Raw genomic sequence first — 43060 nt, forward strand, 5'->3', positions numbered from 1 at the left:
ATGGAATCGTGCCCGCCATCAGCATGGAACGCTGCCCGCGATCGCATGGAACGCCGCCCGCCATCGGCTGGAACAGCGCCCGCCATCAGCGTGGAATCGTGCCCGTCATCGGGTGGAATACGCAGTCGGCGCTGGAGAAGCACCCATGTACCAGCCGCCGCAGTTCAAGTCCACCGATGCCGCGGCCGCCGCCGAATTGATGCGGAGGCATCCGTTCGCCAACCTGATTTCGACCGACGACACGGGATTCCCGTACGTGACGCACCTGCCGCTGCACCTCGAAGAGCGCGACGGCAAGTACATCCTCCTAGGCCACGTTGCCAAGCCGAATCCGCATTGGCGTTACCTGCAGGCGCGACCCGAGGCGCTCGTGGTCTTCAACGGCCCCCACGCCTACCAATCGCCCGCGATCTACGAGGACCGCCAGCGCGTCCCGAGCTGGAACTATGTCGTCGTGCACTGCAAGGTCCGCGCGGCGCTGATCGAAGACCCGCAAGCCAAGGACGCGCTGCTGAAAAAGCTGATCGGCGACCACGAGCCCGCTTACGCCGAGCAATGGCGCAGCCTCGGCGAGGACTTCGCGCTGAAGATGCTCGCGGGCATCGTGGGGTTTGAGCTCGAAGTGACCGAGTGGGCGTGCAAGATCAAGCTGAACCAGCATCGCCCCGAATCGCACGCGAAGCTGCAGGCGGGCTATGCTGCCGGTAACGCCGACGAGCGCGAACTCGCGGCGTGGATGGAACGGCTTGGCCTGAAAGGAAAATGAACGATGCGCGCGATGGTGGGTGTGCTGGCGCTGCTGGTGGTCGTCGCGATCGTCGGCGTGCTCGCGAAGAAGAACCTCAGCTCGGTCTCGGTGCCCGCGAGCTCGCAAGCGGTGCCGGCCGCGCCCGGGCAGCCGGCCGTCGCGGCGCCGACGGGCAGCCCGAAGCAGCAGCTCGACCAGGTCAAGCAATCCGTCGAAGGGGCGATGCAGCAGGCGCGGCCCGTCGACGATTCAAAATAACCGCGCCTCGACTCAGCGCCCGAACGTCCCCGCCGCCACCTCCGTGAGCCGGCTCACGTCCAGGTACTTCGCCAGCGCGGCATTCACGGCCTGCGCATCCAGCTTCTCGAATTCTTCGCTTCGCTTCGCGTACCAGTTCATGTCGCGTCCATAACGCAGGTTGTTCGCGAGCAGCGACACGAGGTTCACCGGCTGCGCGAGCGAGTCGCGGCGGGCGCTGGCGATGGCGCGGCGCGCGAAGCCGACCTCGATGCCGCTGAAGCCGCTCTTCACCCGCGTCTCGATCTCGTCGCGGATGACCGCGCGCAGGCGGTCGCGATTCTGCGGCGCGAAGCTCGCGTTGATGTTGATCGCGCCGGCATTGCCGTCCTCGCGTCCGACGGAGGGCACGGACAGCGACGAGTTCACGCCGTAGCTCAGGCCCTCCTTCTCGCGAACGCGCTGCCACAAGGCCGTGCCCGCGCGGCCGCCCAGCAACTGCACGGCGGTGAAGAGCGGGGCGAAGTCGGGCGACTCCTCGTTCAACGTCAAGGGCACGCGCGCCGTGTAGCTGGCGTTGGCTTTTTCCGGGACTTCGACGGTGACCGACACGGGTTTCAAGTCGTCGGCGTACGAGAAAGTCCACGGCCGATGCGGTTCGGCGGACTTCCACGCGCCGAAGAGCTGCTGCGCCCAGGATTGCACCTGCGCCGCGTCCACCGGACCGGCCACGGACAACTCGCCGACGCCCGCGCCCGCGAAGCGCCGCCAGAACTCGCGGAGCTGCGCCGGCGTCGCCTGCTGCAGCAGCCTGCCGCTTTCTTCGAGCGTGCGCGGCTCGCGCGGGTCGCCAGGCGGGTACTTGAAAAACGCCCGCTGCAGAGAGTTCGCGGCGAGAGCCGCAGTGTCGGATTGCGCCGCGCGGTTCGCGGCGATGGCGGCTCCGCGCACGCGCTCGAACGCATCGTCGGCAAAGGCCGGTCGCTGCAGCATCTCGGCCACGAGTTCCATCACTTCGCGCGTGTTGCGCGCGGGCGCCTCGAACGTGGCCGTCGCGCCGCCGACGCCCGCGGTGAATCGCACGTTGGCGTCGAGCGCGAGCAGCTTCTCGCGCACCTTTTCGGCCGAGGGCAGGGTGGCCGTGCCCTGGCTGAGCAGGCCGCCGATCAGCGAGGCCATCACGGCCTGGCCGTTCACGGCTTCCACTGTTCCCCATCGCAGGCGCAACAACCCCTGCACGCGCGATTCCTTCGTGACGCGCGGCAGGACGGCGACGCGAAGACCCGGCGCGCCGCCGACGGTGAGGCGGCTCGTGACGACGCGCTTCTGGATCTCGTCGGGCGTCAGCGGGAAATCCGCCACGGCGACATCGACAGCGCGGCCCGAATAGTCCTTGAGCAGTTGCGCAACGTTGACGTTCGCAGGCGCCGGCGCGCGCACCGGCGCGGTCTTCTCCGGGACGTAGATGCCGGTCGTGCGGTTCGATCGCACGAGCCAGGTTCGGGCAATGCGCTTGAAGTCGTCGAAGACCAGAGCATCGACCCAGTCGCGCTGCGCGAACATCAGGCGCCAGTCGCCCAAGGCGACGGACCCCGTGAGGCCGAGGCTCAGGCTTTCGGGGTCGCGGATCTGCGTGCGATCGTGCTGGAGCACCTCGGCGCGCGCGCGGTTGAACTGCTCCTGCGTGGGCTCCAGCGTCTCGACGATCCGAACCAGCTCCGCGACGGCGCGCTGGGCCGCCGCCTCGCCGTCGGCGACGTCGCCGATCGACGCGCCCATGCTGATGTAGCCCGGCTCCTGCGCGGGCATGGCCCATGCCCAGCGGCTGGCGGCAAGGCGCTTGTCCACGAGGCCGGTCTCCAGCGGCCCGCGATCCTGCGCCAGCAACTGCGCAAGCACGCGAATGGCCGCGAACTCCGGGTTGTTGGCCGGCATCACGTGATACATCGCCGAGACCTCGGGCGCGCCGCCCGCGCGCCGCAGCACGACGTGACGCTCGCCGTCCTGCGAAGGCTCGAGCGTGTACGTGGCGGGGCGCGGCGTGGCCGGGCGCGCGATCGCGCCGAAGGTCTGCTCCACCTTGCGCAACGCGGCGGTCACGTCGAATCGCCCGCCCAGCACTAGCACCGCGTTGTCCGGTCGGTAGTGCTTCACGTAGAACTCGCGCAGGCGCTCGATGGGGATGTTCTCGATGTCGCTGCGCGCGCCGAGCCCGTCGCGCGCATAGCCGTGCCATTGATAGGCCGCCGACCGCATGCGGCCGCCCAGGATGCGCGACGCGTTGTTCTCCGCGCGCTCGAGCTCGTTGCGCACGACGGTCATCTCGGTGTCGAGCTCGCTTTTGAGCAGCTTCGCGCGCGTCATCGACTCGGCCAGCCAGCCGAGCATCCACTCCAGCGTCTCCTGATCGCTCGCGAACTGCGCGAAGTAATTGGTGCGGTCGACCCAGGTGGTGCCGTTCCAGCGCGCGCCGCGCCGCGTCATCTCCTGCTTGGGGTCGCCCACGGTTTCGCTCGCCTTGAACAGCATGTGTTCGAGCAGGTGCGCGGCGCCCGTTTCGCCGTTGCCCTCGTGCCGGCTGCCCACCATGTAGGTGATGTTGACCGTGGCGGTCGGTTTGGAATCGTCGTGGTGCACGAGCACCGTGAGGCCATTGGGCAGCGCGTACTCGACCACGCCCTCCACCTGCCGCACCTGCTTCAGCTGGGCCTGAGCCGCACCCACCGCGAAGCACAGGCACAGCGCGAAAAGAATTCGTCTCATGGGTCCTCGTTTCCTCCGTCAGCTGCTTTGTACACTCGATGCGATGGACGACCGCGACTTCATGGCTCGCGCGCTGGACGAAGCGCGGCGCTCGCTCGCCGCGGGCGAGGTGCCCGTCGGCGCGGTCGTCGTGCGCGACGGCGAGATCGTCGCCACCGGCCACAACCAGCCGATCGCCCGCAACGACCCCACCGCGCACGCCGAAATCGTCGCACTGCGCGCGGCGGCTGCCAAGCTCGGAAACTACCGGCTCGACGGCTGCGAGCTTTATGTCACGCTGGAGCCGTGTGCGATGTGCGCCGGGGCGATGCTGCACTCGCGGCTGAAGCGCGTGGTGTTCGGAGCGCGCGATGCGAAGACGGGCGCGGCCGGGTCGGTGGTCGATCTGTTCGCGCAGGCACTTCTCAATCACCGCACCGCGGTCGCGGCTGGCGTGCTGGAAGGCGATTGCGCCGCACTGTTGACCGATTTCTTTCGCGAGCGCCGACAGGCCGCCCGCGAAAACGGTTGGGTGCTCCGGGACGACGCGCTGCGCACGCCGGACGCGCGTTTCGATGCGCTGGACGATTGGCCCTTCGCGCCCCGGTACGTGGCCGACCTGCCGACGCTGAATGGCCTTCGTCTGCACTACATCGACGAGGGCGCGCCGGATGCCCCGCTCACCTGGCTGTGCCTGCATGACGGCGAGTCCTGGAGCTACGCATTCCGCCGGATGGTCCCGATCTTCGTCGCCGCGGGCCACCGCGTGGTTGCGCCCGACCTGCCCGGCTTCGGCCGCAGCGACAAGCCGAAGAAGGAATCGGCCCACGACGTGCTCTGGCATGGCCGAATCGCGAGCGAACTGGTCGAGCGGCTCGGCCTGCGACGCGTCGTTGTCGTGGCCCAGGGGCTGGGCTTGCACGTCGCGAGTGTGCTCGTCGGGGAGGGCGAGGGCGTGCGAACTGCGCCGGTCACGCCCGTCTCGAATGCCGACGCGAGCTCGAACCCGAACTCGAACACGCACTTGGACGGGGACACTCGCGCGTCCGCGCCGCCAGGCCGCTATCGAGGCCTGCTCGTCATCGACACCGAAACCAAGCCTTCGCGCGATGCCATGGGCGCGCATGAGGCACCGTACCCGGATCGCGGCCACCGCGCGGGGCCGCGCGCCTTGCGGGCGCTGGACGTTTTCGACCCGGCACTCGTCGAACGGATTCGGCAGCGCATGCCAGATACTCCGCCGCCGCGCATCGAGCATGGGGAACCCGGCCGCGACGAAGCCATCGCCCGCGCAGCAGTGGGATACTTCGCCGCGTGAAGAAAAGCATCTACGTCTACTCCCCCTCGAGCGCCGTGCGCGACAAGGCAGCCGTGCGCCGCGGCATCGCGCGGCTGAAGGCCATGGGCCATGAGGTCGTCGTCGACGAGGCGGCCTTCGCCACCCACATGCGGTTCGCCGGCGACGACGACACGCGCCTCGCCGCGATCCGCCGCGCCGCCGAAAGCGGCGCCGACGTCGCCATCATCACGCGCGGCGGCTACGGACTCACGCGCCTGCTGCCCCACCTGCCGTACAAGGCCATCGCGAAGGCCGTGCAGCGGGGCACGCGCTTCGTCGGCCTGAGCGACTTCACCGCTTTCCAGAACGCGGTGCTGGCGGAAACGGGCGAAGTCACATGGTCCGGCCCGGCGGTGGGAGAGGATTTCGGCACCGAGGGCGAGCCCGACGACATCATGGCGGCCTGCTTCGACGATCTCATCACCGGCCAGGGCGAAGGCACGGGCTGGCAATTGCCGCGGACGGAAGCGCAGGCGAAAGCCTGGGACGCGAAGGGCGTTTTGTGGGGCGGCAATCTCGCGATCGTCGCTTCGCTGGCCGGCACGCCGTGGCTGCCCAAGGTCAAGGGTGGCATCCTGTTCCTGGAGGACGTCCACGAGCATCCCTATCGCATCGAGCGCATGCTCACGCAGTTGCTCTACGCAGGGGTGCTCGCGAAGCAGAAGGCGGTGCTGCTCGGCCACTTCACCAATTACAAGCCGTATCCGCACGACCGCGGCTTCAAGCTGCAAACGGTGGTGGAATGGTTGCGCCAGCGAATCGATGCGCCGGTGTTCACCGGACTGCCATTCGGGCACGTGCAGACGAAGGTGGCGCTGCCCGTGGGCGCCAAGGTGCAAATTGCGGTGGAAGGGCGCGACGCGCTGATCTTCTGGGGGCACCGCGACTGATGCCGGGTCATGAAGGCGCCGAAGCCGGCGCCGGGCTCACATGAGCGGGCTGGGGCGCGAGGTCATGCCGCCGGGCAGCAGGCCCTGGAACATGTGCGTGACCGACTGCATTTTTTCGCGCGCCTTCGATTCGCCGTGCAGCGATGCAAGCACGCCCATGAGGTCGCCGCGCAGGTACCAGAGCGCCTGGATGTCCGCGGCATAACGCACGCGACGCATGATCTGCGGATACTGCGAGCCGTGATTGCCGAGCAGACGGAGCATGGCTTCGCGAATGTCCTCGGTGCTGTCTTCCAGCACGGAATCGGTGGGCGTCTGGGCGCCCGCGCCCAGCAGGCCGTACACGCTGCTCTTCAGTGCTGCTTTGAACCAACTCATGATGTTCGTATTGCCGGATACTGCTTGAAGAACGAGTCTTTCTACGGTATTCGAATGATGCCGAATCAACAATATGGCGGTGTGACGGAGTTAACGTTCAGCTGCGTCGAAAGCCGTGAGTTGGTAACGAAACATGAGACTGTTGCAAGTTGTCTTCGGGAGTTGGTACGAAGGTATGCGCGGACATTCGGCAACTCCGAGCGGCGACCTCAGGTCACGGCGGCTTCATCGGTGCGCGTGTTGCCGCGGTTGTCTTTCCAGGCCACGGAGATGCGGTCGCCAGTCTTGGCGGACTTCAGGTTGAACTGCAGGAAGGGATTCTTCGCGACCGACGGACCCCATTCGGCCGTGAGCACGGCGCGGCCGTTGTGCGACACGGTCACTTCGGCGATGTGCCAGGCCGGCACGAGGCGGCCGCCCGCGTCCTTGCGCTGGCCGGACTCCATCTCGTGGTTCATGAGGATGCGCACGACGGCGCCCGCGCCTTGCGCCTGGGCGCGAATGCGTGAGGGTTCGGTCATGCCGCGCATCCCCCCAGCGTGACCTTGATCTCGCGCCGCGCGAAGTACGCCTTGCCGTCGCGGCCGATGGCCACCGCGTAGACGTTCGACGACTCCGCCATCTTCACGCGCAGCGAGAAGCTGGCGTCGATGGCGTCGTTCAGGTTGAACACGGCCGAGAGCAGGCTCGGATTCTTCTCGACCAGCACGGCGAGCTGGCGCAGGCCGGGCAGGGTGCTCGCGGCGGAGACCGGAACGGTCGCGCCGTTCTCGGAGATCTCGGGGCCGGAAATCGAGACGTCCTTGCTCTCGGTGAAGGACGTCGCGCCGAGGGCTCGCATGGCGTCCTGCAGCGTCTTCGCATCGAAGGCGGGCTTGTTGAAGGCGCGCGCATCGGTCGCGCCGAAGGAGGCGAGGCCGATCGCGCCACCGGCGGCGAGGCCGTGGCGCAAGGTCTGGCGGCGGGTGGGCATGGGTGAATTCCGTGGGACGACTGACGCATCGTACCCGGGGCGCCTCAGCTCCCCGGCTTCATCACTCCCTTGCGCACCAGATCCTCTACCGTCGCAACGTCCTTGATCATCTGCGCGCGCAGATCCTCGGCCGTGCCGAACTGCGCCGACACGCCGACCTTTTCCAGGCCGGCGCGCACGTCGGGCTGGTCCACGGCCCAGCGCAGGTCGGCAGCGACCTTCGCGATCATCTCGGGCGGCGTCTTCAGGGGCGCGAAGAGGCCGTACCACGTCGCCACCTTGAGGTTCGGCAGCGCCGAGCCGATCGGCTTCACGTCGGGCAGGCCGGGCAGGGGTTTGTCCGCGGTGACCCCGAGCGCGCGCAGCTTGCCGGTGTTGATGTACTGCGCCACCGACGCCGGCGTGGTGAGGAACACCTCGATGCGTCCGGCCAGCAGGTCGACCTGCACGTTCGACATCGCGCGATACGGCACGCGCTCGATGCGCGTCCCTGCCAGGGCATTGAACTGTTCCGTGGCGAACACGCCCTGGAACGACGTCGCGCCGTAGCGCAGCTTGCCGGGGTTGGCCTTCGCGTAGGCGATCAATTCGGCCACGGTGTGCGCCGGAACGTCCGGATGCACGCCCAGCACGAACTCGGTCGCGCCGATCAACGCGATCGGCAGCAGGTCCTTCATGGGGTCGAAGGCCGCGCTGGGCGCCATCAGTTTGTTGATGGTAAGCGTGTTGGTGCCGAAGTAGAGCGTGTAGCCGTCCGGCGGGGACTTCACCGCGGCTTCGGTGCCCAGGTTGCCCTCGGCGCCCGTGCGGTTTTCTACGAGCACCTGGTGGCCCCAGCGTTCGGCGAGCTTCGCGCCCAGCAGGCGCGCGGCCGCATCGGTGTTGCCGCCCACGCCGAACGGGACGATGAATTTCACCGGCTTCGAGGGGTACGCCTGCGCGTGCGCAAACGGATGCGCAAGCGGCAACGCGGCCGCGAAGCCGGCGGCGAGGAGGGTACGGCGATTCACGGATTTGGGCGTCATCACGAGTGTTCCTCTCAGGTGGCTTGAAAGTAGCGTTCGGCGTTGCGGTGCATCACTTTTTCGAGCACCTCGGGCTCGAGGCCGAGCGATGCCCAGTCGCGCTTCACCTTCTCGTATTCGAGTACGGGGAAGTCGCAGCCGATCATGACGCGATCCTGCAGCCGCGTGGCGATTTCCTTGCGCAGTGTCTCGGGCAGCCGCTTCGGCCCCCAGCCATGCAGCTCGTAGCTCACGTTCGCCTTGTGCAGCAGCACCGCGATCATCTCGTCCTGCCACGGATACGCCGGGCGCGCGGCGAGGATGTCGAGCTCGGGGTAGCGCGCGGCCACGAAGTCGACGTGGCGCGGATGGTTGTGGTCCAGGATCATCCCGTAGCCGCCGCGCGTGCCCTGGCCGATGCCGGTGAGGCCGACCATCATGATCACGGGCGTCTTGGTCTCGATGGCGAGCTCGTAGAACGGAAACCACAGCGGATCGCTCGGCGGCACGCCGGTGCTGCTGCCCGAGATCGAGAATCCGATGAAGCCGCCATCGGCCTGCTTCGCACGTTTGTACTCGTTCAAGGATTCGTCGCGCCGGCGCGGATCGAACAGCAGCCAGTGGCCGAAGATCACGTCGCGGTTGCGCCGCGTGACGTCGAAGGCGTAGTCGTGATATTCCCGGATCTGCTCGATGGGCAGGTCGCGCGTCCACGCGAGGTCGAGGATCACGCGCGCGTCGTTGTCGCGCATGGTCTGGATCATCTCTTCCTCGGGCCAGTAGCGGCCCTTCGTGTGCCAGATCTTTTCCTGGCGCGCGAGCTCTTCCGGCTTGCGGAAGAGGTGGCCCTTCTCGGTGGCCCAATGGGAGTGGCAGTCGAAGAATTTCATGTCGTCGTATTCCCTTGATAGGCGGGTCGGCGGTCGACGAGACGGCGCGGCTTGCCCTCGCGGCCCTGCGTGTTGGCCAGTTCGGCGAGATCGCCTTCCTCCACGAGCGCGACGCGAACGGCGACGCCGAGCTCGTCCTTCAGCCTTTTTTCCAGCGCGTCCTGCAGGCCCTGGCGAGAGCCCGCGTCGCGGCGCACTTCCACGCGCACTTCCATTTCGTCTCTCGGGGCGCCCTTGTCGCCCTCGACGCGCTCGACGATGCAGAACCATTCGCCGGTGGTGCGGGGGTCGCTGCGCACGGCCGGAAGGCACGCCATCGGATAGACGTTGACCCCGCGCAGCTTGACCATGGCGTCGCTGCGGCCGAGGAAGTGATCCATGCGCCGGAAGTGGCTGCCGCAGCCGCACTTCTCGTGGCTCAGGATGCGGCCGAGGTCGCGCAGGTTGTAGCGGATGATGGGGGGCAGGGTACGGAAGAACACCGTGGCAACGAGGTTGCCGCGCTCGCCGGGGGCGACGGGCTGTCCCGTCTCGACATCCAGCACTTCGATGTACACGGCGTCTTCCATCAGGTGCAGGCCATTCTGTTCCCGGCACTCGAACGCCGCCGCGGAAATCTCGTTCGCGCCATAAGCGTCGTAGGCGACGCAGCCCCAGCGGTCTTCGAGATCGCGGCGCAGCGTGCCTTCGGTGTCCGGCCCGAAATAGGTCCGCAGGAACTTCGTCTTGAGATCGCGCACGTCCAGGCCGAGCTCCTCCTGCGCAACCTGCGCGAGCCTCAGCAGGTATTCCGGGAAACAGTGCCACATCGTCGTGCCGAAACGGCGGCCGATCTCCAGTTGCTGCCGCGAGGAGGTGACGACGCCGCTGCCCGTGGTGAGCGGCAGGACGCCGAGGAAGTCGTGGCAGGCCTTGTACGACAGCCACCCGGCGTTGGCGAGCGAGCAGGTCATGGGGATCTGCATCACGTCGCCGGGGCGCGCCCCCTGGATGTAGAGCGCGCGGGCGGCGAGGATCGCCTGCGCTTCCCAGGCCCAGGCGTCGAAGAGCGTGGGGCGGGGAATTCCGGTGGTGCCGCCGCTCGTCTGCATCTTGAGCGGGCCGGCCTGCGGCAATGCATCGAGGTCGAAACCGTGGAAGTCCCCGAACGGCGGCCGCGCCTCGAGGCTGTCCTTCACGTCATCGGACGTGTAGGTGGGCAACTTGACGATGTCGTCGAGGCTTCGGATGTCGCCGGGCTGGAGACCGGCGGCGGTCCAGCGTTTTCGGTAGAACGGGTTGTTCCAGCCGACTTCGACGATGCGCAGGAAACGTTCTTCCTGGATGGCGCGGATGCGCTCCGGGGGGGCGCGCCAGGTCGTCTCCTCGAAGACATCCGGCAGCGGGAATTCACGAATCAACGCATCGAAGTCGAACGCGTTGCGGTAGAGAGGCAGCCGGCTGGCCGTGGCTGCGTTGCTGTCCGGCGTGGTGGAGCGGGTCATGCGGGGGTGATGATAACGACAGTGCAGCCGTTCATGCACCCCCGTGGTGACTTACTTCTTGGCGGCCTTCTCTTCGGCCTTGGCCTTGTCCTTGGCGACTTCGGCCGTGACCTTGGCGCGTTCCTTGTCGGTCTTGGCTTCGGCCATCTCGTGCATGCCGTGGGCATCGGCCTTGGCTTTTTCGTAGGCCAGCTTGGCGTCCTTCTTGCAGGTCTTCTCGGCGTCGCCCTTCATCGGCTTGCACGCCTTCTTCGCCGCCGCGTAGTCGGCGTCGGCCTTCTTCTTCAGTGCCTTGGCGTCGGCCTTCGTGCCCACGGGCGGCGACGCGCTCGACACGCTCGGAGCGGTGGTCTGCGCCGAAGCGAGGGTCGAAAGGGTCAGCAGCACGGCGGCGGCGCCGGCGATCAGGGTCTTGGTCATCTCGATCTTTCTCCAATGCCGAACATCCGGCACTTCCTAGAACGCGGCGCCGGGGCGGGCGGGTTGTAGGACGAATACCCAAGATGCCGGAGAGAGGCAGGGACCAGACCCGACCCTACATTTGACATAATACGCATCGTATTCTAGAAGTGACTTGTTACGCAGATCCCACGCGGCCGCGCTTGCGCAGTACAAACGTGGTCGTTTTCAGGGAAAGCTTCACATGATCCGAACCAGCCTCTTCGTCCTCGCCACCGCGGCTGCACTCGCGGGCTGCGCGACCCAGCCCGAGGGACCCGGCGGCAAGCATCTCGTCTATCGCGACGCCGGCGGCGCGATCGTGCGTCAGTTCGACTATCCGTCCGATGATTTCTGCCGGCGTGTCGAGCGGATGGCCGGACGCACCGCGCGGTGCCAGGGCGACTCGGTGAGCGCGCAGATGGGAGCCACCGCTACGCTGCGGTACAACCCGCCCGGCGTCCTGGTCAACGCGCACTACCAGAACATGGCGCGCTGCCAGACCGAGACCCACCAGCTCGGCGCCGGTGTTCAGCTCGTCAATGCCTGCACGACCCGGTAAGGTCGAAAGCTCGCGCTACCAGCGGCCCGTCGGCTGCGGCTGAGCCGGCACTGGAGGCTTGACGGACCCGGGCGTCGTGGCCGTGGGCGGCTGCACGGTGGACGGCGACGACGCGGAGCGCCGCATCGCGGCATTGACCAGTTCCACCACATCCCGGCGCTGCGTGCGATTGGCGAAGTCGATGGCGGTCAGGCCCAGCTCGTTCTTCAGCGTCGGGTCCGCGCCTTCGTCCAGCAACAGTTTCACGGCTTCGATCGAGCCGTAATGCGCCGCCATCATGAGCGGCGTCGTCTTGTTGGGCGACTCGGAATCGACGAACGCATGGTGCTCCAGCAGAAACGCCATGACATCCAGGTGGCCGTTGGTCGCGGCGTAATGCAGCGGCGTCCAGCCCGTCTTGTTGACGTCGGCGTCGCGTGCGACCAGCTTGCGCACCATGTCCATGCGGCCATGGAGGGACGCCATCATCAACGGACTTTCGTCGACGCCGTTTCGCCACTCCACGTTCGTCTTCGGCCACTTCACCAGCACGTCCGCCACCTTCAGGGAGCCTTCGCGCAAGGCAATGAACAGGCCGTGCTCGCCTTTTTCGTTGAGCGTGTTCGCATCGAATCCACGCTGCAGCAGGGTCGCGACCACCGGGGCCCGGTCACGCATGATCGCCTGGAAGAAGTCCTCGTAGGATCCTGCGCGGGCGGAGGAAAATGCAATGACGACAAGCCCGTAGGCGATGAACTTCAAGAAAAGTCTCATGATTTCACCCCGGCGAAGAGGCGCTCGAAATTGGCGCTGGTGACCGCCGCCACGTCTTCCACGGCCATGTTGCGCAGTTGCGCGATCTGCCGGGCGACATAGGGGACGTACGAAGGATTGTTGGTCTTGCCTCGATACGGCACGGGCGCGAGGTAGGGGCTGTCGGTCTCGATGAGCATGCGATCGGGCGGCACGAAGGCGGCCACTTCGCGCAGCTCGGCCGCGCTCTTGAAGGTCAGGATGCCGGAAAAAGAGATGTAGAAACCGAGGTCGAGCGCCGCCCGCGCCACCGCCGCCGTTTCCGTGAAGCAATGAAAGACGCCGCCCGCCGACCCGGCGCCGCCGTCCTCGCCCTCTTCCCTCAGGATCGCCAGGGTATCCGCCGACGAGGCGCGCGTATGGATCACGAGCGGCATGCGCACGTGCCGCGCGGCACGGATGTGCGTGCGGAAACGGTCGCGCTGCCATTGCAGGTCGGCAACGCTGCGGCCGCCCTTGCGCTCGTCCATCTGGTAGTAGTCGAGCCCGGTCTCGCCGATGGCCACGATGCGCGGGAGCGCGGAGCGCCGCACGAGATCGTCGAACGTGGGTTCGGCGACGCCTTCGTTGTCCGGGTGGACGCCCACGGTCGCCCAGAAGTTGTCGTATCGCATCGCGAGCGCATGCACGTCCTCGAACTCCTCGAGGGTGGTGCAGATGCACAGGGCGCGGTCGACCCGTGCCTCGGCCATGGCGGCGCGGATTTGCGGAAGCTGCCCGGCAAGATCGGGATAGCTGAGGTGGCAGTGGGAGTCGACGAACATCGGGTAGGAGGAAACGGGGAACGGCGCGCGCCCCTGCACTGTCATCCGCGCGAAGGCGGGAATGACGCTTCGAGGATTCTAAGAGCCTAGATCGTCTGCGTGGGCCGCTCGGAGCCCAGGTGCGCGCCCAGGATTTCCTCGATCTTCAGCTTGAGCATGCGCGACTTCTCGTCGGCCGGGAAACGGATGCCCACGCCCTGCGTGCGATTGGCTGCGGCGCGCGGCGGCGTGACCCATGCCACCTTGCCGGCGACCGGATAGCGCTGCGGATCGTCCGGGAGGGAGAGCAGCACGTAAACGTCGTCGCCCAGGCGGTAATCGCGCGTGGTGGGGATGAATACCCCGCCGTCCGAAAACAGCGGAATGTAGGCGGCGTAGAGCGCGGCCTTTTCCTTGATCGCAAGCTGGATGACGCTCGGGCGTGGCGTGTTCGGTGCGGGGGCGGTCGTGCTCATGCGTGGGCGGTCGTCAGGCTCGGGAGTTTAGGGCCTGGCGGGCGCGGCTCACAAGGGATTCCATCATCAGCCCCGGCTGGAAGGGATGCTCGACGGTACGCGCGGTCCGTGCGAGTTCGCGCGACCAGGCGGTGAGCGATGCGACGGTGCCCGCCGAGGGCAGATCGGCGGGGTCGAAGAATCGCGGCGCCGCGCCGCATCGAATGGCCAGCAGGTCGTGGCACAGCTTCTGCAAAGCGCCGACGGCTTCGGGCGGCGACCAGTCCGTGAAGGCACCCACGTCGCCGCGAACCATCGCCCGGGGCAGGAGACCCCACGCCTTCGGGTTGCGCCCGGCCGCATGCAGGCGCAGCGCATCGGCGGGCCGGCCCCCGGCGGCGCGGAGCAGCTCGGGCGCCGCAGTCGCATCGACGCCCTGGGACTTCAGCCATTCGATCGCCTCGCGCTGCGACGGCCAGACCATCGAATGCGTCAGGCAGCGGCTGCGGATCGTCGGCAGCAACTGGTGCGCCGCCTCGCTGGCCAGGACGAACTTCACGTCGCCGGGCGGCTCCTCCAGCGTCTTGAGCAGTGCGGTGGCGGTCACCACGTTCATGCGCTCCGCCGGGTACACGAGCACCGCCTTGCCCTGCCCGCGCGCGCTCGTGCGCTGGGAGAACACGACCGCCTCGCGCATGTCCTCGATGACGATCTGCTTGCTCGCCTTGCGCTTCTTGTCGTCGATGTCTTTCTGCGCCTTCTCCGACAGGGGCCAGCCGAGTTCGTCCATCACCGTCTCCGGCATGAGCACGAACAGATCGGCGTGCGTGCGCACCGCAACGGCGTGGCAGCTCGCGCATTCGCCGCACGCGCCGGCCGCCGACGGCCGCTCGCACAGCCAGGCCTGCGCCATGCCGAGGCCGAGCTCGTACTGGCCGAGGCCCGACGCGCCCTGGAGCAACCAGGCATGACCGCGCTGGGCCAGCAGCGCCTGCAACTGCGCGGCAATCCAGGGGGCGGCGCTTTCGCTCACAGCCACCCCTTCGCCCGCACCGCCGCGAGGACATCGGTCCACACTAGCTCGCGCGGCCGATCGGCATCGATGCGGGCGAATCGCTTCGGGTCGGCCTGGAGGCGCTGCGCATAAGCAGCCGCGACGCGGGCGAAGAATTCGACCGGCTGCGATTCGAATTTGTCCGGGACGCGGGCGCCCGCGAGCCGCTGCGCGGCCACGGCCGGCGAGAGATCGAACCAGATGGTGAGTTCGGGCTGCCGCAGGCCTTCGACGCCCGGCACGCCCTGCACCCACGACTCGAGCACCGCGAGCACCTTCGCATCGAAGCCGCGCCCGCCTCCCTGGTAGGCGAAGGTCGCATCGGTGAAGCGGTCGCACAGGACCGCGTCCCCGCGGGCGAGCGCCGGCTCGATCACCTGCATCAGGTGGTCGCGGCGCGCCGCGAACATCACGAGCGCCTCGGTCAGCGCATCCATCGGCTCGTTGAGCGCCAGCGTGCGCAGCTTCTCGGCCAGCGACGTGCCGCCGGGCTCGCGCGTGAGCACGACGGCGCGCCCGCTCGCACGAAAGGCCGCCGCGAGCGATTCGATGTGCGTCGACTTGCCGGCGCCGTCGATGCCTTCGAAGCTGATGAAGACGCCCCGGCCCCTGCTCACCGCTGCCCCCGCTGGTATTTGTTCACCGCGCGGTTGTGCTCGTCGAGGTTCTCGCTGAACTGGCTCGCGCCATCGCCCTTGGCGACGAAGTACAGGTTCTTGCCGGCCGCCGGCTGCACGGCCGCGAGCAGCGATGCCTTGCCCGGCATCGAGATCGGCGTGGGCGGCAGGCCGGGGCGGGTGTAGGTGTTCCAGGGCGTGTCGGTCTGAAGGTCGATCTTGCGCAGGTTGCCGTTGAAGCTCGCGCCGAGTCCGTAGATCACCGTCGGGTCCGTCTGCAGCGGCATGCCGATCTTCAGCCGGTTGTTGAACACCGAGGAAATCAGCGTGCGGTCGGCCGCCCTGCCGGTCTCCTTCTCGACGATGCTCGCGAGGATCAGCGCCTCGTCCGCCGACTTCGCCACCGAGTCGGGCCTGCGCTGCGCCCACGCCTCGGCCAGGCGATTGTCCATCGCACGCATCGCGCGCTGCAGCACCTTGACGTCGCTCGAGCCCTTGGAGTACGTGTACGTGTCGGGAAAAAAGCGGCCCTCGGGATGGACACCCGGCCGGCCCAGCAGCTTCATCACGTCCTCGTCGGCGAGGTTCGCCGTGTCGTGCTTGAGCATCTCCTCGCGGTTGAGCGCGGCGCGCACCTGCCGCCAGTTCCAGCCCTCGACGAGCGTCAACGCGCGCAGGCTTTCCTCGCCGCGGGCGAGTTTCGACAGCAGCCGGCGCGGCGTCACGCCGGTCTCGAGCTCGTAGCTGCCGGCCTTGATGAGCCGCGCCTGCTGCGAAAGCCGGAACCAGAGGAAGAGCAAGTCCGGATTCACGTCCACGCCCGCGTCCTTCACGGCCTGCGCCACGCCGCGCGGCAGCGTGCCGGGCTCGATGGACAGGTCGAGCGGCGAAGCGCGCAGCGGCAGCGGACGGTCGAGCCACCACCAGCCGGCGGCGACGAGCGCGGCCAGCGCAAGCAGCGCCGTCATGAAGAAGCGGAACAGAAAACGGCGCACCCTGTCGAGCCTGTGGAATAGCGAAGGGCCATGATAATTCAGCCATGACCGCTCTTCTGAATGGCGTAGCCGCCCTCACCCATCTGGGCGTGATCCGCGCGCGCGGGGACGAAGCCGCCAAATTCCTCCACGGCCAGCTCACGCACGACTTCGCGCTCATGGGCGACGCGGACGCGCGGCTGGCTGCCTTCTGCAGCGCCAAGGGCCGGATGCAGGCGAGCTTCATCGGCTTCAGGCGCAGCGCCGACGAGATCCTGCTCGTCTGCAGCCGCGACCTGCTCGCCCCCACGCTCAAGCGCCTGTCGATGTTCGTTCTGCGCAGCAAGGCGAAGCTGACCGACGCCACCGAAGAGTTCGCACTTCACGGCATCGCCGGTGAGGCGCTGCAGGCGCTCGACCCCGAGGCGCGCGCGCCGTGGACGAAGACCGATCGCGGACAAGCCAGCCTCGTCGAGCTTTATCCGGCGGACAAGGTGCGGCGTGCCTTGTGGCTGGCGCCAGCCGGCGAGGCGCCGCCGCCCGGTCCCCTGCTCCCGCACGAGGCCTGGCTGCGCGGCGAGGTTCGCAGCGGCGTCGCCACGCTCACCGCGCCGATCGTCGAGGCTTTCGTGCCGCAGATGCTCAACTACGAATCCGTCGGCGGCGTGAACTTCAAGAAGGGCTGCTACCCCGGCCAGGAGGTCGTGGCGCGCAGCCAGTTCCGCGGCACGCTCAAGCGGCGCGCGTACCTCGCGCATTCCGAGGCCCCCTTGCACGTGGGGCAGGAAGTCTTCCACGAAAGCGATGCCGCGCAGCCGGCGGGCATCGTGGCGCAGGCCGCCGCCTCGGAGGACGGCGGCTTCGATGCCATCGTGTCGCTGCAGGTCGCGGCGGCGCAGGGCGGCGCGCTCGCGGCGGGCGCGGCCGATGGTGGACGCATCGAGCTGCTGCCCCTTCCCTACCTGCTGCTGGCCGACGTCTGAGGACGCCCGTCAAGGCGCGGCCGGCGCCTCCACGCGAGCGCGCAACGGCGCCGGCACCTCCGCCAGCACGGCGGCCTTTTCCGTGTCGCTCGCGAATTTCATCGCCATGCGGAATGCGTCCACCGCCTTCGCCGGATCGTTCGCCGCGCCTGCGTACATCGAACCGAGCAGGGTGTAGCCGGCCACGCGCGTCTGCGGAAAGGCTCGCCCCCGCAGCTCGACCGACTGCCGCACGAGTTCGAAGTCGCCGCTGCGCGCGCCGAGCGTGATGCCCGCGTTGAGCATGTCGAAGTCGACGATGCCCGCCGCGATCGACGCTTTGGCGAGCCGCACCGCCGCCGGCTCGTCGCCACTGCGGGCGAGCACGATCACCTCGAGCGAGCGCGTGGCCGCCGCATCGGGCTGCAGCTTCTTCGCGCGATCGAGGTAGGCGCGCGCCTTCTCCATGTCGCCGATCGTCGAGTAGCCTCGCGCCACGTTGCTGATGATCGCGACGACGTAGGGCCGCGAGCCCAGCACGCTGTCCCAGATCCAGATGGCATTGGTCCAGTCGCCCCAGCGCGCAAGTTCGTCCGCCACCATCGGCGTGATCTTGCGGTAGTGCGGATTGATCGCGACGCCCTCGCGCACGAGCTGCAGGAGCTCGCGCTTGGTCGCCGCCCACTGGGGATGCTGCGGATTGCCCGACCGGTTGATGGTCAGCGCGAGCCGCGCGGCATGAACGAGCTTGCGCTCGGCCTTCGCCGCCTGGGCCGAGACGTACAGCCCGAGTCCGAAACATGCGATGCCGGCCAGCGCCGCGACCTGCGCATGGCGCGTGCTCCACGGCAGGGGCCACGCGGCCCGGCGCGAACGCAACCCCATCCGCGCGTCCGAGGCAGCGAGGACGCCGAGCGCGAGCGCGAACAGCGCGCCGGTCGCCGCGAGCCGCCACGGGAATCCGATGTTGCTGACAACCATCAGCGCGAAAAGGCTGCACAGCGCCACCGCGCGCAACGGGACCTCGGCCTCATGCGCCGTGCCATCCGCCTTCCACGTGCGCCACGCGGCCGACAGCAGATAGGCCGCCAGCCCCAGCAGGAAAAGCCAGCCCGCGACGCCGTACTCGGCCAGCAGTTGCAGCGCCTCGTTGTGGACGTAATAGTCGGTCTCGATCTGCGAGCCACGGTCCTGGTAAAGCGGAATCTCGCTTTCCCACGCCCCCGCGCCGACGCCGGTCAGCGGACGCGCCGCGATCGCGCGCAGTGCCGCGCGCCACATCACCTGGCGCACGCCGAGCGAGGGGTCGTTCGGGCCGATGGACTGCGTCCGGCGCAGCCCCCGCTCGAGCGCGGTGGCGCCACGCTCCTCTTCGAGAATGCGCGGATTGGCGCTGGGAATGACGCCCAGCCCGGCCACGGTGGCGAGCAGCGCGGCAGCGGCGACGAGCCGCGTCGACGCCGGCCACTGCGCGAATGCGAGCTGCCGGCGGCACCGCCATGCGATGAAGGGCAGCACGACCAGGAGTTGCAGCCACATCGCGAGCAGCGCGGCACGGGTTCCGGTCATCAACAGCGCCACGACGACCAGTCCGGCGCTGGCGGACAGCAGCGCCACGACCGCGCTCTGCCGCGCCCGCGCGATCAGCAGCGCGGAAAACGGCAGCGTGCAGACCGCGAACTCGGCGAAGAAATTGCGGTTGACGAAGGTCGAGCCGGGGTTGGGCCCCTGCGGGAACAGGCTGAACCCGAACCAGAACTGCAGCGCGGCCCACAGCGATGCCACGACCGCGCCGGCATGGATGCCCCAGGCGAGCACCTCGACGCGCTCGCGAGCCATCGTGTTGAGCGTGAGCCACAGGATCACCGCGAACACGAACCAGCGGATCGCCTCCACGCCGCCCAGGTACGCATGCGACCACGCCATGCTGCCGAGCGCGTAGGATATCAGCAGCAGCGGCAGCCAGACGACCGCATGCCAGCGCAGGCCGCCCCTGCGCGCCCGGTGCGTGACGAAGAACAGCACCGCCGCGCCGATCGCCGTCAGCGACACGATCATCGACTTCAGCGTGTCCTGAAGCAGTTCCTCGCTCGGCGAGCCCAGCGCAGGCGCGATGAACATCATCGCCGCGAGGATCGCGACGGTCCAGTCGCCCTCCACGGGCTCGCTCGGCAGGGTCGGCGCCGCAGGCGTGGCAGCAGGGGCCGCGGGCTTTCGAGCCACCTCAGTTCGCCAGCGGCAAGGCGCGCTTCATCTCGATGTGAGGGATGCCGGCCTCGTCGAACGGATCGCCGCTCACGCCGAACCCCAGCCCGGCATAGAACGCCTGCGCCGTGCGCTGGGCGTGGAGCGACACCTCACGCGAGCCGCGTTCGTGTGCGGCGCCGGCCAGCGCACGCAGCACGGCCTCGCCGATGCCCGAGCCGCGCAGCACCTTGTGGACGGCCATGCGGCCGATCTTCGCCGTGCCCTGCCCCGCATCGAGGAGGCGCCCGGTGGCCACCGCGTTGCCGAAGCGGTTGAAGGCCACGGCATGCACCGCGCCCGCATCGGCCTCGTCCCATTCGAGCTCCTTGGGAATGCGCTGCTCCTCCACGAACACGTCCGTGCGGATCCGCCGCGCATCGTGCCCGAGTTCGGCCCAGGTCCCGGTCTTCACGTTCACCATCGGCTCGCCGGCTTCGTAGGCCATGAGCACCTCGCGCAGCGCCGCGGGCACCGGCCGCGACGTCTGCGTGGCCGGATCGGCGAAGACGTAGATGAGCTCGGAGCCGATCAGGTGCTCCTCGCCCCGGAAGATCGCTCCGGTGAAGGTCATCGACGAGGTGCCGATGCGGCTGCATTTGAGGCACACGTCGATCTGGTCGTCCATGCGCGCGGAGGCATCGAATTCGATCGACGCTTTCTTTACGTACAGGTCGCCGCCCAGCTGATGCAAGCTCTCCTCGTACGGCATCGCGAGCGCGCGCCAGTAATCGGTGATCGCCGTGTCGAAGTACATCAGGTAGTGCGCGTTGAAGACGATCTTCTGCATGTCGACTTCGGCCCAGCGGACGCGCAGGCGGTGGGAGTGGCGGAAGTCGGTTCGGTTCATGGCGCGTGAGAGTTTATCCGGGCGGCGTCCGCGGCTTGCGCGGCGTACAGTGGCGGGCATGGCATTCATCAACTACGTCACCCAGGTCCAGTTCGATTTCGGCGCCGTCGGCCTGCTGCGGCAGGAATGCGAGCGCGTGGGCATCGCGAAGCCGCTGATCGTCACCGATGCGGGCGTCAAGGCCGCGGGCGTGCTGCAGAAGGCGCTCGACGCCATCGCGGGCTTGCCGCACGCGGTGTTCGACCAGACGCCGTCCAACCCGACCGAGGCGGCCGTCCTCGCTGCGGCGGCCCTCTACAAGGCGCAGGGCTGCGACGGCCTCATCGCGGTCGGCGGCGGCTCCGCCATCGATTGCGCGAAAGGTGTTGCCATCGCGGCGACGCACGAAGGACCGCTGACCGGCTACGCAACGATCGAGGGCGGGTCGCCGCGCATCACCGGCCGCGCCGCGCCGCTGATCGCGGTGCCCACCACCAGCGGCACCGGCAGCGAGGTCGCGCGCGGCGCGATCATCATCGTGAAGGATGGCCGCAAGCTCGGCTTCCACTCGCCGCACCTCATTCCGCGCACCGCGATCTGTGACCCCGAACTGACCCTCGGCCTGCCGCCGAAGCTCACCGCCGCGACGGGCATGGACGCCATCGCGCACTGCATGGAAACCTTCATGTCGGCGGCCTTCAATCCGCCCGCGGACGGCATCGCGCTCGACGGACTGCAACGCGGCTGGTCGCACATCGAGCGCGCCACGCGCGACGGCGGCGACCGAGAGGCGCGGTTCAACCTCATGAGCGCGTCGATGCAGGGGGCCATGGCGTTCCAGAAAGGCCTGGGCTGCGTGCATTCGCTCAGCCACAGCCTGGGCGGCGTCGATCCGCGCCTGCACCACGGGACGCTCAACGCGATGTTCCTGCCGGCGGTGGTGGCGTTCAATGCCGAGGCCGAGTCCGTGCAGAAGGCACAGCGGCTGGAGCGCATGGCGCATGCGATGGGACTGGCGTCCGGCACGGACATTCCCGAGGCGATCCGCGACATGAACGCCCGCCTCGGCCTGCCCGCGGGGCTGGCCGCGATGGGCGTGCAGCACGAGTGGTTCGAGCGCATCGTGAAGGGCGCGCTGGCCGACCACTGCCATGGCACGAACCCGCGCAAGGCGAGCGCGGAGGATTACGTGGAGATCCTCGCGGCGTCGCTCTGAGGGGAGTTTCTCCCTCTCACCTCGGAAGAGGGAGTGCGAACCGTCGCCGGATCGGCTTTTCGAAGTACCGCTCGCTCAGCGTCGCGGCCGTCGAGGACACCGCAACGATCGCCGCCAGCAGCGCCCACCGCAGCGAAAGAGGCATCTGCGGCGCCTGCGGCAGCACGAACCACAGGATCGAGAACAGCAGGATCGGGTGCAGCAGGTACAGGCCGTAGGTCATGTCGCCGAACCATTGCGCGAACTTGACGAGGCGGCCCTTCACCGCCACCCGCCCGCTCGCATAGACCACCGCGAAGCACGCCACGAACAAGGTCGCGCCACGCGCGCCGAGCAACTCGTCGCCCGGCTTCTCGGGCATCAGCGCGAGGAGCAAAAACGCCATGCCGCACCACGCGAGCACGCCCCTGGGCAGCGTCCATTCGCGCGTCTGCGTGCGGCGCAACCAGCCGATCAGGCAGCCGCCGAAGAAGTACGCGCCGAACGCCGGCAACTGGTGATACGCGGTCACGGCCGGAAGCCAGCCGTGCGTGCCGATGGTCCGCTCGATCCACCACCACTGCACGCCGACGACCACGGCGAACAAGGCGAGCGCCAGCGTGCGGTACGGCAGCACGGAGGCGATCAGCGGATACAGCAGGTAGAACACGAACTCGATGCCCAGGGACCAGCCGCCGATGAGCAGCGCGGTCTGCGACGGGTTGTAGAAGCCGAAGGCGAAGCTGGCGTTCAGCAGCAGCGGACCCGCGAGATGCGCGAAACCCGTGCGGCCCTGCATGACGGCCATGACGAGCGAATACGCAAGGCACAGCGCGATGTAGAGCGGCGCGAGCCGCAGCCAGCGGACGGCGAGAAACCGCCCCATGTCGCCCAGCGTCGCCACGCGCTCCTGGCCGTAGTTGTACGCGAGGCTCGCGCCCGACAGCACGAAGAACAAATAGACACCATAGGTGCCCAGCGCCGGCAGTTCGGCGATCTGGAGCCAGTACATCAGGTGGTAGAGCGCCACCGTCAGCGCGCACAGCCCGCGCAGCAGGTCCCAGCCGAGGACGCGCGCGGGCGAGGCGTTCACATCGGACCGCGCAGTTTGGCGAACGCGCCCGCCATCGCCGTGCCCAGCTGTTCCTGCCGCGGCGCGCGCTGACCGCGCGCCGCGCCTTCGAATCGGTTGTCGCGCTGGCCGCCGCCGCCGCGCGGCGCATCGCCGAGCTTCATGGTCAGGCTGATGCGCTTGCGCGCGGCATCCACCTCGAGCACCCGCACCTTCACGATGTCGCCGGTCTTCACGACCTCGCGCGCATCCTTCACGAAGCGGTGCGACAGCTGGCTCACGTGGACGAGTCCGTCCTGATGCACGCCGAGGTCGACGAACGCACCGAAAGCCGCCACGTTGCTCACGGTGCCTTCCAGCTCCATGTCCGGCCGCAGGTCGGCGATGTCTTCCACCCCGTCGTTGAAGCGCGCGACCTTGAAGTCGGGCCGCGGATCGCGCCCGGGCTTCTCGAGCTCGCCCAGGATGTCCTTGACGGTGATGACGCCGAATTTCTCGTTGGCGAACAGCTCGGGCCGCAGCGCCTTGAGCACATCGGGGCGGCCCATCACCTCGCTCACGGGCTTCTTCGCATGCGCGAGGATCTTCTCGACCACGGGGTAGGTTTCCGGGTGGACGCCCGTCATGTCGAGCGGGTTCGCGCCGCCGCGAATGCGCAGGAAGCCCGCGCTCTGCTCGAAGGTCTTCGGGCCGAGGCCGCTCACCTCGAGCAACTGCTTGCGGTCGCTGAACGCGCCGTGCGATTCGCGCCAGCGCACGACCGACTTCGCGACCGTGCCCGACAGGCCGGACACGCGCGACAGCAGCGGCGCACTCGCGGTGTTGAGGTCCACGCCGACCGAGTTCACGCAGTCTTCCACCACCGCGTCGAGCGCCCGGTTGAGTTCGCTCTGGTTCACGTCGTGCTGGTACTGGCCGACGCCGATCGACTTGGGCTCGATCTTCACGAGCTCCGCCAGCGGGTCCTGCAGTCGCCGCGCGATGCTGGCCGCGCCGCGCAGGCTCACGTCCACGTCGGGCATCTCCTGCGATGCGTACTCGCTCGCGGAATACACCGACGCGCCCGCCTCGCTCACCACCACGCGCTGCATGCCGTCGACGCGCTTCATCAGGTCGGCCGCGAGCTTGTCCGTCTCGCGGCTCGCGGTGCCGTTGCCGATGGCGATGAGGTTCACGCCGTGCTTGCGGCACAGCAGCGCGAGCGTGTGCAGCGAGCCTTCCCAGTCGCGGCGCGGCTCGTGCGGATACACGGTCGACGTCTCGACCAGCTTGCCGGTCGCATCGACCACGGCGACCTTCACGCCCGTGCGGATGCCGGGGTCCAGGCCCATGACGACGCGCGGCCCGGCGGGCGCGGCCAGCAGCAGGTCGCGCAGGTTGTCGGCGAAGACCTTGATCGCGACCTTCTCGGCATCCTCGCGCAGGCGGGCGAAGAGATCGCGCTCGGTGGACAGCGACAGCTTCACGCGCCACGTCCACGCCACGCACTTGCGGATGAGGTCGTCGGCAGCGCGCTTTGCGTGGCTCCAGCCGAGATGCAGGGCGATGCGCCCCTCGGCCACCGAGGGCTGGCCCGGCTCGGGCTCCACCGGCAGCGCGAGCCGGACGTCGAGGATTTCGAGCGAGCGTCCGCGAAACACCGCCAGCGCGCGATGCGAGGGCGCGCGGCCGATGGGCTCGTCGTAGTCGAAGTAGTCGCGGAATTTGGCGACGTCGGGATGGTTCTCGTCCTTGCCGCTCGCCAGCTTGGAACGCAGCAGCCCCTCGGTCCACAGCCACTCGCGCAGCGCCTGCACGAGGGCCGGGTCTTCGGCCCAGCGTTCGGAGAGTATGTCGCGCACGCCGTCGAGCACGGCAGGCACGGTCGTGAAGTCTTCGCCGCCCTCGCCCTTTTCCTTCTTCACGAAGGCCAGGGCTTCGGTCGCGGGGTCGAGCGTCGGGTCGGCGTACAGCCGGTCGGCCAGGGGCTCGATGCCGGCCTCGCGCGCGATCAGGCCCTTGGTGCGCCGCTTCTGCTTGAACGGCAGGTACAGGTCTTCCAGCTCCTGCTTGGTCGGCGCGCCCTCGATGGCGGCGCGCAGCTCAGGCGTGAGCTTGCCCTGCTCGTCGATGCTCTTCAATACGGTCTCGCGCCGCTCCTCGAGCTCGCGCAGGTAGGCGAGGCGGGCGTCGAGTTCGCGCAGCTGGATGTCGTCGAGGCCGCCCGTGGCCTCCTTGCGGTAGCGGGCGATGAACGGGACGGTGGCGCCACCGTCGAGCAGCTCGACCGCGGTGCGGACCTGCTCTTCGCGGACGCGGAGTTCGGAGGCGATCTGCCCCAGGATTTTCTGCATTTGTAAAGCGGCTGTAACGGCGGCCGTGCGTTGCGCACAGAGAGAAGCGCGCGAGTTTGCCACACGCGGACGGGATGCCTTCCGACACGCCGGACGCGCCGGCAAGCCCAACAATCGGGGGAACAACCCGTCAGGAGCTTCCCATGCGCGCCCGCACCGTTTTCCTCCTCGTCGTCATCGTGCTCGTTGCCGGCTTCGCCGCGCTGAACTGGCCCGAGTTCCAGCGCGTGTCGCAGCTCAGCTTCGGCCTCGCGATCATCGAAGCGCCGCTCGGCCTGATTCTTTTGAGCCTGCTCGGCCTCACGCTCGTCGTTTCCATGCTCGCCGGCGGCGCGATGCACACGCGCCACCTGCTCGATTCGCGCAACCACTTCAAGGAGCTGGAGCGCCAGCGCGACCTGGCCGACCGCGCCGAGGCCTCGCGCTTCACCGAGCTGCGCACCCACATCGACACGCAGCTGAAGGACATGCGCCAGCGCGACTCGATCGCCGTCACCGAGTTCGAGAAGGCGCGCCTGGAGACGCAGCGCGAGATCCGCACGCAGCTCGATGCGATGAACCGCGCGCTGAACACGCGGCTGGCCGAGCTCGAAGCGCGCTTCGATGGCCGCCCGGCCCCGTTTCGCGGCGAGCCCCCGATCCTCGGGGACCGGGTGACGCGCGAGCGGGTTTGAATCTCAATCGAACAGCCCGGGCGACTCCCCGAACCGCGCGCGTTCGATTTCCAGCATCCTCAACTTCGTCGACGCACCGCCCTCGGCACTGAAGCCGCCCGAGCGTCCCCCGGCGGCGAGGATCCGATGGCAGGGCACGACCGGCGCGAACGGATTCGCGCCGAGCGCCTGCCCGACGGCGCGCGATGCGCCCGGCTCGCCCATCTCTTTTGCAATGTCGCCGTAGGTTCGCACGCGTCCGGGCGGTATCGCGCGTGCGATTTCGTACACGCGCCGGTGAAACGGCGGCACGTCCCTCATGTCGAGCGGCAGGTCGGCGAGGTCATCGTGTTCGCCTTCGAGCAGCCGTTGAACCCGGTGCATGGCGACCACGACGAATGCGGGCGGCGCGGTCTCTTGCAACTCGGGACATGCGCGACGCATCCGTGCGCGCGTCGCTTCCGTCGAGGACTCCGGCAGCTGCACGGCCACGAGCGACGCGCCGCTCCACGCCATCGCGCACTCGCCGATGGCGGTGGGAAACACGCACCAGCCCGATGCCTGGGTCATGCCGCTCGATTCGCTCCCATCCGTACGGCCCTCGCCGCCGCGCGACTCAGCCCGCCTCGACTTTACGTAACGTGTAGCCGAGCCGCGGAAAGTGGACGTGAACCGCGCCCGTGCGATCGTCCTCGCGAAGCAGCGTGTAGTGCGTGCGCGTGGCCGCGATGAGCGTCCCCTCGGTCGGCTCCGGGCCGAAACTCTCGCCGCCTACCGCGACGCGCGCGCCGAGCGGGATGCCGTGGTCGTCCTGGAAGGCGCTGTCGACGAGGTAGTTCGCGCCGGGCGGCTGCGGCTCGGCGGCCTTCGCGGCCGCGATGGCACCCGCGGAATCGAACTGCGCCATCGTGCCGTGGCCCAGCGACATCATGCGCTGCAGCCATTCGCCCACCGACGGCGTGGCATTGAGGATGTCCGCCATCACGGGCACCTGCGTCTGCGTGAACCAGATGCTGTGGCAGGCCGCGAAGTCCGCGACGCAGGGTTGCGCGCCGAACAGGTAGTCGTGCTCGTCCACCATGTTCGCGATGCGCCGCAGGTAGGAGCGGTAGGCCGAGGTCGCGTCGCCCGGGCGCAGCCGCACGAGCTGCGCCATCATGGACTTCCGGTCCTCGGCGAAGAGCTTCGCCGCGTCCGGCGGCGCATGCGCGAACACCTGCGCCGCGCCCTTGGGCTGGAAGTTGTAGCCCATCGCCGCCCAGAACAGGGTGTTGTCGGCCCACTGCGCGAAGATGCGGCAGACGCCCTTGAGGTGCGGCGGATACAGCGTGGGCTCGGGCCGCAGGTGTTCCAGCACGTCGCAGATGAGCGCCGTGTCGCAGTACACGTCCGCGCCGATCTGCAGCACCGGCGTCTTGCGGTAGCCGCCGGTGAGGGCGAGGACGTCGGGCTTGGGCAGGATGTTGGGCACGATCACCGACTTCCACGCCAGCTGCTTGTATCCGAAGATGAGGCGGATCTTTTCGGAGAACGGCGAATTGGCGTAGTGGTGGAAGATGAGATCGGCGGGCATGGAACTCCTTGGTGTCTCAGGCGGACTTTACAGGCTGTCCTCCCCGCGGAGGCGGGTATGAACAGGGCATTGCGCGTTCGATGATCGTGTCCAGCCCGGCGCTCGAACCGAGTGTGCCGAAGGCGTGGCCCCAGTCACCACCGAGGCGCGAATCGCAGAAGGCAGAGAACACGTCGGACGGCGCCGTCTGCGCGAGCAGCGCGGCCTGCACCGCGAGCGCGACATCCTGCGCGAGCCGGCGTGCCTCGCCTTCGCCCGCCAGCGCTTCGATGCGCGCCGGCAGCGTGGCGACGAACCGGTCGAGCGCCGCATGCATGCCGCGCGCCGGCGCAAGCTCGTGCTCCAGCGCCGCCGCCGCATCCGCCTTGCGGATCGCGCGCAGCACGTCGAGCGCCATGATGTTGCCCGCGCCCTCCCAGATCGAGTTGAGCGGCATCTCGCGGTAGATGCGCGCCATGACGCCTTCGCCGCCCTCCTCCACGTAGCCGTTGCCGCCCAGGCATTCCATCGCTTCCTGCGCGAAGTGGCTGCCTCGCTTGCAGATCCAGAACTTGGCGATGGGCGTGAGCAGCCGCGCCATGGCGGCCTCGTGCGCGTCGTCGGCGCGCCGGTCGAACGCGCGAGCCAGCCGCAGGGACACGGCCGTCGCCGCCTCGGACTCCAGTGCAAGATCGGCCAGCACGTTGCGCATCAACGGCTGGTCGATGAGGTATTTGCCGAACGCCTTGCGCTGCCGCGTGTGATGCAGCGCGAGCGAGAGCGCCTGCCGCATGAGCCCACTCGTGCCCAGCGCGCAGTCGAGCCGCGTCATCGTGCCCATCTCGAGAATCTGCGGAATGCCGCGGCCTTCGTCGCCCACGAGCCAGGCGGTGGCATTGTCGAACTCGACTTCGGAACTCGCATTGGCCTTGTTGCCCAGCTTGTCCTTCAGCCGCTGGATGCGGATGGCGTTGCGCGTGCCATCGCTCAGCAGGCGCGGCAGGAAGAAGCAGCTCAGCCCCGAAGCGGACTGCGCGAGCACCAGGAAAGCGTCGCACATCGGCGCGGAGAAAAACCACTTGTGGCCGGTGAGGCGGTAGCGCTCGCCCCAGGCGTCGGCGCCGTCGCGTTCGGCGCGCGTCGTGTTCGCGCGGACGTCGGAGCCGCCCTGCTTTTCGGTCATGCCCATGCCCATGGTGAGGCCGGCCTTCTCGTGCCACGGCTTCGGGGCCGGGTCGTACTCGCGGCTCGCGAGCTTCGGTGCCCAGTCGTTGAAGATCTCCGCGTTGCCGCGCAGCGCGGGCGTGACCGCGTAAGTCATCGAGATCGGGCAGAGGATCGAAGGCTCGAGCTCGGTGAAGAGCATGAAGCCGGCGGCGCGAAGAACGTGCGGGTGGGCGCTCTCGCCCATCCATGCAGTCCCGTGCAGACCCGAGCCGACCGCTGCCCCCATCAGCGCGTGGTAGCTCGGATGAAACTCGACCTCGTCGATGCGGCGCCCGACGCGGTCATGCGTCCGAAGTGCGGGCAGGTGGATGTTGGCCAGGCGCGCATGCGCCTGCATCTCGTCACTTCCAAGCCGCGTCCCGAGGTTCGCGAGCGGCGCGACGTCGAGCCCCGGCGCGTTGAAGGCGAGAGCGGCGCGCAAGGCCGCGTTCGAGGCGAACAGATCGTAGTCCGCCAGAGCCCCGGCCTGGTTCAGCACTTCATGGGTTTCGCGCATCGGCTTGCTCCTGCCCATGCACTGTACCGGCTCGGATGCGCGCCCGCAGGCAACCCTCGCGGCCTCAGGCCAGCTTGACCAGCTGCTTGCCGAAGTTGCGTCCCTTGAGCATGCCGAGGAAGGCTTCCGGCGCGGCGTCCAGCCCCTGCGCCACCGATTCGCGCGGCCGGAGCCTGCCGCTGCCGACCAGTTGGCCCAGCTCCTTCAGCGCCTCGGGCCAGACCTCCATGTGTTCGCTCACGATGAAGCCCTGCACCTTCATGCGGTTCGTGAGGATCAGCTGGGGATAGGCCATCGGGATCGGCTTGCCGTCGTAGCCCGCGATCATTCCGCACACCGCGATGCGCGCGAACGGGTTGGTGCGCAGCATCACGGCGTCGGTCACCATGCCGCCGACGTTCTCGAAGTAGCCGTCGACGCCGTCGGGGCACACGTCCGCCAGCGCTTTCGACAGGGCGACGGCATCGGCGTGCGCCTTGTAGTCGATGCAGGCGTCGAAGCCGAGTTCCTCGGTCACGTACCTGCACTTGTCCGGCCCGCCCGCGACGCCGACCGCGCGGCAGCCGCGCGCCTTGGCGAGCACGCCGACGGCACTGCCGACCGCACCGCTCGCCGCGCTGACCACGAGGGTCTGCCCGGCCTTGGGCTCGATCACCTGCGTGAGTCCATACCAGGCCGTCACGCCGGGCATGCCGACGGCGCCGAGGTAATGCGACAGCGGAACGTGCGTCGTGTCCACCTTGCGCAGCGAGCCCGGAGCGTTGGCGTCGACCACGCTGTACAGCTGCCAGCCGCCCATGCCCACGACCTTGTCGCCGGGCTGGAACTTCGGGTGGCGGCTTTCGACCACCTCGCCCGCCGTGCCGCCCTGCATCACCTTGCCCAGCGGCTGCGGCGCGGCATAGCTCTTCGCATCGTTCATGCGCCCGCGCATGTACGGGTCGAGGCTGAGGAAGTGGTGGCGCACGAGCACCTGGCCGTCCTGCAGCGCGGGCGTCTCCGAGGTGATCGTCTTGAAGTTCGAAGCGCTGGCTTCGCCCTGCGGGCGGTTGTCGAGCAGGATCTGCTGGTTCTGCGGCATGGCGATTCTCCTAATCGGTCCCGATGGCGGCGGTGGGCGCCTGGACGTATTTCAGCGTGCCGGTCGCATGCGCGCAAGCGCGGCCCTGGGCATCGAAGACCGTCGCCTCGGCGAAGGCCATCTTCCCCGTGCGGTGCATGAGCCGGCCCTTGCCGCGCAGCGGCCCGCGTGCGCCCTGCATGAAGTTCGTCTTCATCTCGATGGTGATGACGCCCGACGACTTCTGCACACTGCGCGCCGCGGCGCACATCGTCACGTCGAGCAGCGTCATGAGCGCGCCGCCATGCACGATCTCGAGCGAGTTCTCGTGCTCGGGACGCGGGTCGAAAGCAAGTTCGGACAGCCCGTCGTCGAACGATACGAGCGTGATGCCGAGATGGTCGACGAAGGGGATCGCGACGCCGAAGCCGATGCTGCCCGCCATCTCAGCCCCCCGCCACGGCGCTCATGCCGCCGTCGATGGCCAGCCACTGGCCGGTGATGTGCTTGCCCGCGTCGGAGGCGAAGAGGAGCGCGGTGCCCTTCAGGTCCTCGTCGTCGCCCAGCTTGAGCAGCGGCGTTCGGCGGACGAGTTCGTCGCCGATCTTGTCGAGCGTGCCTTTGGTCAGTTTGCTCGGGATGAAGCCGGGGCAGATCGCGTTGACGGTGATGCCGTAGCGGCCCCATTCGCAGGCGAGCGCCTGCGTGAACGTGATCACCGCGCCCTTGGACGTGTTGTAGGCGATGGTGCGGTGATCGGCGGGGTTGCCGCCGAGCCCGGCGATGGAGGCGATGTTGATGATGCGCCCCGACTTGCGCGCAATCATGCTGCGCTTGGCGATGTGCTGGCTCAGGATGAAATAGCCGCGGATGTTGAGGTTCATGACCTTGTCCCATGCGTCGATGGGGTAGTCCTCCGCGGGCGCGCCCCACGCCGCGCCGGCGTTGTTGACGAGGATGTCGACCTCGCCCACGCGCTCAAGCGTTTCGTCGGCCAGGCGGCGGATGTCGTCCTCCTTCGAGCAGTCGGCGGCGATCCAGCGCGCGTCGATGCCCGCGGCCTGCAGCTCGGCCACGGCCTCCTCGAGGTCGGCCGCCTTGCGCGAGCTGAGCACGACGCGCGCGCCGGCCTCGCCGAGCGCATGGGCCATCTGCAGGCCGAGGCCGCGCGAGCCGCCGGTGACGAGGGCCGTCTTGCCCGCGAGGTCGAAGAGTTGCTGGATGGTTCGATTCATTGCTTTTCGCGAATTCGGTTGAAGGAAGGCGCGCGTCAGAACGCGTCCTCCGGCATGTCGGCGCAGGTCCGGTCGCGCGTCTCCACGACCCGCAGCCACGCGCCGATTTTCGGCAGTTCGTAGTGGAAGAAGTATCGCGCAGCGCGCGCCCTGCCTTCGTCCTTCGCGTCGACGCAGAGCACGTCGAGCCACATCCAGGCGATGACCATGTGGCCGAAGGCCTGCATGTAGGGGACGGCGTTCGCGAGCGCGTCCCCCGGCTGCGCGGTGGCCCATGCGGATTGGGTGGCGGCGCCGACCTTCTGGAGGGCGCTGCCCAGCGCGTTCGCATGTTCGGCCAGTTCGGGGACGTGGATCGCCCGCTCGATCGTCGCGTTGACGCGCGCCGCGAGCAGCGAAAGCCCCTTGCCGCCTTCCATCACCACCTTGCGGCCGAGCAGGTCGGCCGCCTGGATGCCGTGCGTGCCCTCGTGGATCATGTTGAGCCGCTGGTCGCGCCAGTACTGCTCCACCGGAAAGTCGCGCGTGTAGCCGTAGCCGCCGTGGATCTGGATCGCGAGCGAATTCGCTTCGAGCAGATTCTCGCTCGGCCAGCTCTTGGCGATCGGCGTCAGCACCTCGAGCAGCAGCCTTGCGTCGTCGGCGGCCTCCGGCGTGCCGGTGTGCTGTTCGTCGACGAGCCGCGCGCAATACAGCAGCAGCGCGAGGGCGCCTTCGCAGTACGACTTCTGCGCGAGCAGCATGCGCTTCACGTCGGCGTGCTCGACGATCCGCACCTGCGGCTGCGACGGATCCTTGCCCGCCGGCCCGACCGGCCGGCCCTGCGGCCGCCCCCTGGCGTACTCGAGCGAAGCGTAGTAGCCCGCAAGACCGAGTCCCGTCGCCGCGAGGCCGATGCCGATGCGCGCCTCGTTCATCATGTGGAACATGCAGCGCAAGCCTTCGCCGGGCTTGCCGACGAGGTAGCCGACGGCGCCGGCCTTCCCGTTCACCGGATACCTGCCTTCGCCGAAGTTCAGCAGCGTGTTGGTCGTGCCGCGCCAGCCGAGCTTGTGGTTCAGCCCCGCGAGCGCGACGTCGTTGCGCTCGCCGGTGAGACGGCTTTCGACATCGACCAGCTTCTTCGGCACGATGAACAATGAGATGCCGCGTGTGCCCGGCACCAGCTTGCCCTCGGCATCCGGGATCTTCGCGAGCACCAGATGCACGATGTTTTCAGCGAGGTCGTGCTCGCCGGCGGAGATCCACATCTTGTTGCCCTTGAGCCGGTAGCGCGGCCCGAGCGGATCGCCTTCGAACCCGTCGCCGTCCGGCACGGCCCGCGTCGCCACATCGGACAGCGACGACCCCGCCTGCGGTTCGGACAGCGCCATCGTCCCCGACCAGCGCCCATTGAACTCGTTGAGCGCGAACACCTGCTTCTGCATCGCGGTGCCGTGCGCCATGAGCAGGTTCGCATTGCCGATGGTGAGCAGCCCGCCGCCGATGCTCACCGACGCGAGCGCGAAGAACGTGCCGGCCGCGGCCTCCACGGTGTACGGCAACTGCATGCCGCCGATGTCGTAGTCCTGCGCCGCGCTGAGCATGCCGGACTCCGCATACGCACGCCACGCATCGTGCGTCGCCTGCGGCTGCACGACCTTCAGGCCGCCCTGCCCGTCGTCGACGGCGCGCGGCTCCTCCGTGTCCACCAGACGGTTGAACGGCGCGTACTTGTCGCGCGCGATGCGCTCGCAGGTGTCGAGCACCGCGTCGAAGGTTTCGCGCGAGTGCTCGGCGAAGCGCTCGCGCTCGCTCAGGCGAGGCGCCTGCAGCCAGTCGTACAGCAGGAAGTCGAGCGTGGACCGGAACGCCATGGTGCAACGTGCCGTCATCCCCGCGAAGGCGGGAATGACGTTCAGAGGACTTCGAACACCCCCGCCGCGCCCATGCCGCCGCCGATGCACATGGTCACCAGGACGCGCTTGGCGCCGCGGCGCTTGCCTTCGATGAGCGCGTGGCCGGTCAGGCGCTGGCCGGAAACCCCATACGGATGCCCGACCGCGATCGCGCCGCCATTCACATTCAGCCGGTCCGCCGGAATGCCCAGCTTGTCGCGGCAGTAGAGCACCTGCACCGCGAAGGCTTCATTCAGCTCCCACAGGTCGATGTCCGACACCTTGAGGCCGAGGCGCGACAGCACCTTCGGCACCGCGAACACCGGGCCGATGCCCATTTCGTCGGGCTCGCAGCCCGCCACCGCGAAGCCGAGGAAGCGGCCCATCGGCTTGAGATTGTTGCGGCTCGCATACTCTTCGCTCACCACGACGCACGCGCCCGCGCCGTCGGAGAACTGGCTTGCGTTGCCGGCGGTGATCACGCCGCCCGGCATCGCAGGCTTGATGCCGCTGATGCCTTCCTTCGTCGTGCCGGCGCGCAGGCCCTCGTCCCGCGACACGGTCACTTCCTTGGTCGTCAGGCCCATCACCGCATCGGCCACGCCGGTCGTCACGGTGATCGGGGCGATCTCGTCCTTGAACTTGCCGGCCTCTTGCGCCGCGCACGCCTTCTGCTGGCTCGCCGCGCCGTACTCGTCCTGCGCGTCCTTGCTCACGCCGTAGCGCTTGGCCACCTGCTCGGCGGTCTGGAGCATGGACCAGTAGATCTCGGGCTTCTTCTTCTCCAGCGCCGGGTCGCTCAGCATGTGCTTGTTCATCACCTGCTGCACGCAGGAAATGCTCTCGACGCCGCCGGCGACATACACCTCGCCTTCGCCCGCGATGATGCGCTGCGAGGCCATCGCGATCGTCTGCAGGCCCGAAGAGCAGAAGCGGTTGATCGTCATGCCCGACACGGTGATCGGCAGGTCGGCCATCAGCGCGATCTGGCGCGCGATGTTGCCGCCGGTCGCGCCTTCGGGGTTGGCGCAGCCCATCAGCACGTCCTCGACGGCCGCGGGGTCGATGCCGGCGCGCTGCACCGCATGCCTGACCGCATGGCCGCCGAGCGTGGCGCCGTGCGTCATATTGAAGGCGCCCTTCCAGCTCTTGGTGAGCGGGGTGCGGGCGGTGGAGACGATCACTGCGTTGGTCATGTCGGATTCCTTGTCAGTTGAAGTTCTTGCCTTCGGCCGCGAGGCGCGCCAGCAGCGGCGCCGGCTCCCAGAATTTCGCGTCGTCGCGCGGGTTGCGCTGGAAGCGCTTCATGGCCTGCACCACGTTGAAGAGGCCGGTCTGATCCGCATAGAGCATCGGCCCGCCGCGATGCATCGGGAAACCGTAACCCGTGATGTACACCATGTCGATATCGCTCGCCCGCGCGGCGATGCCGTCTTCGAGAATGTGCGCACCCTCGTTGACGAGCGAGAACACCAGCCGCTGCACGATTTCCTCGTCGGAAATCTTGCGCGGCTCGATGCCGAGCTCCTTGCGGTGCGCGACGATCATGTCGTCGACCACCTTCGACGGGATCGCATCGCGCTTGCCGGCCTGGTAGTCGTACCAGCCCGCGCCGGTCTTCTGGCCGAACCGACCCAGCTCGCAGAGCTTGTCGGCCGTCTTGCTGTACTTCATGTCGGCGCGCTCGGTCGCGCGGCGCTTGCGGATCGCCCAGCCGATGTCGTTGCCCGCGAGGTCGCCCATGCGGAACGGACCCATGGCGAAGCCGAAGCGCTCGATGGCCTTGTCCACCTGCTGCGGCGTCGCGCCCTCGTCGAGCAGGAAGCCGGCCTGCCGGCTGTACTGTTCGATCATGCGGTTGCCGATGAAGCCGTCGCACACGCCGGAGACCACCGCGGTCTTCTTGATCTTCTTCGCGACGCCCATGACGGTCGCCATCACGTCCTTGCCCGTCTTCGCGCCGCGCACGACTTCGAGCAGCTTCATCACGTTGGCAGGGCTGAAGAAATGCAGGCCCACGACGTCCTGCGGACGCTTCGTGAACGCGGCGATCTTGTCGACGTCGAGCGTGGAGGTGTTGGACGCGAGGATCGCGCCGGGCTTCATCACCTCGTCGAGCTTCTCGAAGACTTTCTGCTTCACGCCCAGCTCTTCGAACACGGCCTCGATCACGAGGTCGGCATCCTTGATCTCGTCGTAGGACAGCGTGGTCTTGAGCAGACCCATGCGCTGGTCGTACTTGTCCTGCTTGAGCTTGCCCTTCTTGACCTGCGCCTCGTAGTTCTTGCGGATGGTGGCCACGCCGCGGTCGAGCGCCTCCTGCTTCATCTCGAGCATCGTCACCGGAATACCCGCGTTGAGGAAGTTCATCGCGATGCCGCCGCCCATGGTGCCCGCGCCGATGACGGCGACCTTGTCCACCGCGCGCTTCGGCGTGTCGTCCGGCACGTCCGCGATCTTCGACGCGGCGCGTTCGGAGACGAAGAGGTGGCGCAGGGCGCGCGACTCCGGTGACTGCATCAGGGAGAGGAAGATCTCGCGCTCTTTCGCGAGTGCCTCGTCGAACTTCAGCTTCGTCGCGTTCTCCACCACGTCGACGTTCTTCAGGGGAGCCGGGAAATTCTTCGACATGCCCGCGACCATGTTGCGCGCGAACTGGAAGTACGCGTCGCCCAGCGGATGCTTGCACGGAAGGTCGCGCACGCGCGGCAGCGGGCGCTTGTCGGCGACGGAACGCGCGAACGCAATGGCTTCCTCGCCGAGCGATTCGGCCGACGACGCCATCTTGTCGAAGAGCTTCTGGCCCGGCAGCTGCGCGAGCATCTCGCTCTTGACCGCTTCGCCCGAGACCATCATGTTCAGCGCGGGCTCCACGCCCAGCACGCGAGGCAGCCGCACCGTGCCGCCCGCGCCGGGGATCAGGCCCAGCTTGACTTCGGGCAGCGCGACGCTGCAACCGGGCGCGGCGACGCGGTAGTGGCAGCCGAGCGCGAGCTCCAGGCCGCCGCCCATCGCGACCGAGTGGATCGCCGCGACAACCGGCTTGGCCGAGCCCTCGATGGCCAGGATGATCGACAGCAGGTTGGGCTCGCCCAGCGCCTTGGGCGTGCCGAACTCCTTGATGTCCGCGCCGCCCGAAAACGCCTTGCCGGCGCCCGTCAGCACGACGGCCTTCACGGCCGGATCGTCGTTGGCCTTCTCGAGCCCCTGCGCGATGCCGACGCGGGTGGCGTAGCCCAGGCCGTTGACCGGCGGATTGTTCATCGTGATCACGGCGACGTCGCCGTGCACCTTGTATTCAGCCGTCATGGCGTCTCCTGCGGAAAAGAACGGGCGTGCGATTTTTGGGATTCTAGTGGGTGTGTGTTGCATCGCAACACGGCCTTGTCTCTGCGGGGACAAATCGCGGGGATGTCATTGTGACGCGGATGCAGTTCGGCGTGGATGGCGACGACGCACTGGCGAAGGCTGGAATACTGGGCTCTGATCCGACGGCGCATCGCGTGCAGCTTGCACCCGTCCGTCTGTAGATTTCCCTCGTCGTGCGCGAGACCATCGCGCATGATCGGACATCTACCTTGCCCCGGATTCAGCTTCCCCGACCCACCGGAACAGACGCTGCAGTCGATCGAGCCCGGTCCGTCCGGGACTTCGATCGACGCGCCCAACGATCCACAGGACGACGATTCCGGCCACGTGGACTTCACGCATAGTTGCGACGTGTCCTCCGACCCGTTCGAGGGCTGGGCCGCCGCGGCACGCAGCACGATGGATTCGCAGCCGGTCGCCGATCCGCTGCCGTACGCCGTCGAGGTTCCCGATGAAGCGCAATCGCTCTTGGCGCTGGCGGGCGGCGAGCTCGGGGCGCTGGTGGCCCAGCAACGACAGATGGAACTGTACGCCTTGGCGTTTCGGAACTGGCCGCCGACACCGGTACTCGCGGTCCGCGCGCCCGAGACTGCCGATGAGGCCGTGTCCACGTCCGAGCCAGAGCCCGAACCCATGCCCGTGACCGGCGCGGCGCGCGAACCGGAGTCCGCGAACGAGACCTCGCACGCGGCATCGGCGCCGCGAAGTGCCAGGGCGCACGCCATGGTGCAAGCTCGAAACGAGTCGCGCACGATGAGCCTTGCTCGCGTTCAAGAGCTCTCGGCCCACCCGGCAAGCTTCCGCAGTCTCGTCGATGGCCTCACCTTGCATCTTGTGCGTCCGGACCCTGACGCCGAAGACCTGATCTGCAGCGTCAGGACACCGGACTACAGCACCCAGCCGCCGATTTCGGCGCCTCGCGTTCTGACGCCGCGCGCCTGGTTGCTGGTGAAGGAACTGGCCGTCGATGCGATGCGCCATCCCGGCACCGGCTGGATGCATCAGGATGCTCTGCAAAAACGACTCGGGCCCGGAGGCCTCTCCGCCGAGCTGACGCAGATGAAGAATAAATTCGAGCATCTTCATGGCGGCCTGATCGATCACCGAGAGGATGGGCTGCGCAAGTGGTTCCGCATCAATGTCGAAGCGCTTCGACCGCCGTCGCCCGCGTTCCTGGAGCGGTCCGAGCGACCGGTGAAGAGGCAGCGTAGCTGAGTAGTTCGGTCAGGCTCCGCAGCGTGCTGACGGATAGCGGATTCGGCTCGACCCAGCGCTTCGGGGAGCCGAACGCCTCGATGTCCCATGTCGCCCGAGAAGGCTTTGTCCACGCCGTGCCTCCAGCTTACGGACGCACTTCCGTACAGTGGGCGGCGATCGGTCACCATCTCAGAATCGGATCTTTCCTCGCGGTGTCGATACAGGCACCTGCTTCTCTTCAAACGTTTACGAAAGTCCGATATGTTCCTTGCTTGCTGCGTACGTCTTCCAAATGTGCAGGACGCTCCGGTGGTTCGGAACGTTCCGCATGGTCCGGACGTTCAATATGTGCCGGGAGTTCGGCCGCCGGAGGGCGAAGAGTCGGGCGAGATGCTCGCCAGCGTCGAAGCGCTCGTTCGTGGACGCCCCCCCGTGCCACTGGCAACTCTGGAATGCGCGCTCGCGGAGCTGGAGCGCCTGGTCCACATCGCCCCCGAATACGTGCACCACCTTGGACGCGATCACGAACACGACTACGAGGCCTCGCACGGGCTCGAGTCCTGCGCCGCGAAGGTCGAGCGGTACTGCGCAGCCCTGCGGCAAGACCAGGCCCAGCTCCAGGAAGCCATCGCGCGGTACGACGTGCATGCCGTTTAAATAATCATGGAAGCATGTTGCAAGAGTTCCACGCTGCTCGCCAAAGAGCTGGAACGGGACGGACCGCGCCACGCCCTCAGCCAGGCGGTTGTCACGCCCATGGTGAAAGCGCTAAGCCTGTTCGGCCAACGGGCGGTGTTCGGTCCGGACAGCAACGTCCGTGCATTGGAGGGCCTCTCCCGGGAACAGGCCCTCGCCCTCGTCCCCGACTTGAAGGCGGCTGTCCATGCGCCGAAGCGCACTTACGACCCGCGCGAACTGTTCCGGACGTTTGCGCATGCCCTCACCGGTCACCATCGCAGCGAGGACGATCTGATTGCCCTCCTCACGATGCCGAGTCTCGTGGCGAAACTCGCCACTGACCAGGGATTGGGAATTCTGCAGACGCTGCACGTTCCGCAGAACTCCGAAGGCACCGTTGCGGAGTCCGTGCTGTTCAACGTCAACCACCAGACGCTGCTGAAAAGCGTTCACTTCACGGGAACGGACCTCGATCTCAGTCCACTGGTCGGTCCTGGCCGCCGCGTGCATCTCCACAACGACAGCAGCGAAGTTGCCCGAGCGTGCCTTCCGCACGGCATCAAGCACAGGGTGTCCTGTCATGGCCCTTGGGATGTGCGTAGATTGCCTGATCCGGCTGCCGTCCGGCCAAGATCGGCGTCCCCGGGCGAGCAGAAAGACGACTGGGTTCCCGTCTAGTGACCTGCCGACGTCGCACGGGAGAAAGGTCTCCAGCATGCGCGGGAGGGGACGAGTCGCGGCGATGTCATCGCGCCGTGCCGGCAAGACCTTTATCTGAAGACGCTGCGATGTGCTGCGGCAGAAGATCGAGGGCCTTCAACTTTGCTGGGAGGTCAGCATGATCCCTGTCGGTCGGCATTGGAACTGCTGTGGGGCGAGTGACGTCACATCGGGCCAGAGGGCGCGCGCTCGTCCAGCTCCGGAAATGCTGCATACGCATGCCGCGCTCGTCCACCAGCGTCCCGCGAGAACGGCGACCAGGGCGGATGTCCTGGCGGATTTCGATCAAGCCATCCGCAAGACCGACAAGGTGATCGGCGCACTGAATTCCCATGTGGCAAAACTCGAACTTGAAAAATCCACCCGCTCGGCGTGCGGGCCGATTGCGGACTTCACGCGGAAGTTGAGCGAACGGCTGGATCAGCTTCTTCTCGACCGAGGGCGAGTGAAGCGCGCGGTCAATGACGCCTGGGCCCTGAGGATCGCCCTCCGAAGTCACGAGAAGTCGGTCGCATTCGTGCGCAAGATGGCAACCCATCCCTGCGTGTCCGGCAAGAGTTCCGACGACGTCTGTCGCGGATCGCTCGCCCACGTCGTGCCCCGATCCGGTTCGATCGAGAGTGCGCGCCGCAAGTTGCCCGCATGTCTGACGCATGCGGAAGGCACCGATGCATCGCAATCCATTCGCCACTTCATCGTTAAAGTCGGGGCCGCGGATGGTCGGGAGCAGTTTGAGTTCCATCCCCGAAGATTGCTGATCGCTCATCCGGGACTCGAGAATCGCAAGCACGGTCGCGATGCCTTGATCGAGCTCTTCACGGCGCCGCCGCTCCTGGAGAGTGTCGCGAGAGACATGGAGTTGAAAGACAGTCGTGGTCAACCGGTCGAAATCGAGTTTCTCGTTGTTCCCGCGTCGCGGAACGAAGACGTGGGGTCGGCCGTCGTCGACAACATCAACGCGTCGCGCTACTTGCGCACAGTCTGCTTCGAGGGAAGTTTCTTCGACTTGCGCGGCCTCGAGAAGGGACCGCACCCTCACCTGGAGGGCTTGCATCTATCGAACCCGCATGCTGAAAGGGCGGTTGCGCTGCTGCCGCATGCCGACTTCGATCTCACCATCCGTGGCGAGTTTCTCGTCTGCTTCGCGGACGACAAGGCCCCGCCCCGAAATACGCATTCGACGAAGCCCCCTCCGCTCTGTGCGATCCCGGCCTGGAGAGAAGCCGAATCGAAAGAAGATTAGGACCTTCCTCCACTTCATCGGATGGCGACCTGATCGGCAACTTGCCGATCGTCGGGAGGCCGATCTGGCCCTGGCGCCGGAGCGCTATCGAAACCAGATCCCTGGCCTGGAACTTCGTCTTTGCTCGGAGAGCTTCTACCATCCGGGCCCCTCCTGCGACGCAACGAGTTCCGGCTGTTGAAGAACAAGTTCACGCACCTTCCCAAGCCGCTGATCGTTTCGGAGGCGCTTGACGGTCGCGAGTGGTTCCGGATCGACCCCGCTGCGCTACTCCCTGCCGACGGCCCACGTCGACCCGGATGACCGTGCCGCTTCAGGACCGGCGAGCCGCTACGCGAGCACGACCTGCGTCGCGGAGGCCGGGCGATCGATCATGGCGAACATGTCCGCGATGCGGATCCCATCCCGCTCGACTGTGATTGCGAAGTCTGCAACCTCGCGCTTGATTGGCGTCAAGTATTTTGGCCGCCGCATTGTCGTCAACCAGAACGCCATTTGGGAACTTGGTCGGAGACCTCGGTCTGGTGACGGCTCATCCTTCGCTCATCACCATGGCACCCCCAACTTCATGAAGCGTTTTCATCATGTTCACACGCACTCTCGGTTCCCTGTACAAAAGCAGCTCGATTCCCACCGCTGGGGAGCAAGTACCCCCAAGACCCATGCCGGACACCGTGCGGGCGCTGGTCGCAGGTCGCACCAGCCCGTCCCCGGCCCTGGACGGAGACCTGCGAGTGATCACGATGGGCTATCTCCGCACCCCTCAGGACCCGGGGGACTTCAGAGAGCTCAACGCGGAAGTGGAGACCGCGGCGAGTGAAATCGACTTCGCGGGGGACTACCTCGAGGATCATGGAGCGATCGTCGGGGCACGGGAGGAATGCGAGAAACTTGGGAAGCCCGTGCGTGCGCTGCTCGATGAGCTTCGGAGTTACGAGAAGAAGATCGCCGCTGCCGCCGCCGAGGGGGATCACGTCAGCGTGCTCGATCTGGAGCAAGCGCGCGAAGCCGGACTGAGGACGCATCACGATGCCATCGCGAACGTGAAAGCGCTGATTCCCAGAAGGTTCGCGGACGCTGCGATGGCCTGGCACAACGACGTTCTCTCGCGGCTCGCGGCCAGGATTCGCATCAGCGACACTTTCATTGAGCCCCACCCCATCGCCGCCGCGGCCTTCGATGGCCTGACGCCGGACGAGGCGCGCCGCGTGGAGCCCCTGCTACCGGGTTGCGTGAATGACAGTGAAGGGCGCAGCGGGTATGACCCGCGGAAGATCGTGGACACGCTCGGAGCGGGCCTCACGCAAACTCGCGGCATCCAGGACCTGATCGCTCTCCTGACGTCGCCCGAGGTCTGCGGGGCCATCGCGCGGGACATGGGCATGCCCGGAGGCTTCGACAGGCTCACCGTGCCGCCGTCGCCGGATGGCCGTGTGTCGCGCGAGGTGATCGACAACGTCAACGCGGGTCACTTTGCCGAGGTCCACTTCGAGGGCAGCGACATCGACCTCTCGCGACTCGGTCTTTCGACGGACGAGCCTGGGCGTCTGGCGGACGCGCACCTCCACAGCGAAGGGCCTGCGGCAGTGATCTTGCCGCCCGGGGCAACTTTCCATGTCCACTACACCGGCGGCCCCTGGGACATCCGGTCCGCTGGCGCGACATGATCGGCAAATTGACCCGCGACTGCTGCATCCGGGCCGCCCAGGTCCAGGACCCCGCCGTCCCCGCCGACCCCAGGATCCCGCCGATGACGGCGTCCGGTGCGACGCTGCGAGCCGGGCGGTTGGTGGCAGTGCCGACTCTGGGCCGGATCGCGGGAATCCGGAACATCGTGTCGGGCTATCTGGCGAGCGACGCCGAGCGGACAGGATGCGTGGCGCCACCGACGGCCGCGCAGGGTTTGCACGACCTCCGAAAGGCGTTGGGGATGTCGATCCATGCGCTGGATCATGTCTTCCTGGAATTGTGGGCCGAACCAGACAACGTGCGCGTGCTGGGCCCGAACAGAGATGACGACACGAGCGCGTCCGACGAGGCCAGGACGCATCGCGACGCTCTGATGGGACTGAAAGACGAGATCGATCGCACGGTGGCGCAGGGCGATCCGGACCGCGCCTGGCTGCTTGCCCTGAAGTTTCACGCGCGCACTTCGGCAGAGGCACAAGGAATTCGCTTCGAACCGAAACGCGGCAACGACACGTACCTCAGGTCGCATTGCACACGTGCGGAAAAGGCGATTCACCGACCGTTCGGCGAACTGCGCATGGACGTGTCGCCCGACGAACTCGCCGCTGCCGTCGACGGTCTGTCGTGGCCGGAGATCGACATGGTGACGCCTGCGTTGTACCGCAGCGTCGACGTAGCGCGGGACGCATTCGGCCCTGCCGCATTGATCGACAGGTGGGGTTCCCTATTGACCGGCCCCTCGCGCGGGCACGACGCGTTGCTCGTCATCTTCACGTGTCCGGAGTTGGTGCGGTCCATCGAAGCGGATCTGCAGAAGTCGACGAACGAGGCGGACCGAAAGATGAAAGCCGTCCGCGCCCTCATGATCCCGAGGGCCGGGGACGACCGGGTGCCGCCTGCCGTCATCGACAACCTCAACCGGATGCCGCCAACGGTGCGTGAAGTGCACTTCACGGGCAAGGATCTCGATCTCACGAGCCTGGGTGCCTATTCCACTGATCGCGGGCACCCATTCCACGCGATGGCGGGCAGCGTTCCATCGTGATCGCGGGCAACGTTCCGCCGTGATGGTGGGCAGTCGCGCGTGGCCCGGAGTGACGGTGGAATCG

General features: G+C 67.7%; 42 protein-coding genes. 14 read left to right on the plus strand and 28 right to left on the minus strand.

Features of this window, described 5'->3' with window-relative positions:
* Positions 1 to 145: 145 nt before the first annotated feature.
* Entirely contained in the window at positions 146 to 766 is a 621-nt protein-coding gene (locus AB7E83_RS21395; RefSeq protein WP_428572880.1) for an FMN-binding negative transcriptional regulator, read from the plus strand.
* Between the two features lie 3 nt (positions 767 to 769).
* Positions 770 to 1006 (plus strand): hypothetical protein, encoded by a 237-nt coding sequence (locus AB7E83_RS21400; RefSeq protein ID WP_428572838.1) that lies wholly within the window; start codon positions 770 to 772, stop codon positions 1004 to 1006.
* A 12-nt stretch (positions 1007 to 1018) separates the two neighbouring features.
* Here AB7E83_RS21400 and AB7E83_RS21405 read toward each other — a convergent pair whose 3' ends face one another.
* Positions 1019 to 3748 (minus strand): M16 family metallopeptidase, encoded by a 2730-nt coding sequence (locus AB7E83_RS21405; protein WP_428572839.1) that lies wholly within the window; start codon positions 3746 to 3748, stop codon positions 1019 to 1021.
* 43 nt (positions 3749 to 3791) lie between these two features.
* Between AB7E83_RS21405 and tadA the strand changes: the two genes are divergently transcribed.
* Both tadA and AB7E83_RS21415 read left to right on the plus strand, forming a co-directional pair.
* Positions 3792 to 5045 carry a tRNA adenosine(34) deaminase TadA gene (tadA, locus tag AB7E83_RS21410; protein ID WP_428572840.1) on the plus strand — a complete coding sequence of 418 codons (1254 nt, stop codon included), beginning with the start codon at positions 3792 to 3794 and terminating at the stop codon, positions 5043 to 5045.
* On the plus strand, positions 5042 to 5956 hold the full coding sequence (locus tag AB7E83_RS21415) for an LD-carboxypeptidase (RefSeq protein ID WP_428572841.1): 915 nt from the start codon (positions 5042 to 5044) through the stop codon (positions 5954 to 5956). Before tadA ends, AB7E83_RS21415 begins: the two co-directional genes overlap by 4 nt.
* Before the next feature lie 36 nt (positions 5957 to 5992).
* Here the strand turns inward: AB7E83_RS21415 and AB7E83_RS21420 are convergent, their stop codons facing one another.
* From AB7E83_RS21420 to AB7E83_RS21450, 7 genes are all read right to left on the minus strand, one after another.
* Positions 5993 to 6334, minus strand: a complete 342-nt coding sequence (locus tag AB7E83_RS21420) for a hypothetical protein (protein ID WP_428572842.1) — start codon at positions 6332 to 6334, stop codon at positions 5993 to 5995.
* A 209-nt stretch (positions 6335 to 6543) separates the two neighbouring features.
* Positions 6544 to 6855 (minus strand): thiosulfate oxidation carrier complex protein SoxZ, encoded by a 312-nt coding sequence (gene soxZ / locus AB7E83_RS21425; protein WP_428572843.1) that lies wholly within the window; start codon positions 6853 to 6855, stop codon positions 6544 to 6546.
* Positions 6852 to 7307 carry a thiosulfate oxidation carrier protein SoxY gene (gene soxY / locus AB7E83_RS21430; RefSeq protein ID WP_428572844.1) on the minus strand — a complete coding sequence of 152 codons (456 nt, stop codon included), beginning with the start codon at positions 7305 to 7307 and terminating at the stop codon, positions 6852 to 6854. The genes soxZ and soxY overlap by 4 nt, the downstream gene beginning before the upstream one ends.
* A gap of 44 nt (positions 7308 to 7351) precedes the next feature.
* Complete coding sequence (locus tag AB7E83_RS21435; protein ID WP_428572845.1) at positions 7352 to 8332, minus strand: Bug family tripartite tricarboxylate transporter substrate binding protein; 981 nt, start codon at positions 8330 to 8332, stop codon at positions 7352 to 7354.
* A 14-nt stretch (positions 8333 to 8346) separates the two neighbouring features.
* Entirely contained in the window at positions 8347 to 9201 is an 855-nt protein-coding gene (locus AB7E83_RS21440; RefSeq protein ID WP_428572846.1) for an amidohydrolase family protein, read from the minus strand.
* The gene (locus AB7E83_RS21445; protein ID WP_428572847.1) at positions 9198 to 10685 is read right to left on the minus strand and encodes a phenylacetate--CoA ligase family protein; all 1488 of its coding nucleotides are present in this window, start codon (positions 10683 to 10685) and stop codon (positions 9198 to 9200) included. The genes AB7E83_RS21440 and AB7E83_RS21445 overlap by 4 nt, the downstream gene beginning before the upstream one ends.
* Before the next feature lie 51 nt (positions 10686 to 10736).
* Positions 10737 to 11105 (minus strand): cell envelope biogenesis protein TolA, encoded by a 369-nt coding sequence (locus AB7E83_RS21450; protein WP_428572848.1) that lies wholly within the window; start codon positions 11103 to 11105, stop codon positions 10737 to 10739.
* Positions 11106 to 11328: 223 nt separating this feature from the next.
* Here AB7E83_RS21450 and AB7E83_RS21455 point away from each other — a divergent pair, with 223 nt between their 5' ends.
* The gene (locus AB7E83_RS21455) at positions 11329 to 11685 is read left to right on the plus strand and encodes a hypothetical protein (protein WP_428572849.1); all 357 of its coding nucleotides are present in this window, start codon (positions 11329 to 11331) and stop codon (positions 11683 to 11685) included.
* Between the two features lie 15 nt (positions 11686 to 11700).
* On the opposite strand, the gene AB7E83_RS21460 is transcribed toward AB7E83_RS21455, so the two are convergent.
* From AB7E83_RS21460 to mltG, 6 genes are all read right to left on the minus strand, one after another.
* Entirely contained in the window at positions 11701 to 12438 is a 738-nt protein-coding gene (locus AB7E83_RS21460; protein WP_428572850.1) for an ankyrin repeat domain-containing protein, read from the minus strand.
* Entirely contained in the window at positions 12435 to 13241 is an 807-nt protein-coding gene (locus tag AB7E83_RS21465; protein WP_428572851.1) for a TatD family hydrolase, read from the minus strand. The genes AB7E83_RS21460 and AB7E83_RS21465 overlap by 4 nt, the downstream gene beginning before the upstream one ends.
* Before the next feature lie 86 nt (positions 13242 to 13327).
* Positions 13328 to 13696, minus strand: a complete 369-nt coding sequence (locus tag AB7E83_RS21470) for a PilZ domain-containing protein (RefSeq protein ID WP_428572853.1) — start codon at positions 13694 to 13696, stop codon at positions 13328 to 13330.
* A 13-nt stretch (positions 13697 to 13709) separates the two neighbouring features.
* Positions 13710 to 14708 (minus strand): DNA polymerase III subunit delta', encoded by a 999-nt coding sequence (locus tag AB7E83_RS21475; RefSeq protein WP_428572854.1) that lies wholly within the window; start codon positions 14706 to 14708, stop codon positions 13710 to 13712.
* Positions 14705 to 15346: a dTMP kinase gene (tmk, locus tag AB7E83_RS21480; protein ID WP_428572855.1), complete on the minus strand. Its 642-nt coding sequence runs from the start codon at positions 15344 to 15346 to the stop codon at positions 14705 to 14707. Before tmk ends, AB7E83_RS21475 begins: the two co-directional genes overlap by 4 nt.
* Complete coding sequence (mltG, locus tag AB7E83_RS21485; RefSeq protein WP_428572881.1) at positions 15343 to 16314, minus strand: endolytic transglycosylase MltG; 972 nt, start codon at positions 16312 to 16314, stop codon at positions 15343 to 15345. Before mltG ends, tmk begins: the two co-directional genes overlap by 4 nt.
* A 71-nt stretch (positions 16315 to 16385) precedes the next feature.
* Here mltG and AB7E83_RS21490 point away from each other — a divergent pair, with 71 nt between their 5' ends.
* Complete coding sequence (locus AB7E83_RS21490; RefSeq protein WP_428572856.1) at positions 16386 to 17303, plus strand: YgfZ/GcvT domain-containing protein; 918 nt, start codon at positions 16386 to 16388, stop codon at positions 17301 to 17303.
* A gap of 9 nt (positions 17304 to 17312) precedes the next feature.
* Here the strand turns inward: AB7E83_RS21490 and AB7E83_RS21495 are convergent, their stop codons facing one another.
* Positions 17313 to 19505 (minus strand): O-antigen ligase family protein, encoded by a 2193-nt coding sequence (locus AB7E83_RS21495; RefSeq protein WP_428572857.1) that lies wholly within the window; start codon positions 19503 to 19505, stop codon positions 17313 to 17315.
* Between the two features lies 1 nt (position 19506).
* Complete coding sequence (locus AB7E83_RS21500; protein WP_428572858.1) at positions 19507 to 20376, minus strand: YbgC/FadM family acyl-CoA thioesterase; 870 nt, start codon at positions 20374 to 20376, stop codon at positions 19507 to 19509.
* Positions 20377 to 20434: 58 nt separating this feature from the next.
* Here AB7E83_RS21500 and AB7E83_RS21505 point away from each other — a divergent pair, with 58 nt between their 5' ends.
* The gene (locus tag AB7E83_RS21505) at positions 20435 to 21571 is read left to right on the plus strand and encodes an iron-containing alcohol dehydrogenase (protein ID WP_428572859.1); all 1137 of its coding nucleotides are present in this window, start codon (positions 20435 to 20437) and stop codon (positions 21569 to 21571) included.
* A 16-nt stretch (positions 21572 to 21587) separates the two neighbouring features.
* On the opposite strand, the gene AB7E83_RS21510 is transcribed toward AB7E83_RS21505, so the two are convergent.
* Positions 21588 to 22643: an acyltransferase family protein gene (locus tag AB7E83_RS21510; RefSeq protein WP_428572860.1), complete on the minus strand. Its 1056-nt coding sequence runs from the start codon at positions 22641 to 22643 to the stop codon at positions 21588 to 21590.
* Positions 22640 to 24955, minus strand: a complete 2316-nt coding sequence (locus AB7E83_RS21515; protein WP_428572861.1) for a Tex family protein — start codon at positions 24953 to 24955, stop codon at positions 22640 to 22642. Before AB7E83_RS21515 ends, AB7E83_RS21510 begins: the two co-directional genes overlap by 4 nt.
* 143 nt (positions 24956 to 25098) lie before the next feature.
* Here AB7E83_RS21515 and AB7E83_RS21520 point away from each other — a divergent pair, with 143 nt between their 5' ends.
* A complete protein-coding gene (locus tag AB7E83_RS21520; protein WP_428572862.1) occupies positions 25099 to 25629 on the plus strand; it encodes a hypothetical protein in 531 nt (176 codons plus the stop codon).
* Between the two features lie 3 nt (positions 25630 to 25632).
* Here AB7E83_RS21520 and AB7E83_RS21525 read toward each other — a convergent pair whose 3' ends face one another.
* From AB7E83_RS21525 to AB7E83_RS21565, 9 genes are all read right to left on the minus strand, one after another.
* Positions 25633 to 26178, minus strand: coding sequence for a methylated-DNA--[protein]-cysteine S-methyltransferase (locus tag AB7E83_RS21525; RefSeq protein WP_428572863.1), 546 nt, complete (start codon positions 26176 to 26178; stop codon positions 25633 to 25635).
* 46 nt (positions 26179 to 26224) lie between these two features.
* Positions 26225 to 27181 carry a glutathione S-transferase family protein gene (locus tag AB7E83_RS21530; RefSeq protein ID WP_428572864.1) on the minus strand — a complete coding sequence of 319 codons (957 nt, stop codon included), beginning with the start codon at positions 27179 to 27181 and terminating at the stop codon, positions 26225 to 26227.
* A gap of 16 nt (positions 27182 to 27197) precedes the next feature.
* Positions 27198 to 28883 carry an isovaleryl-CoA dehydrogenase gene (locus AB7E83_RS21535; protein ID WP_428572865.1) on the minus strand — a complete coding sequence of 562 codons (1686 nt, stop codon included), beginning with the start codon at positions 28881 to 28883 and terminating at the stop codon, positions 27198 to 27200.
* Positions 28884 to 28947: 64 nt separating this feature from the next.
* On the minus strand, positions 28948 to 29964 hold the full coding sequence (locus AB7E83_RS21540) for an NADP-dependent oxidoreductase (RefSeq protein WP_428572866.1): 1017 nt from the start codon (positions 29962 to 29964) through the stop codon (positions 28948 to 28950).
* 10 nt (positions 29965 to 29974) lie between these two features.
* Positions 29975 to 30388 (minus strand): PaaI family thioesterase, encoded by a 414-nt coding sequence (locus tag AB7E83_RS21545; protein ID WP_428572867.1) that lies wholly within the window; start codon positions 30386 to 30388, stop codon positions 29975 to 29977.
* A gap of 1 nt (position 30389) precedes the next feature.
* The gene (locus AB7E83_RS21550; RefSeq protein ID WP_428572868.1) at positions 30390 to 31178 is read right to left on the minus strand and encodes an SDR family oxidoreductase; all 789 of its coding nucleotides are present in this window, start codon (positions 31176 to 31178) and stop codon (positions 30390 to 30392) included.
* Between the two features lie 35 nt (positions 31179 to 31213).
* Positions 31214 to 33034: an acyl-CoA dehydrogenase gene (locus tag AB7E83_RS21555; RefSeq protein WP_428572870.1), complete on the minus strand. Its 1821-nt coding sequence runs from the start codon at positions 33032 to 33034 to the stop codon at positions 31214 to 31216.
* A 41-nt stretch (positions 33035 to 33075) separates the two neighbouring features.
* Entirely contained in the window at positions 33076 to 34251 is a 1176-nt protein-coding gene (locus AB7E83_RS21560) for an acetyl-CoA C-acyltransferase (RefSeq protein WP_428572871.1), read from the minus strand.
* A gap of 13 nt (positions 34252 to 34264) precedes the next feature.
* The gene (locus AB7E83_RS21565; RefSeq protein WP_428572872.1) at positions 34265 to 36364 is read right to left on the minus strand and encodes a 3-hydroxyacyl-CoA dehydrogenase NAD-binding domain-containing protein; all 2100 of its coding nucleotides are present in this window, start codon (positions 36362 to 36364) and stop codon (positions 34265 to 34267) included.
* Positions 36365 to 36616: 252 nt separating this feature from the next.
* Here AB7E83_RS21565 and AB7E83_RS21570 point away from each other — a divergent pair, with 252 nt between their 5' ends.
* From AB7E83_RS21570 to AB7E83_RS21585, 4 genes are all read left to right on the plus strand, one after another.
* Positions 36617 to 37639, plus strand: a complete 1023-nt coding sequence (locus tag AB7E83_RS21570) for a hypothetical protein (RefSeq protein ID WP_428572873.1) — start codon at positions 36617 to 36619, stop codon at positions 37637 to 37639.
* Positions 37640 to 38053: 414 nt separating this feature from the next.
* On the plus strand, positions 38054 to 38278 hold the full coding sequence (locus AB7E83_RS21575) for a hypothetical protein (RefSeq protein ID WP_428572874.1): 225 nt from the start codon (positions 38054 to 38056) through the stop codon (positions 38276 to 38278).
* Between the two features lie 6 nt (positions 38279 to 38284).
* Positions 38285 to 38977, plus strand: coding sequence for a hypothetical protein (locus tag AB7E83_RS21580; protein ID WP_428572875.1), 693 nt, complete (start codon positions 38285 to 38287; stop codon positions 38975 to 38977).
* Between the two features lie 247 nt (positions 38978 to 39224).
* Entirely contained in the window at positions 39225 to 40262 is a 1038-nt protein-coding gene (locus AB7E83_RS21585; RefSeq protein WP_428572876.1) for a hypothetical protein, read from the plus strand.
* 330 nt (positions 40263 to 40592) lie between these two features.
* Here AB7E83_RS21585 and AB7E83_RS21590 read toward each other — a convergent pair whose 3' ends face one another.
* Positions 40593 to 40757, minus strand: coding sequence for a hypothetical protein (locus AB7E83_RS21590; RefSeq protein ID WP_428572877.1), 165 nt, complete (start codon positions 40755 to 40757; stop codon positions 40593 to 40595).
* Positions 40758 to 40924: 167 nt separating this feature from the next.
* Between AB7E83_RS21590 and AB7E83_RS21595 the strand changes: the two genes are divergently transcribed.
* Both AB7E83_RS21595 and AB7E83_RS21600 read left to right on the plus strand, forming a co-directional pair.
* Entirely contained in the window at positions 40925 to 41929 is a 1005-nt protein-coding gene (locus AB7E83_RS21595; RefSeq protein WP_428572878.1) for a hypothetical protein, read from the plus strand.
* Positions 41926 to 42996: a hypothetical protein gene (locus tag AB7E83_RS21600; RefSeq protein ID WP_428572879.1), complete on the plus strand. Its 1071-nt coding sequence runs from the start codon at positions 41926 to 41928 to the stop codon at positions 42994 to 42996. Before AB7E83_RS21595 ends, AB7E83_RS21600 begins: the two co-directional genes overlap by 4 nt.
* Positions 42997 to 43060: the final 64 nt, after the last annotated feature.

It is taken from the genome of Ramlibacter sp., from assembly GCF_050250995.1.
GTDB lineage: Bacteria > Pseudomonadota > Gammaproteobacteria > Burkholderiales > Burkholderiaceae_C > Ramlibacter.

Excerpts from the sequence above, each read along its gene's own strand:
- AB7E83_RS21525 (WP_428572863.1), bottom strand. The coding sequence starts at position 26,178 with ATGACCCAGGCATCGGGCTGGTGCGTGTTTCCCACCGCCATCGGCGAG.
- mltG (WP_428572881.1), bottom strand. The coding sequence starts at position 16,314 with ATGACGGCGCTGCTTGCGCTGGCCGCGCTCGTCGCCGCCGGCTGGTGG.
- AB7E83_RS21580 (WP_428572875.1), top strand. The coding sequence starts at position 38,285 with ATGGAAGCATGTTGCAAGAGTTCCACGCTGCTCGCCAAAGAGCTGGAA.
- AB7E83_RS21500 (WP_428572858.1), bottom strand. The coding sequence starts at position 20,376 with ATGAACCGAACCGACTTCCGCCACTCCCACCGCCTGCGCGTCCGCTGG.
- soxY (WP_428572844.1), bottom strand. The coding sequence starts at position 7,307 with ATGCCCACCCGCCGCCAGACCTTGCGCCACGGCCTCGCCGCCGGTGGC.
- AB7E83_RS21520 (WP_428572862.1), top strand. The coding sequence starts at position 25,099 with ATGCGCGCCCGCACCGTTTTCCTCCTCGTCGTCATCGTGCTCGTTGCC.
- tadA (WP_428572840.1), top strand. The coding sequence starts at position 3,792 with ATGGACGACCGCGACTTCATGGCTCGCGCGCTGGACGAAGCGCGGCGC.
- AB7E83_RS21540 (WP_428572866.1), bottom strand. The coding sequence starts at position 29,964 with ATGCCGCAGAACCAGCAGATCCTGCTCGACAACCGCCCGCAGGGCGAA.
- AB7E83_RS21395 (WP_428572880.1), top strand. The coding sequence starts at position 146 with ATGTACCAGCCGCCGCAGTTCAAGTCCACCGATGCCGCGGCCGCCGCC.
- AB7E83_RS21505 (WP_428572859.1), top strand. The coding sequence starts at position 20,435 with ATGGCATTCATCAACTACGTCACCCAGGTCCAGTTCGATTTCGGCGCC.
- AB7E83_RS21445 (WP_428572847.1), bottom strand. The coding sequence starts at position 10,685 with ATGACCCGCTCCACCACGCCGGACAGCAACGCAGCCACGGCCAGCCGG.
- AB7E83_RS21585 (WP_428572876.1), top strand. The coding sequence starts at position 39,225 with ATGCTGCATACGCATGCCGCGCTCGTCCACCAGCGTCCCGCGAGAACG.
- AB7E83_RS21530 (WP_428572864.1), bottom strand. The coding sequence starts at position 27,181 with ATGCCCGCCGATCTCATCTTCCACCACTACGCCAATTCGCCGTTCTCC.
- soxZ (WP_428572843.1), bottom strand. The coding sequence starts at position 6,855 with ATGACCGAACCCTCACGCATTCGCGCCCAGGCGCAAGGCGCGGGCGCC.
- AB7E83_RS21565 (WP_428572872.1), bottom strand. The coding sequence starts at position 36,364 with ATGACGGCTGAATACAAGGTGCACGGCGACGTCGCCGTGATCACGATG.
- AB7E83_RS21515 (WP_428572861.1), bottom strand. The coding sequence starts at position 24,955 with ATGCAGAAAATCCTGGGGCAGATCGCCTCCGAACTCCGCGTCCGCGAA.
- AB7E83_RS21460 (WP_428572850.1), bottom strand. The coding sequence starts at position 12,438 with ATGAGACTTTTCTTGAAGTTCATCGCCTACGGGCTTGTCGTCATTGCA.
- AB7E83_RS21400 (WP_428572838.1), top strand. The coding sequence starts at position 770 with ATGCGCGCGATGGTGGGTGTGCTGGCGCTGCTGGTGGTCGTCGCGATC.
- AB7E83_RS21470 (WP_428572853.1), bottom strand. The coding sequence starts at position 13,696 with ATGAGCACGACCGCCCCCGCACCGAACACGCCACGCCCGAGCGTCATC.
- AB7E83_RS21560 (WP_428572871.1), bottom strand. The coding sequence starts at position 34,251 with ATGACCAACGCAGTGATCGTCTCCACCGCCCGCACCCCGCTCACCAAG.
- AB7E83_RS21420 (WP_428572842.1), bottom strand. The coding sequence starts at position 6,334 with ATGAGTTGGTTCAAAGCAGCACTGAAGAGCAGCGTGTACGGCCTGCTG.
- AB7E83_RS21590 (WP_428572877.1), bottom strand. The coding sequence starts at position 40,757 with ATGGCGTTCTGGTTGACGACAATGCGGCGGCCAAAATACTTGACGCCA.
- AB7E83_RS21550 (WP_428572868.1), bottom strand. The coding sequence starts at position 31,178 with ATGAATCGAACCATCCAGCAACTCTTCGACCTCGCGGGCAAGACGGCC.
- AB7E83_RS21440 (WP_428572846.1), bottom strand. The coding sequence starts at position 9,201 with ATGAAATTCTTCGACTGCCACTCCCATTGGGCCACCGAGAAGGGCCAC.
- AB7E83_RS21595 (WP_428572878.1), top strand. The coding sequence starts at position 40,925 with ATGCCGGACACCGTGCGGGCGCTGGTCGCAGGTCGCACCAGCCCGTCC.
- AB7E83_RS21600 (WP_428572879.1), top strand. The coding sequence starts at position 41,926 with ATGATCGGCAAATTGACCCGCGACTGCTGCATCCGGGCCGCCCAGGTC.
- AB7E83_RS21545 (WP_428572867.1), bottom strand. The coding sequence starts at position 30,388 with ATGGCGGGCAGCATCGGCTTCGGCGTCGCGATCCCCTTCGTCGACCAT.
- AB7E83_RS21435 (WP_428572845.1), bottom strand. The coding sequence starts at position 8,332 with ATGACGCCCAAATCCGTGAATCGCCGTACCCTCCTCGCCGCCGGCTTC.
- AB7E83_RS21535 (WP_428572865.1), bottom strand. The coding sequence starts at position 28,883 with ATGCGCGAAACCCATGAAGTGCTGAACCAGGCCGGGGCTCTGGCGGAC.
- AB7E83_RS21465 (WP_428572851.1), bottom strand. The coding sequence starts at position 13,241 with ATGTTCGTCGACTCCCACTGCCACCTCAGCTATCCCGATCTTGCCGGG.
- AB7E83_RS21405 (WP_428572839.1), bottom strand. The coding sequence starts at position 3,748 with ATGAGACGAATTCTTTTCGCGCTGTGCCTGTGCTTCGCGGTGGGTGCG.
- AB7E83_RS21450 (WP_428572848.1), bottom strand. The coding sequence starts at position 11,105 with ATGACCAAGACCCTGATCGCCGGCGCCGCCGCCGTGCTGCTGACCCTT.
- AB7E83_RS21570 (WP_428572873.1), top strand. The coding sequence starts at position 36,617 with ATGATCGGACATCTACCTTGCCCCGGATTCAGCTTCCCCGACCCACCG.
- AB7E83_RS21455 (WP_428572849.1), top strand. The coding sequence starts at position 11,329 with ATGATCCGAACCAGCCTCTTCGTCCTCGCCACCGCGGCTGCACTCGCG.
- AB7E83_RS21555 (WP_428572870.1), bottom strand. The coding sequence starts at position 33,034 with ATGGCGTTCCGGTCCACGCTCGACTTCCTGCTGTACGACTGGCTGCAG.
- AB7E83_RS21490 (WP_428572856.1), top strand. The coding sequence starts at position 16,386 with ATGACCGCTCTTCTGAATGGCGTAGCCGCCCTCACCCATCTGGGCGTG.